Genomic DNA, 55,728 nt, shown 5'->3' with positions numbered 1-55,728 from the left:
ACCAGCCGATGAACCAGACCGAGCAGCAGTTGCGGCTGACGATCGAGGCGCTCCGCGAGCGCCAGGAGCACGAGCTCATCAACAACAAGGAGTTCGGCCTCCTCGCCAACTGCGACTACGGGCAGCGGATCCAGCCCCACGACGGCGCCCCCAGCCCCGACGACATGGACGAGCTGCTCTCCCGCCGCCGGGGCTCGAAGCTCTTCCTCGCCCACCCGCGCGCCATCGCCGCCTTCGGCCGCGAGCTCAACAAGCGCGGTCTCGTGCCCGAGACGATCGACGTCAACGGCAACCGCATCCCGACCTGGCGCGGTGTGCCGATCTTCCCATGCAACAAGATCCCGGTCTCGGACGCCCGGACCACCTCGATCATCTGCATGCGTACGGGCGAGGCCGACCAGGGCGTGATCGGTCTGCACCAGACCGGCCTCCCCGACGAGATCGAGCCCAGCCTCTCGGTCCGCTTCATGGGCATCGACGAGCAGGCGATCATCTCCTACCTCGTCACGGCCTACTACTCCGCGGCCATCCTCGTCCCGGACGCGCTCGGCGTCCTGGAGAACGTCGAGGTCAGCCGCTGGCGCTGAGCCGGTGACGCCCGGGGGCGGGTCCTGAACCCCCACCCCCGGGCGTCTCCCCGCGCTCGCGCCGCGAAGGACATGAAGGATGTGACCGTGACCATGACCAGCGCGGATGCCGTCACCGAAGGCCAGGGGGCCGTGATGCTCCTGGATCAGACGCGCACCGCTGTCAATCCCCAACTACGCTCCACCGTGGAGTCCTTGCCGGGCTCCATACGGCGGGTGGCGATGTACCACTTCGGCTGGGAGCACGCCGACGGCACCCCGGCCGCCGGACAGGCGGGCAAGGCCATCCGTCCCGCCCTGGTCCTCGCCGCGACCCGCGCCCTCGGAGCCGAGTCCGCCCAGGCCGTGAAGGCCGCGGCGGCGGTCGAGCTCGCGCACAACTTCACCCTGCTCCACGACGACATCGTCGACGAGGACCCGACCCGGCGTCACCGGCCCACGGCCTGGACCGTCTTCGGCATCCCGGACGCCCTCATCGCCGGTGACGCGATGAGCGCACTCGCCCTGCGACTGCTCGCCGAGGACCCGCACCCCGCGTCGCCGGCCGCCTCCGCGCGCCTCGCCGCCTGCATCATCGAGCTCTGCGCCGGCCAGCAGGCGGACTGCGCCTTCGAGCAGCGCGCACCGCTCGACGTCTCGCTCGACGAGTGCGTGGCCATGGCCACCGCCAAGACCGGCGCCCTGCTCGGCGCCTCCTGCGCCATCGGCGCGCTCTACGCGGGCGCGGGCGAGGAGGAGGTCGGGGCGATGGACGCCTTCGGCCGCGAGGCCGGACTCGCGTTCCAGCTGATCGACGACCTCATCGGGATCTGGGGCGACCCGGACCGTACGGGCAAGCCGGCCGGCGCCGACCTCGTCGCCCACAAGAAGTCGCTGCCCGTGGTCGCGGCGCTCGCCTCGGGAACCCCCGCGGGGAACGAACTGGCCGAGCTCTACGCCCGTCCGACCCTCGACGCGGCGGCGGTACGGGCGGCAGCGGACGCGGTCGAGCGCGCCGGCGGCCGGGACTGGGCGCAGGCCCAGGCGGCCGAGAGCATGGGCCGCGCCGTCGAGCACCTGGCGCTGGCGGTCCCGGACCTGGCGGCGGCGGGGGACCTGCTCGCCCTCGCGGAGTTCGTCACGCGGCGTACGCGCTGACACCGCCAAGGCCCTATGCGCTGACGCCGCCAGGGCCCTATGCGCTGACTGAGTCAGGGCCGTACGCGCACCCCGATGGTCACGCCTCGGGGACGATGCGGTTGACCACGGTCTCGACCAGGTCGTCCAGGTCCCGTTCGACGTGGAGGCCGGGCACGGTGAAGTGGTCGAGCAGCAGCCCGGTGAGGGCGAAGTAGAGCACCCGGACCGTGTCCGCGTCCCCGGGCATTCCGGAATCGACGTGCAGTCGGATGTTCAGGTCGAGGTCGCCCCGGAGTACCTGGGTGAACCGTTTCTGGAGCTCGGGCCGGCGCGCGGCCTCCAGGCGCAGCTCGAACAGGCCCAGGTAGCAGGTGCGTTCCGCGGTCATGCGCCGGGCGAGCCAGCGCATCAGCTCGACGACGAGGGCGCGGCTGGGCTCCGGCAGCAGCGCGGCGTCGATGGCGCCGGGCTCGGGGGTCAGCCGGACGAAGATCCGGTCGGCGACCTCGGACAGCAACCGGTCCCGGTCGCTGAAGTAGTTGGACGAGGTGCCCGTGGGGACCCCCGCCCCGGCGTCGACGGCCCGGAAGGTCAGCCCTCGGGCGCCCTCGTTCGCGAGGACCTCGATCGCGGCGTCGAGCAGTGCCGTACGGCGTTCCGGGTTTCTCGCCATGTCGGGCTCCGTCCGTGCTGATGGTGTTTCTTCGGAAAATCGAAATCAGGGCTTGCGCAACCACTACAGGTGAAGCACTATAACCGTCGTGGTCGTGATCACGACCCGCTCCCCAGAGACAAGAGGACCGGTTTGCGCAAGCTCACCTACTTCATCGCCTGCAGCATCGATGGCTTCATCGGTGACCCGAAGGGCGATGCCACGTCCACGTACGCCTACGTGGCCGGGGAATACCTGGAGTACTTGAAGTCCGAGTACCCGGAGACCATCGCCGCCCCCGGGTGGCCCGTGGTCGGCATCGAGCCCGGCACGGCGAACCGTCACTACGACACTGTGATCCAGGGCACGAACACCTACAAGGTAGGCCTGGACATCGGCATCACCAGCCCGTACGCCCACATGCGGGAGTACGTCGCCAGCCGCTCGCTCACCGAGTCGCCCGACCCGCACGTCGAGCTGATCGCCGACGACCTCGTCGGCCGCGTCCGCGAGCTCAGGGCCGAGGACAGCCCCCTGGGCGTCTGGCTCTGCGGCGGCTCGACCATCGCCGGCGAGCTGATCGACGAGATCGACGAGCTGGTCATCAAGACGTACCCGCAGGTCTACGGCTCCGGCATGCCGATGTTCGGCGCGGACTTCGCCCCACGCGACTTCGAGCTCGGTGCCGTGCGCACCTTCGACAACGGCGTGCTCGTCCGCACGTACTCCAGGAAGCGGTAGCGGCGGGAAGCGGGTCCGTGCGAGGCGTCCTACCCTGGAGACATGGCTGACGAGGTGCCTCGCACGACGCGGGACCCCTTGGCCGCGCCGAAGTGCCCGGCCTGTGGTCGACCGCGCAGCACGCTGGCCACCCGGCACAAGGTCCTCGGGGCCTGGGTGCCGGAGTGGGAGGTGCAGCCGTGCCGTAATCCGGAATGCCCGCTGTACGAGAGTGCGGAGGCGCGTACCGAAGGGGGCTCCGATCCACGGTCCGGACGCGGGCACGGAAGAGGGCGTAGACCAGGGCCTGGGTCAGAGCCCGGGGCAGGGCATGGAAGCCACTAGCACGCAGGTGACCGGCAAGAACGGCGAGATCGGGAGAAGTCCGGCCACCGGGTGACCGGCCGCGCGCCGGAGCCGGTCATACCGCTACAGTCCGGCGCATGTCATCGGAGTCGACAGAAGTCTGGACCGGCTGGTACCGGGACCGCAGCGGCGCGGAAGCGATCGTCATCACGGCCACCGGCCGGCACGTGGCCACCCGGATCAGGGGGGTCGAGTACACGGGCGCGACCTTCGCCGCGCTCACCGCCGCCGACGGCGACGGGCGGGCCGGGGGCGGCGGGCAGGCCCTCGGCGGCTGCGTCCTGGAGTGGGACCTGCCGCTCCCCGTCGTCACGGACGGCGTGGCCCAGCAGGCCACCCTGAGCTGTCTGCTGACGCTCGGCGAGCGTGCGGACCTCAGCCTGACGCTCCACTACGGTGGCGCCGCCTTCGAGTCGTGCGTCGCCGGGGGTGACTTCGAGGGTGCGCTGGAGCGGGTCCGGCGCCAGCTTCCGCCCGGCGCCGACTTCGGCCGCCGGCTCCTGCAGGCGGCCTGACACCTGACACTCCCGGGTCCCGAACCCCACCCGCACGCCGGACGGCGGCGCCCCTCGCGGGGCGCCGCCGTCCTCTTCGTACGGTCGGTCAGGAGGCCTTGAACGCGGAGGCGAGCCCGTACCGCCACAACTGGTCGACGCGGGAGCGCTCCTGGGCGTTCGGCTGGGCGTTCTGGCAGGACGTGCCGGGGCCGCCGCCCGACATCAGCTCGCTGCACGGGCCGCTGTAGTGGTCCGGCAGGCCGAGGACGTGCCCGGTCTCGTGGGCCGTGACCCGGGTGGAGTTGTACTGCTGGTTCTGCCGGTAGTCGAGGAAGATGTAGCCGCTGCCGTGGCCGTCGGTGCTCGCGTACGAGCCACGGGAGTCGTTGCCCTCGTAGTAGCTGAAGTCCGGGTTGGTGCCCTCGACGAGCCGGACGTTCACCACCGAGCTGTTCCATATCTGGGTGGAGCGGGAGATCTGCGTGCGGAAGCTCGGGGCGTTGGCGGCGCTGTAGACGACGGTGACGGCGAGCGCGCCCGGGTTGGCGGCCCGCTTCTTCGCCACCGACTTCACGACGGCCTCGAAGAAGGCCTCGTTGGCCTTGGCCTCCTCGGCCGAACCGGCGTACGCCGCGGTGGCGGCACCGGCGCTCGCGACGGCGCCCACGCCGGTGTCCGTGGGTGCGGCAGCCGCCGGAGCCGTACCGAGCGAGGCGGCGAGGCCGAGGCCGAGAGCGGCGGTCAGTACGGAGTTGAGGACCTTGGGGGACGCATGGGGGGCTCCTCCTGTAGGGGGTCGGAGAGAGTCTCGGGGACACCGGGGCGCGTGGGGATGATGTCAACTGCCGATAGCCCCACCGCATCACCCCACCGCATCACCTCACCGCATCACCTCACCGCATCCCCCTGCCGGATTGGTTCAACTACCTTACAAAGCAAGGCATTTGACACTCTCCGACTGTCTGGTGTGCCGCAGGCCGCCGCCCTACCCTCGGGGCATGGAGCTGGAGGTGAGGCATCTGCGCGCGCTCTGTGCCATCGCGGACACGGGCAGCCTGCACAAGGCGGCGCGGCAACTGGGCATGAGCCAGCCTTCGTTGACCACCCAACTGCGCCGGATCGAGAACTCCCTGGGCGCCGAGCTGTTCTCCCGCGGCCGCACCGGCTGCCTGCCCACCCCGCTCGGCCGCTCCGTGCTCAGCCGGGCCCGCCCCCTGGTCGCGGACATGGCCGCGCTGGTCACCGAGGCCAGGGCCGCGGTCGCCCGCACCGAGGGCCCCGGCCTCCGTGTCGGCTCCACCGCCAGCCGGGCGCTCCCGGGCTGGCTGCGCCGGCTCCGCCGGAGACTGCCCGACACGGACGTGGGCCTCCGGGTGGACGTCTCCGCCAACGCGCTGCTGAGCACGGTCGCGTCGGGCCAGCTGGACGTGGCCTTCGTCCACGAGGTCGAGGGCTGCCCGTTACGGGTGCCCGAGGGCCTTCAGCGGCGGGTCCTCGTCGCCCGCGAACCGCAGTTCATCTCCATGGCCCGCGACCACCCCGCCGCCGCGGCGCCCGTCGTCGACCTCGTCGACCTCGCCCGTGACCACTGGATGGTCGACCCGACCGTCGACGGCGAGTGGGACGGCCTCCGGAGGGTCCTCGGCGCGGCCGGCATCGCCCCGCCGCTGCTGCACGGCGACTACCACACGGCCGCGTCCCTCATCGTCCTCGGCGAGGCCGTCGCCCCCTGCCAGCCGACCTCGGGCCCCCGCGAGGACATGGCGATCCGCCCCCTGCGCGGCGACCCGCTGGCGGTCCGGCTGCTGTTGTACGCGCGCCCCGGGACGGCGCTGGACATGCTGTACGCGGAGCTGGCCGCCGCCTACCGCGAAGCGGCCCTGCGCGCCGCTCCGTACCGCGAGTGGCTGCGGCGCCAGGGAGCTGCTGCCGGGCTGTCGGTGGGACCGTGCATGATGGCCGTATGAGCGATCGTGACGCTGGGAACGGAAGGGCCGTGGTCCGCCGCGCCCGCGCGGAGGACCTGGGGCGGGTCGTCGAACTCGTCGCCGAACACGCCGAGTACGAGAAGTCCCCACCACCGGCCCCGGGCCTCGCGACCCGCTTGGCGGTGCTCCTCTTCGGCGGGGCGGACGGGCCGTCGGAGCGAGGGGGCGATTCGACCCGCCTCCGCTGCCTCGTCGCCGAACTTCCCGACGGGAGCCTCGTGGGCTACGCCACCTGCGCGCCCGGGCTCTCCACGTGGGACGGCGTCGCGTACCTCCACATGGACTGCCTCTACCTCACGTCCGAGGCCCGGGGTCACGGCCTCGGTCCGCTCCTGGTCGAGGCCGTCATCGAGGAGGCGCGCGCCCTGGGGCTCACGGAGATCCAGTGGCAGACCCCCGTCTGGAACGAGGGCGCGATCCGCTTCTACGACCGCCTGGGCGCGACGTCGAAGGAGAAGCGCCGCTACACGCTTCCGGTGGAGCTGCCCTGAGCCCCCGCCTCCCGGAGGCGCTCCGGCTGGTGACGGAACTCCTGCGGGGCTGACGGGGATACGGGCACTGGCCGACCGGTCAGCGCGGGTCGACCAGACCCCGCTCCGGATCGGCCCGGACCGGTGCCTGCCAGGCCGTGGGTCCGCACCCCTCGCCGTTGGGCGTGACCTTGCGCAGGGTCACCCGGGCGGTGCGGTCGTAGACGGGGCGGTCGTCGACCGGGTCGGTGACCCGGAAGCGCAGCACCACCTTCTGCGGCCCGGTGGCGTCGGGCATGGGCAGCCGGAAGGTCCCGAGAGGGTCGTCCGGTTGCGTCCGCCCGTCCCGGCAGACCTGGTCGGCGCAGAGCCGGTACCGGGCACCGGCCGGGAAGTGCGCGGTGTCCCAGTCGACGCTCACCTGGGATTCCGCACCGATCAGGGTGCACGCCCTCGTCCCCTGGCCACACCCGGCGACCGCCACCACACCCACCGACGCCACGACCGCCACCACCCACCGAAACGCGCTCTTCACCGCCATGCCCCGAAGTATCGTGCGCCGACCTGTCGTTCAGGGGCCGGAGCCGGAAGGGTCGCAGTACGGTGGAGCCGCGCAGTCGGTACACCTGCGTGATCGACTCCAGCACACGGCCGTCCGCGCGTCCCAGCCTGTCGCCCATCCCCCGGAGTTGACGACGTGACCGACCTGTCCTCCGCCCACGAAGCCGCCGTCACCGACCGGACCCGCCTGGCGGGCAGCGCCTACAACGGGGACCGGGACCTGGCGGCCCGGCAGTCGCTCTACCGGTGGCAGACGCCCCGGTACGACCTGCCGGGCATCGTCGCCGAGAAGCTGAGCGACGTACGCGGGCGAGTCGTCGACATCGGTTGCGGCAACGGCACGTTCGTCCAGCGGCTCCGCCAGGACCGCCCGGACCTGTCCCTGCTCGGCCTCGACATCGCCCCCGGGATCCTCGCCGGCATCCCCGGCCCGGTCGCCGTGGCGGATGCCACGCGGCTTCCGCTGGCGGCGGGCAGCGTCGACGCCGCCCTCGCGCTCCACATGCTTTACCACGTACCTGACATCCCCCAGGCGGTCAGGGAACTGGCCCGGGTCGTGACCCGCGAGGGGCTGGTGATCGCCTCCACCAACAGCGGCCGCGACAAGACCGAGCTCGACGACCTCTGGCAGCGCGCCGCCGGCGACGTCCTCGGCATCGACCGAGGCCCGGCCCGGATCTCGCTGGGCGCACGCTTCTCCCTGGAGAAGGCTCCGGCCTTCCTCGGCGAGGAGTTCCGCCGGGTGGAGGTCGTCGAACTGCCAGGGGTCATCACGGTCCGCGATGCCGAGCCCGTCATCGCCTACCTGGCCTCGTACCGTGCCTGGGCGGACCAGCACCACGTGCCCTTCGACGCGACCGTCGACCGCGCCCGCACCCTCGTCGCCGATCACGTCGCCCGCCATGGCGCGTACGAGATCACCTCCCGCGCCGGGATCCTCGTCTGCCGTCGATGAGACTCGTTCGCCGTCGGTGAGATGAGTCCAGCGGCGGCCAGGGCCCGTCGAGCAGCCGACCTGTCTCCTCGACGATCGCTCCCGCGAACTGTTCCCGGTCGCCGCGTCGGATCGCCGCCCAGGCGTTGTAGGCGTCGGTCCTGTCGACCAGCGGCCGGAGCGACTGCGGCCGGGCCAGAGCGCCCCACCCTTCGTACGTGATCAGGTCACCGCCGGCGCCGGGGTCCAGGCTGCCGTTCACGATCAGCCGGAGCCACCAGCGGACGAGTTCCCAGCGGGCCGCCTTCCACGGGAGTGACCTTGGTCGTCGAATCGGTGACAGCGGGCCAAGGAGAGGCGTTTGACGATCCGCCGCTCATGACGGGGCGGGTCCCCGGGCCTTGACGCACAATTCCCAGCGGGTGGCGTCAGGACCTTGAATGGCAACCGTCTCGTAGAGACCTTCACTGACGCTGCCGGGATCGGCCTTGAATGCGTAGAAGGCGTCGCAGCCGTCGCTCGCGTACTTCTCCCTGGACCAGACCTCCGAGGCGGCTATCCGGTATTCGACTTCGTACCTGGTGGCAGCGGACCAGCAGGCGGCAGAGACCCACTTGCCTTCGCCGGTGTAGTGAACGCAGTCGCCCACCTGGGCGTTGGACACGTCATGGTTCAGTACAGAACTGGCCCAGTTGGCAAAGCCGTTGTGCTCCGAATACAGCACGCACAAGAAGAAGAGGGCGACGGCGACCAGGCCGACGTAGCAACCTGCTCCCGGCTCGTCGGCTGGGACGGGTGGTTGTGCCGTGGGACGTCCCAGGTGTCCCACCAGCACGTTTTCGCCGTGCAGCCAGGCCATGCCGCGCTCGGTGACACCGGCCTTGAGGTGGAAGACCTTGGGGGCGCTGGTGCGTCCGTTGCATTTCACCGCGACCTTGCGATCGCCTGCTCCGAGCGTGAACGTGCCCGTCGTGCGGGGTCTGATCACATCGTGGTAGGTGTCGTCGAGGAGGACGGAGATCCACGTGCCGGTCCGGTTCTCGATCGTCAGGGCTGCCGTCGAGGAAGTACCCGTCGTCGTTGCCTCGCTCGAAGACGGGGTGTCGAACAGCCTCAGCGCCTCGCGGATGGAGGGGCGGTCATGGGGGCCCTTCGCCAGAAGGGCCGTGATGAGGGGGCTGAGGCGGCCTGCGTGCCGCATCGGGGGAGCTTCTTCGTAGGCCACCGCGTGGAGCGAGCCGGCCGGGTCGGCGCGAAGGAACGGGCTGACGCCCTCCACGGCCTCGTACAACGTCGCACCCAGGGAGAACAAGTCGCTAGCGGGGCCCGCTTCTTCGCCCTGAGCGCGCTCGGGGGAGAGGTACGGCAAGGAGCCGACGATGAAGCCGGTCGCGGTCAGCCGGGAGTCGGCTCGGTTGACCGCGATGCCGAAGTCCGCGAGCAGTATCCGGTCATCGTCCGTGAGCATGATGTTGGCTGGCTTGATGTCGCGGTGGACGATCTCCATCCCGTGGGCGGCGTCGAGCGCGTCGAGGAGGGCCCTGGCGAGTCTGGCGGTGTCGTCGACGGACAGACGCTCCCTCTGGGAGAGACGCTCCTGGAGGGTGTCGCCCGACACGAGTTGCATCACAATCCACGGGGCCTCGTCGATGACGACCACGTCATGCACGCTGATCACATGAGGGTGGTCGCGCAGCTTGACAGCGTTGCGGGCCTCACGTTCGGCGCGTTGCAGGCGGTCACGGCGCACGGCATCAGGTAAGTGCGGGTCGAGGAGCAACTCCTTGATGGCGACGTTGGCCTGGAGGAGCTCGTCCCGTGCGGCCCAGACCCGCCCGAACCCTCCGGCTCCAAGCACCCGCTCAAGTCGGAACCGGCCGCCTATGACCAGACCCTGCCTCCCCTGTACCACAGCGCCCCCATCTCCCCATGCCGGTGTGAAGTACTGACGATGTTGTCAGCTCTGGCGGTTTCGTGGGGGTGGAGTGCATGTTCCTCATGTAGCTCTGCCGAGTCGGGGACGGATACTCAAATCGGGAAGACCGAGGGCGGCGAGGGGCCGCGGCTCTACAGCGAGGGAGACGTGGCTGCGCGCGTGGCCCTGGAGCGCGAGGTCGGAGGGTGGAGCACGACCGAGCCGGTGGAGCGGGTGACCAGAGCCCTTCTCCCGCGTCCCGAGCTTCCTCTTGAAGAACTGATGTCCCCGCCCCTGGAGGGGCTCGACATCGACAGCCGGCGGCTCGTCCAAGGAGCGGTCGAAGTGTTCTACGAGGACCGAGATGCCCGGGACCGCCTCCATCACGCAGTGGTCGCCATCGCCGACCCGATCAAGGCCCACCCCGACAGCTCGCGGTGCGATCCACGGGTAGTGCCTCCGCCTCATGGGCGAAGGGCGCGACGCTCGCAGCATCAGCGGCGACACCGAGGACGGTGCCACTCCCCGCCCACGGTCGAGCAGGTCGAGGCGATGGCACGCGTGATGCCGCCGTGCATTCCGGCCCAGAACGGGGCCGCCGAGCGGAAGGGGCGCAGGGCCGTCGAGCTGCCGCACATGGTGACCCACGACCTGCGGCCTTCTACGCCTCCGCGCTCGTCGCCGGCGGCGTGAGCGTCAACCAGGTGCAGTGGGTCCTCGGGCACGCGTCCGCCGTCATCACGCTGCGGATCCACGCGCACCGCCGGTCCGGGGAGGCTCTCCCGCCTCGTCTCCCGCCCTCTCCCAGTGGATCTTGAAAACACGAACGGCCCGCACCGGGATGACCGGGCGGGCCGTTCCGTTCGCCCTCTGACCTGGGCAGGAGCAGGGGGCGGGAGAGGCCTGGGTCAGGCCTTCTTCGTCTCCCAGAAGATGCGGTCGATCTCGGCGATGAGCTCCAGCGCCTTCTCGCCCGTCTTCGGGTCCGTCGACGCCTTGGCGGCCGAGAGGGCCTTCAGGGTGTCGTTGATGAGCACGTGGAGCTCGGGGTACTTCTCGAAGTGCGGGGGCTTGAAGTAGTCGCTCCAGAGCACGGAGACGTGGTGCTTCGCGAGCTCCGCGCGCTGCTCCTTGATGACCGTGGCGCGGGCACGGAAGTGCGCGTCCTCGTTCGCCAGGTACTTCTCCTGGACAGCCTTGACCGACTCGGCCTCGATGCGGGCCTGGGCCGGGTCGTACACGCCGCACGGGAGGTCGCAGTGGGCGCTGACCTTCACCTTGGGGGCAAACAGGCGGGAGAGCATTGTGCCGTCCTTCCTCGTGATCGTCTTCTCAGGTGGGACATTACTCGGTGAGAAGGGCGTTTTCGCGGGCGCCCCCTGGGGCTTAGGTCAAAAGTCCAGGGTCACCATGGGACTCGTGTACGAGTGGACGAGTGGACGAGGGATGAGGGGCGGGAGTGGCGATGAGAGAAGCGGGGCCGGAGCGGGCGGGGGCGGCCGGGGCGCCGTTCGGGGTCGCCGAGGTCACGGGGGTGTCCATGGTGCCCACGCTGTTGCACGGTGATCAGCTGCTCGTGCGGTACGGCGGGCGGTTGCGGCCCGGTGCCGTCGCCGTGCTGCGGCATCCGCTCCAGCAGGATCTGCTCATCGTGAAGCGGCTGATCGAGCGACGTGACGGCGGCTGGTGGGTGCTGGGCGACAACCCGGACGCCGAGGGGGACAGTCGGGTCTTCGGCGCCGTACCGCCCGAGCTGGTCCTCGGGCGGGTGCGGGCGCGGTACCGGCCGGTGACGCCGGGGCGTCAGAGGTCGGCCGGGGTGGTGCTCTCCTGGCTCTTCTCGTCGGTCAGGCCCGTGTGGTCGGACCGCTCGGCCTCCAGGCGCTTGCGGGCCCGGTAGGCGGCCACGTTGGCCCGGGTCGCGCAGCGGTCCGAGCAGTAGCGGCGCGAGCGGTTGGTGGAGGTGTCGAGGTAGGCGTTGCGGCAGGGCGGTGCCTGGCACAGGCCGAGCCGGTCCGCGCCGAACTCCGTGAGGTGGAAGGCGAGGCCCATCGCCGCGATGGCCGCGTACCCCGCTGTCGCGTTCGAGGGGTGGTCGGCGAGGTGCATGTGCCAGCGCGGGCGGCCCTCCTCGTCGAGGGTGTCGTGGCCCGAGATCTGCGGGCTCACCGGGAACTCCAGGAGCAGGGAGTTCAGCAGGTCCACGGCGCCGGTGTGGTCGCCCTCGTCGGCCGCGGTGAAGACGGCCCGCAGGCGGGCGCGTACCGAGCGGAAGCGGGTCACGTCGGAGTCGGTCGCCCGCCGGGCCATCTGGGTGGCCGGGCCGAAGAGCTCCCGGATCACCTCGACGGAGGTCAGGGCGTCCTTGTTGCGGGCCGGCTCCTCGGTGTTGACCAGACGCACGGCGTAATCCGAGTAATAGGCCAGTTCCACTTGTAGTCCTTACTCCGGCGGGCTAGGGTCTCGGTCGGACGGGGTAACGGCTGTTACCCCTACGAGGGTATTACGAGGGTAAGTCGAAGAGGCGGAGGAGCGGCTATGACCGGAACCGACTGGGCGGACTGGCAGCAGAGCTGGGACCGTCAGCAGGAGTGGTACATGCCGGACCGTGAGGAGCGGTTCCGGGTGATGCTCGACATGGTCGAGGCCCTGGTGGGGCCGAAGCCCCGCGTGCTCGACCTCGCGTGCGGTACGGGAAGTATCACGGATCGGCTCCTCCAGAGGTTCCCGGAGGCGACCAGTACCGGTGTCGACCTGGATCCCGCCCTCCTCGCCATCGCCGAGGGGTACTTCTCCGGCGACGAGCGCGTCACCTTCGTGACCGCCGACCTCAAGGACCCCGCGTGGACCGCGCGGCTGCCCCACGACTCGTACGACGCCGTCCTCACCGCCACCGCGCTCCACTGGCTCCACAGCGAGCCCCTGACCGCCCTCTACGGGCAGGTCGCCGGTCTCGTCCGCGACGGCGGCGTCTTCATGAACGCCGACCACATGATCGACGAGGCCACCCCGCGCATCAACGCCGCCGAGCGCGCCCAGCGGCACGCCCGCATGGACCGCGAGAAGGCCGCCGGGGTCCTCGACTGGGCCGACTGGTGGGCCGTCGCCGCCAAGGACCCCGTCCTCGCCGAGCCCACCGCCCGCCGCTTCGAGATCTACGGCGAGCACGCCGACGGCGACATGCCCTCCGCCCGCTGGCACGCCGACACCCTCCGCGCCGCCGGCTTCGGCGAGGCGCGGGCCGTGTGGGCCTCGCCCTCCGACACCCTGCTCCTCGCCGTGAAGTAGCCAGGACACCGGCCAGGCCACGAGGAAGGGGCGGTACGGGGTCTCCCGTACCGCCCCTTTTCCCGTACTGGTTACAGCACCTTGGACAGGAACGCCTTCGTCCGGTCGTGCTGCGGGTTGCCCAGGACGTCCCGCGGGTTGCCCGACTCGACCACCACACCGCCGTCCATGAAGACCAGCGAGTCGCCGACCTCACGGGCGAAGCCCATCTCGTGCGTGACGACGATCATCGTCATGCCCGACTCGGCCAGGTCCCGCATGACGTCCAGGACGTCACCCACGAGCTCCGGGTCGAGCGCCGAGGTCGGCTCGTCGAAGAGCATCAGCTTCGGCTCCATCGCCAGCGCGCGGGCGATGGCGACACGCTGCTGCTGGCCACCCGAGAGCTGCGTCGGGTAGTTCCCCATCTTGTCCCGCAGGCCGACGCGGTCGAGCAGCCGCTCGGCCCGCTCGCGCGCCACGGCCTTGGACTCGCCCTTCACCTGGATGGGCGCCTCCATGACGTTGGCCAGGGCCGTCATGTGCGGGAAGAGGTTGAAGCGCTGGAAGACCATGCCGATGTCCCGGCGCTGGACCGCGACCTCGCTGTCCTTCAGCTCGTAGAGCTTGTCGCCCTTCTGCCGGTAGCCGACCAGCTGGCCGTCGACCGAGAGCCGGCCGCCGTCGATCCGCTCCAGGTGGTTGATGCACCGGAGGAAGGTCGACTTGCCGGAGCCGGACGGGCCGACGAGGCAGAAGACCTCGCCGTTCTGCACCTCGAGGTCGATGCCGCGGAGGATGTGGGCGGCGCCGTAGGACTTGTGGACGCCCTCTGCCTTGACCATGGGCTGACCGGTCATGCCGATGCCTCCGGGGAACGCTTGAACGTGGTCAGGTTCGCCTTGATCCGCTGCAGCGGGGTGGGCGGCAGGTTACGCGTCGAACCGCGCGCGAAACGGCGCTCCAGGTAGTACTGGCCCACGCTGAACACGCTGGTCAGCGCCAGGTACCAGATGGAGGCCACGAAGAGCATCTCCATCACCGCGCCGGCCGTGTTGCCGATGTTCGACGACGCCCGGAGGACTTCGGTGTACTGCACCGCCGAGACCAGGGACGAGGTCTTCAACATGTTGATGAACTCGTTGCCCGTCGGCGGCACGATCACCCGCATGGCCTGCGGGAGGACGATGCGGCCCATGGTCTTCGTCTGGGACATGCCCAGCGCGTGCGCCGCCTCGGTCTGACCCTCGTCGACCGACTGGATGCCGGCGCGGACGATCTCCGCCATGTAGGCGCCCTCGTTGAGGCCGAGGCCGAGCAGCGCCACCATGAACGGCGTCATGACCTCCACGGTCTCGTTCTTGTAGATCGGCCCGAGGTCGATGTACTGGAAGATCAGCGACAGGTTGAACCACACCAGCAGCTGGACGTAGACCGGGGTGCCGCGGAAGAACCAGATGTAGAGCCAGGCGACCGCGCCGGTCACCGGGTTCTTGGAGAGCCGCATCACGGCGAAGACGACGCCGAGGACGAGACCCAGCGCCATGGAGGCGACGCTGATGAGGATGGTGTTCCACAGGCCGCTGATGACCGAGGGGTCGAACACCTTGTCCCACACCGTGTCCCAGAGGACGTTGCCCTGGGAGAAGGCGTAGACGAGCCACACGAGGAGTGCGACGACCACCACGGCGCTGACCCAGCGTCCGTAGTGCCGTACCGGGATGGCCTTGATCGCCTGGTACGGGACGCCCGAGGGGGAGGGCCCGGCCGGAGCGGCGGCCGGGTCCTTGCTGATCTTGTCAGTCACGACGACTGCCCTTCAGTGGAGCGGGGAGGTCACTTGCCGGCGTTGACGGTGGCCGACTTGACCGCGCTGCCCTCGACGTCCCACTTCTTCAGGACCTCGGCGTAGGAGCCGTCCTTGATGATCGCGTCGAGCGCTTCCTTGACCGCGTCGCGCAGCTGGGTGTTGTCCTTCGAGACGCCGATGCCGAAGAGGCCGACGTCGCTCTGGCTGCCGACGACCTCGAAGTCGTTGCCGCCGCCCGAGGTCTTCGCGATGTACGCGGCGACCGGGTAGTCGTTCAGGTCGGCGACGGCGCCGCCGGCCTTGACGCGGGTCTGGGCCTCGGCGTCGGAGTCGAAGGCCTGGATGGTGAGCTTCTTGTCACCGCACTTCGTGGCCTGCGCCTTGAAGGTGTCCTCGTAGATCGTGCCGCGCTGGACGGCCACGGTCTTGCCGCAGAGGTCGTCGAGGGAGTTGATGCCCTGCGGGTTGCCCTTCTTGACCAGCAGGGAGACGCCGGAGCTGAAGTAGTCGACGAAGTCGATGCCCTTGCCGATCTTCTTCCCGTTGTCGTCCAGGCCCTCCTGGCGCTTCTTGTTGTCCGTCATCGAGGACATGATCAGCTGCTGGCGGCCCGAGTAGATCGAGGTGATCAGGCCGTCGAAGGTGCCCGAGACGAACTCGAACTTGACGCCGAGCTGCTTGCTCAGGGCCTGGGCGATGTCGGGGTCGACGCCGACGATCTTGCCGCCCTCGGTGAACTCCATCGGGGCGTACGAGGCGTCCGTGCCGACCTTGATGACGCCGGACTTCTGGATGTCGGCCGGGAGCTTGGAGAAGAGCGGTGCGGCGTTGGTGGACGCGCCGCCGGTCTCCTTGGTCGAACCGCTGTCGGTCTGGTCGCCACAGGCGGTCAGCAGCATCGAGCCGGCGACCGCGATGGCGGCGACCGCGGCAAGACGGGACGTACGGGTCTTGGCGGCGGTCGTACAGCGCGTGGAGCGTGCGGTCATGGTCGGGTTCCTCCGGCGTGTGAGGGGGTGCCAGCAGGTCGCGTACGCGTCTTCGAGTGCCGCGACCTCGTGTGATTACGGCATCTTGCCATTCGGACTGCCTCAAACCGACGGCCATGGATGTCAAAATCGGGTAACGGGTGACCCCCGAATCACAACAGGCCGGTACATCCAGGCCGGATCTTCTTCGGAATCCCTTCCCCGCCACCGGAAAATCTCCGGTTGATCTCGCCATTCGGACGAGCCGAAGGCGGCCATTCGGGTGCCGTGGGCATCTATCGGGACATCGGGTGACGTGTCGCTCTCCGTCCGTGTCCGGATGCACTCGGTATGAGTCGCGTCACCGAGTGCTTATGGACTCGTCCGCGGTGCCGTCCGTCCGGTAAGAAGGATCCTTACACCCCTCATCCGGGGCTCAGGGCGCGTTGTGCGGCGCGCCCGCGCGGCTGCCAGACAAGGCGGGCGCGGTGCCTCCCCACCCCTCCTCAACCGGGAGTGGACCACCCTCAAATGAAAAAGACTTAAGGGGTCAACCCAATGGCAGCGGAGATCGTCAATCCTCGCAATGACAGCGGTACGGAAGGGACACCCGAGCCCTTCGATCCTGTCTTCGCCCTCCACCGGGGCGGCAAGATGGCCGTGCAGGCCACCGTCCCCCTCCGGGACAAGGACGACCTGTCCCTCGCGTACACGCCCGGCGTCGCCAAGGTGTGCACCGCGATCGCCGAGCAGCCCGAGCTGGTCAACGACTACACCTGGAAGTCCCAGGTCGTGGCCGTCGTGACCGACGGTACGGCGGTGCTCGGCCTCGGCGACATCGGCCCGGAGGCCTCCCTCCCGGTCATGGAGGGGAAGGCCATCCTCTTCAAGCAGTTCGGCGGCGTGGACGCGGTCCCGATCGCCCTCGCCACCACCGACGCCGACGAGATCGTCGAGACGGTCGTCCGGCTCGCCCCGTCCTTCGGCGGAGTGAACCTGGAGGACATCTCGGCGCCGCGGTGCTTCGAGATCGAGCGCAAGCTCCAGGAGCGCCTCGACATCCCGGTCTTCCACGACGACCAGCACGGCACCGCGATCGTCACCCTCGCCGCCCTCCGTAACGCGGCGAAGCTGACCGACCGGACCCTGGGCGACCTGCGCGCGGTCATCTCCGGCGCCGGTGCGGCCGGTGTCGCCATCGCCAAGTTCCTGCTGAAGGCCGGCCTCGGCGACGTCGCCGTCGCCGACCGCAAGGGCATCGTGAGCCGCGACCGCGAGGACCTCACCGAGGTCAAGCGCGAGCTCGCCGAGATCACCAACAAGGCGGGCCTGACCGGCTCCCTGGAGAGCGCCCTCGCCGGCGCGGACGTCTTCATCGGCGTCTCCGGCGGTACGGTCCCCGAGGCCGCCGTCGCCTCCATGGCCCCGAACGCCTTCGTGTTCGCCATGGCCAACCCGAACCCCGAGGTCCACCCCGACATCGCGCACAAGTACGCGGCCGTCGTGGCGACCGGGCGTTCGGACTACCCGAACCAGATCAACAACGTCCTCGCGTTCCCCGGCATCTTCGCCGGCGCGCTCCAGGTCCGGGCCTCCCGGATCACCGAGGGCATGAAGATCGCCGCGGCGAACGCGCTCGCGGACGTGGTCGGCGACAAGCTCGCCGCAGACTACGTGATCCCGTCGCCGTTCGACGAGCGGGTCGCCCCGGCCGTCACGGCCGCGGTGGCCGCCGCCGCCCGCGCGGAGGGCGTCGCGCGCCGCTGACGCGTCACACACCCCGTGAAGGGCCCCGTCCTGGCGATCAGGACGGGGCCCTTACGCGTACGCCCGTAGCGACGGCTTCACCGCGTCGTCCGGGCGAGGGACGCGCGTCACAGCGGTGCGAGGTTCCGTGGGGCCCCCTCGAACCCTAGGGTCGAGGCCATGTTCGCTGCCTACGCTGCCCGAATCGACCGCGACCAGCCCCTGAACGGCCTCGTCTTGGGCGAGCGCCCCGAGCCCGAGGTCCGGCCCGGCTGGACCACCGTCACCGTCAAGGCCGCCTCGCTCAACCACCACGACCTGTGGTCGCTGCGCGGGGTCGGACTGCCCGAGGAGAAGCTGCCGATGATCCTCGGCTGCGACGCCGCCGGCATCGACGAGGACGGCAACGAGGTCGTCCTGCACTCCGTGATCGGCCAGACCGGCCACGGCGTCGGGCCGAACGAGCCCCGCTCCATCCTCACCGAGCGGTACCAGGGCACCTTCGCCGAGCGGGTGACCGTCCCCCGCTGGAACGTGCTGCCCAAGCCGAAGGAGCTCTCCTTCGAGGAGGCCGCCTGTCTGCCCACCGCCTGGCTCACCGCGTACCGCATGCTCTTCACCAACGCCGGTGTACGGCCCGGGGACTCGGTCCTCGTGCAGGGCGCGGGCGGCGGCGTGGCCACCGCCGCGATCGCCCTCGGCAAGGCGGCGGGCCTGCGGGTCTTCGCCACCAGCCGTGACGAGGCCAAGCGCAAGCGCGCCGTCGAACTCGGCGCCGTCGAGGCCTACGAGCCGGGCGCGCGGCTGCCGCAGCGCGTGGACGCGGTCATCGAGACCGTCGGCGCCGCGACCTGGTCGCACTCGGTCAAGTCGCTGCGCCCGGGCGGGACTCTGGTCATCTCGGGCGCCACGAGTGGCGACCGGCCCGCGCACGCCGAGCTGACCCGGATCTTCTTCCTGGAGCTGAAGGTCGTCGGCTCGACGATGGGCTCCAAGGACGAGCTGGAGGACCTCCTGTCGTTCTGCGCGGCGACCGGCGTCCGGCCCGTCGTCGACGAGGTACTGCCCCTGGACCGGGCCCGCGAGGGCTTCGAGAAGATGGCCTCCGGCGAACTCTTCGGAAAGATCGTCCTCACCACCTCTTGATGACTCGTCAGTCATGCTGATGGGATCTCCGGCACACGAAACATGAACATCTCTCACATCCTCGTGCCGGAGGTCTTCCTTGTTGCGAACCACTCTTGTGGCGAGTGCCGTCGTCGCCGCGCTGCTCACCCCGACGGCCGCCCACGCCGGGACCGTTGATGTCGGTGGTGACGGCATCCCCGCCCTCACCGACGAACGCGGTCGCACCCTCACCCTGCGCGGCTGGAACCTCGCGGACAAGGCGAACAGCGGCGACGCCGCCCTCTCCGCGATCACCGAGAAGCACCTCAGCGACATGCGCGCCAAGGGGTTCAACTTCGCCCGCCTCCTCGTCTTCTGGGACGACCTGGAGCCCCGGCCCGGCCAGTACAGCCAGACGTATCTGCGCAAGATCGAACGGATCCTGGGCTGGGCCGAGAAGCACGACGTCAAGGTGCTCCTCGACGCCCACCAGGACGTCTTCGGCCCGGCCTTCGGCCATCGGGGCATCCCCGCGTGGGCGACCAGGACCGACGGCCTGCCCTTCACCCCGCACCCCGACGACTGGTTCTCCGAGTACTTCGAGCCGGCCGTCCAGCGCGCCTTCACCCACCTGTACGAGGACGAGGACCTCAGGCTCGCCCAGGCCCGCATGTGGCGGGTGCTCGCCGACCGCTTCGAGGACCACCCGGCCGTCCTCGGCTACGACCTGATCAACGAGCCGATGGGCGAGCTCGGGGAGGGCGAGGACCTGGCGACGGCCGCCCGCCGCATCGAGCGCGAGCAGCTGACCCCGATGTACAACCGGATGGCGGACACGATCCGTTCGGTCGACCCGGACACCTGGATCTTCGTCGAGCCGACCCCCATCGTGGGCGAGGGCGTGCCCACCGGACTCGGACGGATCGACGACCCCCGGATCGTCTACGCCCCGCACTTCTACAACGCCGGCATGGAGGCCGGCACCGACTACGACCCCGACGCCCGCTGGGTCGAGAACTACGAGCAGGCCGTCACGCTGTACCCCAAGGAGCACAAGGTGCCCGTGGTGGTGGGGGAGTGGGGCCCGCTCAACAACTCCCTGCCGAACATGAACCGCTTCTACCGCGAGGCCATGTCCTCCCTCGGCCGTTACAGCTCGGGCTGGGCCGGCTGGGAGTGGTGCTACGGCGGCGGGTACTGCGCGGTGGACGCCGCCGGGGCCTTCCGTACGAACAAGGAGCTGACCGCCGAGCCGTACGCGGAAGCGGTCGCCGGCACCGTCCGCTCCGCGGCCTACGACGCGGCGACGGGCGTCTACCGTCTGTCGTACGACTCCGCGGGGCGCCGCGGCCCCCGCGTCACCGAGCTCTCGCTCCCGCCCGGCGACTGGCGGGTGAAGGCCAGGGGGGGCGCGCTCGTGCTCCGCGAGGACCGGGGGAGGGCCTGGATCCTCGCCGCCCCGGGCGCCCGGGTGACGGTCACCGTCACCCGGGGCTGACCCGGCCCGTCCGTCAGCCTCCGCGCTCGCCGTTCAGCAGGTCCGTGATCCGGACCGCCGCCGTCGACAGATGGCGGCGCGTCTCGGTCAGCTGCTCCCCGCTCACGCCGTGGTCCCTGGCCGCGTCCCGGATCTCGTCCCGGAAGCGGTCGAGCAGCCGGTCGAGATCGCGGCCCGGATCGCCCGAACCCTCCGTGTCGCGCGCCCACTCCGGCGTCCGCCCCCGCGCCCACTCCGCCTCGTCGGCGGTGTCGGACGCGGCGGCCTCTCCGGTGGCTGCCGCCGCCTCGGCGGCACCCGCCGCTCCGGTCGCCCTGGCCGCCGCCTTCGGGTGGGTCGTGCCCGCCACCAGACCGCCGAGCTGCGCCGTGATGTCCGAGAGGCCCTCCCAGACCCCCTTGGGCCAGTCGCCCCGCGAGAACCGGTCCTGGACCTCCTCCTGGACCTGCTGGGCGATGCGCTGGAACTCCTTCGCCTGGTGGCGGGCCGACTGGGCCTCCGCCTTGGCCTGGCGGGCCTGCTCCTTCCACTCCTGCTTGGCCCGGCGCAGCTCCTCCTTGGCGTCGGCGAAGGACGAGCCCTCCGCCGTCCGCGTCTGCCCCGCCGCCGCGCGCATCTCGCTGCGCACCCGGCCTGCCGCGCCGCGCACGTCGTCGCGGATCTCCGCCGCCAGCACCGAGACCGATTCGCGGATCTCCCGCTCCAGGTCGGTCAGTTCGGCCCCGCGGCCGGCCAGCTCGGCGCGGCCCGCGTCGGTGATCGAGTAGACCTTCCTGCCACCCTCGCTGGCGTGGGTGACGAGGCCTTCGGCCTCCAGCTTGGCGAGTCTCGGGTAGACCGTGCCGGCCGAGGGGGCGTAGAGCCCCTGGAAGCGCTCCTCCAGGAGTCGGATCACCTCGTAGCCGTGGCGGGGGGCCTCGTCGAGGAGCTTGAGGAGATAGAGGCGGAGGCGGCCATGGGCGAAGACGGGCGGCATGTCAGAGCACCTTTCCGGTCGCGGCAGGGGAGGTCGAGGGGGAGGCCGTGGGGGAGGCCGTGGTGGGAGAGGCGGCGGCGGACTCGGTGTCCTCGGCCGACTCGGGGCGGCGGAGGAGGGCGATGGAGCCGGAGACGGTGGTCGCCTTGAGCGTGCCCCGCCCGGAACCCAGCGTGCCGGTGACGGACTTGGTGCCCCACTGCCCGGTCACGCGCAGGTCCTCGAAGGCGTTCGACACGGACCCGCTCGTCGTGCTCGCCTCGACCCGGGCGTCCGCCGGGTGCGGCAGCCGGATCGCGACCTGTCCGGAGACGCTGGTGAGCCGGATGTCGGCGGGTGGCCCGTCGAGCTCGCCCGGGTCGAGGTCGATGACCATGTCACCGCTGACGGTGTCGGCCTTCACCGAGCCGCCCGCGCCCTCGATCACCGTGACGGCACCCGTCACCGAGGTGATCCGCAGCGCGCCCGTGACCGACTGCGCCTCCAGGCTTCCGGAGACGCTCTCGGCGCGGACCGGACCGGAGAGCCCGAGCAGGGTCGTGTCGCCCGTGACGCCGCGCACCTCCGTGCGCCCTCTGATGCCGGAGACGACCGACTCGGCGTCGACCGCGCCCACCTCGACGTCGACGCCAGCGGGGACGGCGACGGAGACGACGGCGCGGCGCCGGTGGCCCTTGCGGTCGAACCACTTGAGGAGGTTCTTCCAGTGCAGGTCCTCGTAGGTCACGGTCAGGGTGGAACCGTCCTGCGACACGATCAGCGGCGGGCCCTCGATCTCGGAGATCTCGACGCGGGCGGAACTCTCGTCCGTCCCCACCACGTTCACCGTGCCGTTGACGATACGGACCTGCAGGCGTGTCACGGGATCGGCCGGGGCAAGTTTCGTCGGCTCGGTGACGGACCACTCTGTCATGGTGCTGACCTCCCGTTTCGGCAACGCAACATATCGCGACTCTCGATAGACACGATATATCGCGGTCGGGGGAAGTCAACCCTGACTCTTCCCCGATACGTAGGGGGCAATCACCGCCGTACACGGACAAATTGGCTAGCGTGGGGGCATGAACGCGACATCCGGACCGAGCCCCTCAGGGGCACTGCTGCTCTGCCGCGCCGACCCGACGGCGGTCAGGCCGCCGGCCCAGCTCCTGCGGGAACAGCTGCTCCTCGCCCCCGCGGGCGACGACTGGAGCGTGCTCGTGCCGGAGGGGAAGCCCTGGCTCCACGGCGGGGAACCCGTCGAACAGGTCGTCACCGGCTGGGCCACCGCGCTCGCCGTCTCCGCCGCGACCTGGCCCGTCCTCGCGCTGTGGTGGGACCGCGACCGGGCCGGGATCACGCTCGCCGCGGGCTTCCGCCGCACCGTCGGCTACACCTGGCTCGCGGACGGCACGCCCGTCGGCGAGGACGAGGCCATGCGTACGTTCGCCGCCCGGCTCGCCCTCGACCCCGTCCTGGACGTGCAGGCCCTCGAACCCCTCACCGCACCCGACCCCGACGCCGACGCCCACAGGCGGCTCGTCGGCGTCGTCGCGGTCCTCGCCCGCACCGGCCTCGCCCTGCCGACCGGGATCGTCCCCGGAGACAGCGCCGACCGGCTCCGCTCCGTCGCCCTGGCGCAGGGCGCCGAGCAGCTCGAATGGCCCGGCATCGGGGTCTCCCCCGCTCTGATGAAGTTGCGAGCTTGGGGAAGCGACGCGGTGCGCGCCGAGCTGGACGTGGTGGAGGAAGGGCCCCTCGGCCCGTACCTGCGCGGCCCCAGGGCGCGGGTGCTGGGCGGGGCGCAACTCGCGGCGGGCGTGCCGCTGCTGATCTGGGGGATCGGCCGGCGCAGCGGCGGCTGGGCGACGGCGGGGGCACTGCTCGTCGCGCACGGCGCGCTCGGACTCGTCTACGACCGGCTACGGGACCACTGACACCGGAAGCGCTTCCCGTGCTCGCGGCCGGAGGCGCCTCCCGCGCCCGCGCCCGCGGCCGGAAGCGCCTCCCGCGCCCGCGCCCGCTACCGGAAGCGCTTCCCGCGCTTCCTACTCCTCGTCGTCGTCCTCGTCGTCCAGACGCGCCAGCCAGGTCGCGAGGCGCTCGACCGGCACCTCGAAGTCGGGGTTGAGGTCGACGAACGTCCGCAGCTGCTCGGCGAGCCACTCGAAGGTGACCTCCTCCTCGCCGCGCCGCTTCTCCAGTTCCTCGATGCCACGGTCGGTGAAGTACATGCGATCAGGATAGGCCGTACCTCCCACGTCCCCTGTCGCCCGTCAGTCCCACCGATTAGCCTTCTCCCCCACTTATCGCTTCGGGGAGCGGGGGCCGCTGTGGCACAAGGGATCGCTCGAATTCGGCTGGACGACGACACGTCCGTCTGGGCGCGCGTCAGCGAGGCGGAGGAGCTCGGCAGAGGCGGCGGGTTCCAGGACACCGGCATCAGGGACCGCGTGGTCTCGATGGCGGCCGGCGGACTCACGGACGTGGTGCGCTGGGTGGTCGACTCCCTGCGCGACGGTCTCGAACCACAGGGACCCGTGGAGGTCGCCGTCAGCTTCGGCATCGAACTGTCGGCGCAGTCGGGCAAGGTGATCGGGGTCCTCGCGGACGGCGCGGGCAAGGCCTCCGTGAACGTCTCGCTCACCTGGACCGAACCGGGCCCGGCGCCCGCCCCGGCACCCGCGGACGAGGGCACGGCAGCCGCCCCGGCACCCGTGGACGAAGGCCCGGCGCCCATCCCGGCACCCGCCCCCGCACCCGCCGACGAGGGCCCCGGGCGAGCTCCGCACGGGCGTGCGGCGGCCGATGGGTCCGCATGAGCGCCTTCGACGCTCTCGTGCGCCCCGCACTCGTACGCATCGCGGCTCCCGGCACCGGGTATGACCCGCTAGGCGACCGGTACTGGGGCACCGGCTTCTTCATCGCCCCCGGCTGGGTGCTGACCTGCGCCCATGTCGTGGCCGAGGGGGGAAGCGCGGTGTGGAGGAGTGAGCCGGTCGTCGGCATCACCTGGGAGGACGGCAAGACCACCCGCGAGACCACGGGCACGGTCGTGCTCGCCCTGCCGCGCCCCGACCGCCCCGAGGACCCGCCGGACCGCTGGGCCTTCCCCGACATCGCGCTCCTCAGCGTGCCCGGCGCGCAGCAGGCGTCCTGCGTGCGCCTCAGCGAGCGCCCGGCCGTCTGGCCGGCCGCCGTCAGCCTGCACGGCTGGTCCCGGGAGACCGGCGAGCTCGGCATCCGCCACGTCCACGGCACCCTCAACGGCAGCGACGGCCAGGCCCTCGTCACCCGCGGCGTCATGCCGGTCGAGGGCTGTTCCGGCGGCCCCGTCGTCGACCACGCCCAGGGCGCCGTCGTCGGCCTCAACAAGGGACGCGGTCCCGACGGAGGCGCCGTCGTGCCCGTCACCGCCCTGCGCCGTCTGCACGACCTCCCCGGCGGCGAGGCGATGGGCGAGGCGCTGCGCGCCCACGACCGCTACCACCTCGCCCGCTACCGCGCGCTCGACGACCGGCCCGACTGGACCCGCGCGCAGCTGCTGCTGCCCGGCTCCCCGGGGGCCGGCCCGGGCCTGCGCACCCAACTGCACGGCCAGTTCGCCGAGCTGCCCGCGCCGACCGCCCCCGGCGAGATCATGAGCCTGATCGACCAGGTCAAGGCCTGGATCAGGGACGACAGCATGCCGGACGCGCTGGAGGACGACCCGCGCACCTGGAGCGAGGGCGCGGGACTGCTGCGAGGACTGCGCGCCGTCCACGGGTCCGCCGCCCGCGACCTCGACCTGGACGCCGTGCTCCTGTACGCGGCCCACGTCGTCCGGCACCTCTCCGTGCGGTACGGCGAGCGGGCCGACACGGCCGGGCTCACCCGCTGGATCGTCGACGAGTCGGGCGACGCCGACCGCCACCTCCGGCGCGAGATCGACCGGCTCGTGACCCCCGGCAGGCCGGCCCCCCTCTCCGTCCGCGAACGTGAACCCCGCGCGCGTGCCGACGTCCTCCTGGAGATCGACACCCCCCGCTACGACCGGCGCTATCCGTGGCGGGTCAAGCTCCTGCTGGACGGGCACACGGTCAGCCCGCTGCACTGCGACGACCGGGGCGTCGAGCGGTCCCGGCTCGAGGAGACCCTGCGCGAACCCCTCGCGGACGCCCTGCGGCGCGGCGACAGCGGCGCCCACCTGGCCGCCGTCGAGGCGGTGCTGCCCCGCGAGCTCTTCGACCTGCCCCTCGACGCCTGGCGGCTCGAACCCGCCCAGGAGCCCGACGACACCTGGTCGGCCACCCTCGGCCAGCGCAGGATCGTGGTCGTCCGCGACGCCCGCCGCCACGACAGGGAACCGTCCCCCGAGTGGCGCGACCGCTGGGCGGCGGCCGAACGAGGGCCGCTGCGGGCGGCCCCGCTGCGCGCCGAGGTGCCCGGCGCGGGCCGGGACGCCCACACCGCGCGCGTCCGCCGGGAGACCTGGGCGGAGACGTACGACCGGCTCCGCGAGGCCGAGGGCGGCACCGTCCCCGTCTACTGCGGGCACGTGGGCGGCGGTGACGGGCTCATGGCGATGAACGCGGCGCTCACCGCCGGCCACCCCCTCGCCCTCTGGCGGACCGGCGCCCACGACCACGCCGACTGCGCGGAGTTCCACGAGCGGGCCCACCGGCTGCTCGTGGAGGCCATGACGGCCCAGGGGGTGCTCGGTCCGATCCGCTCCCTGCGCACCCGCGCGCCCGACCAGGCCGACCTGGCCTGGGCGAAGACCGTCGCCGTCCTCTACGACCCGCCCGACAGGCCGCCGCACGGAGGGCGCCTGGAGGCCCCGCCCATGCTCGGCGAGGGGGACCTGTGACCCGGGCGCCCACACGTACGCGCACGCGTACGGCCCCGGCAGCCGTCGCACGCGCGCGTGCCGCCCGGGGAGCAACACCCTTGACGGGCGGCCGGATTGAGCGTCGGCACGCTCCACCGCCGAGCGGTACGTTCGACGGGCCCGGCATCGACACCACAGCCAGGAGGAGTCCATCGTGAACGATTGGCGGATCTACCGTGGTGCCGGTCTTCCGCACGACGAGATTCAGCGACTGCCCGCCCCGCCGCCCTGGCGCGACTTCTCGGCCGGCGGCGCCGACGACACCCTGGCCGGTTCCGACCGGCGGCTCGGCGTCCGGCGCAGACTCGTCCAGAACCACCACCCCCGGCCCGCCGAGACCGACGCCGTCAACGCCGCCCTGTACCTGCGGCGTCCGCTCCTCGTCACCGGCAACCCCGGCACCGGCAAGTCCACCCTCGCCCACGCCGTCGCCCACGAACTGCGCCTCGGCCGGGTGCTGCGCTGGCCGATCGTCAGCCGCACCACCCTCCAGGACGGCCTCTACCGGTACGACGCCATCGGCCGGCTCCAGGACGTCCAGCTGGAGCGCGCCCAGACCGGGGCGCCCGGCTCCGCCGCCGCGGCCCCGGCCGGCATCGGCTCGTACATCCGGCTCGGACCGCTCGGCACCGCGCTGCTCCCCTCCGAACAGCCCCGCGTGCTGCTCATCGACGAGCTCGACAAGAGCGACCTCGACCTGCCCAACGACCTGCTGAACGCCCTGGAGGAGGGCGAGTTCGCCATCCCCGAGCTGGAGCGGCTCGCCGACCGCGAGCCCGTCGTCGAGGTGCTCAGCGACGACGGCCGCAAGGTGCGCGTGTACGGCGGCCGGGTCCGCTGCACCACCTTCCCCTTCATCGTGCTCACCTCCAACGGCGAGCGGGACTTCCCCGCCGCCCTGCTGCGCCGCTGCATCCGCCTGGAGCTGGAGGCGCCCGGCGAGGAGCAGGTCGGCGCGATGATCGAGGCCCACCTGGGGGCCGAGGCCGCCGCGGGGGAGGAGGAGCAGGGCATCGTCCGGCGCTTCCTGAACCGCGAGCCCGGCGAGGTGATCGCCACCGACCAGCTCCTCAACGCCCTCTATCTGACCCAGCACGCCTCGCGTGCCGAACGGGTCACCAGGGAACGCATCGAGGACATGCTCATGCAGCCGCTCGACCAGCCGAGGTGAAGGACGGATGCTCCGGACGCATCTGGAGGAGCTCACCCGGCGACTGAGGGCGGGCGGCCAGGACCCGACCGCGGAGGACATCGCGGACGCGGTCTGGCTGTCGCGCTGGCTGCCGGGCACGCCCCGGGAGTCACCGGAGCCGGAGCCGGAGGCGCACGCGGGGGCCGGGACCGCACCCGATCCGGGGGCGGAGAACGGCTCCGACACGGGTCGACTCCCCACCGAGGGGCGAGATCCGGCCAATCGTGGTGCCGGTGGGGAGAAGGCCGAGGCCGGCCGGACACCGCCCGAATCCGTCCCCCTCGTCACGGCCACCAGGAGTACGGGAGGACCCGCGGCGACCGGAGAAGCGCCCGGTCCCGGCGGCGCGGGCGCGGACGACGCGGGGCGCGCGGAGCGGCCCGCGACCCTGCCCGTCCGCGCGCCCGGGGCCAACGCGCTCCCCGGCCTCCTCGGCCTCCAGAAAGCCCTCCGCCCCCTGCGCGGCTACGCCCTCGTCCCGCACCGGCCCGACGAGGGCAGCCTCGACGAGGAGGCCACCGCCGAGCGCAGCGCGGCCGCCGGCATCCTCACCCCCGTCCTGCGCCCCGCGACCGGCCGCCGCCCCGACATCCAGCTCCTCATGGACACGGGCCCCGCCATGGTCGTCTGGACCCGCATGGTCGAGGAACTCCGCCAGGCCTGCCAGCAGTCCGGCGCCTTCCGTGACGTCCAGGTGCACCGGCTCTACGACACCGGCGACGGCCCCCCGCTCGTCACCACCACCTCCGGCGCCGACGGCAGGCCCCGGCTGCGCCCCGTCGACCAGCTCCACGACCCCACGGGCCGCCGGCTCACCCTCGTCGTCAGCGACTGCGTCGGCCCCCTGTGGCAGCGCGGCGCCGCCCAGCGCTTCCTGCGCCAGTGGCCCCGCCGCTCCCCGCTCGCCCTCGTCCAGCCGCTGCCGCCGCGCCTGTGGCCCCGTACCGCACTCCCCGCCGAACCCGGCACCTTCCAGCGCCCCGCGACCCCCGGCGGCCACGCCCGCTTCCGCTCCGACGACGACCCCTGGGGCCCGCCCGCCCCCGGTCGCCGGGCAGTCCCCGTCCTCACGCCGACCCCCGAGGCCTTCGCCTCCTGGGCCCGGCTCCACACCGGCCACGGAGGCAACGCCGTACGCGGCTGGGCCGCCTGGCTCGACCCCGAGGCGGCGGCGCCCCCCGCGCCCCGCACGCCCCGCGCCCCGCGCCCCGACGAGGAACTCCTCCGCGCCTTCCGGGCCAGCGCTTCCCCCGGCGCGATCCACCTCGCCGTCCACCTCGCGGCGGCCCCGCTCGCCCTCCCCGTCATGCAGCTCGTCCAGCGCGCCATGCTCCCCGACACCGGCCCCATGGAGCTGGCCGAGGTCCTCCTCAGCGGGCTCCTGCGAAGGCTCCCCGGCCCCACCCCGTACCCCTGCTTCAGCTATCCGCCCGGCATCCAGCAGCACTTCCTCGGCTCGCTCGACCCCAGCGCCGCGGCGCTCGTCCTCAAGCACTGCTCCGACTACGTGGAGCGGAACTTCGGCCAGGGCATGCGCAACTTCCCGGCGCTCGCCGCCGCCCGCCTCGCCGGCACGGCCGCGGAGCCGGGCGCCGGGACCGGCACCGACGGCGAAGCGGGGCACGGGCACGGTGACGGACCCACCGCCCGCCCCGAGGCGACCGACGAACCCCTCGGCCCCGAGGGAGCCGAGACCGAGCTCTTCGCCCGCATCCCCGCGCGCGTGCTCCGCTTCTACCACCCCGACCTCATCACCCCCGACCCGCTCACCGAGGCCCGCAGCCTCCTCGACCAGGGCCGCGCCCACTCCGACCCGGCCCTCCTCGCGGGCGCCCGCGAGCGCGCCGAGGCGGCGCTCCCCACCGCCCCCGTCGAGGCCAGGACCGTCCTCGGTCTCGTCCTGTACGCCGAGGCCGGCACCGCCCTCGCCCGCCGCTCCCACCGTCGCCGCGAACTCCTCGACCAGGCGGCCGAGATGCTCGTACGGGCCGGGGAACTCGCCGGGCCCGGCGGCGAGGCATGGGCCGAGGCCCGGCTCGAACTCGCCGTCGTCCACCACGCCCTGTGGCGCGACACCGACGAATCCGGCCATCTCGACGCCGCCCTCGCCGCCCTCGCCGAGGACGCCGACCGCTGGCCCGAGGCCGCCCGGCACACCCTCCACCTGCGCCGCGGCCGACTGCTCCTGGCCCGGGGCGACGGCGGGGCGGCGGCCGAGGAACTCACCGCCGCCCTCGCCCTCAGGGAGAACGCCGCGACCCTCCTCGACCTCGCCGACGCCCTGCGCCTCACCGAGGCCGACCCGGACGGCATCGGGCGCGTGCTCGACCGCGCCGAGCCGCTCCTCGGCGACGGCCGCGCCCTGCGGCTGCGCTTCACCACCGCCAGGGCCCGACTGCACGACTCGACCGGCGACGGGGCCGCGGCCGACGCGGCCTACGAGGAGGCCACCCTGCTCGCCCCCGCCGAGAGCGAGCAGCGCGGCCTGCTCCTGCTGGCCTGGGGCGAGTCGCTCCTGCGCCGCGCCGCCGCCGACACCGGCGCGGCCTCCGTGGACCGGGCCGAAGGGGTCCTGCGCGAGGCCCTCACCCGGCTGCCCGCCGGCGCCGCCGCCCGCGAGCGGGCCCGGATCCTCATCGGCAGCGTGCTCGCCCTGCGCTTCGACCGCGCGGGCTTCCTGCCCGACCTGTACGAGAGCCGCCACGTCCTCGACGAGGCTCTCCGTACCGCCCGCGACCCGGCGACCCGGGCCGGCATCGGGCTGCAACTGGGATGGGTGCAACTACAGTTGAGCGAGGCGGCCAGGGACGGGCAGCTCGTCGCCGCCCTCACCGCCTTCCGGCGCGCCGCCGACGACATCCGCGCCGCCCGCGGCGACACCCCCGGCACGGTCACGCTGGCGCGGGCGCTCCACGCCCAGGGCGCGGTGCTGTACCTGATGGACCGGGCCGGCCACGCCGAGACGGTTCTGGAGGAGGCCGCCGAGCAGTGGCGGCGCCTTGACGGCGTGCTGGTGGCGGTGGACTGGGCGGACGTGGAGCGGACCCGGGCCCTGCTCGCCGAGGTCGGCGCCGACCCCCGCCCGCGGCCGGACCGTTTCTCCCGCGAGGAGCGGCGCCGGATCGCGCCGCCCTGGTGGGCCTGGCGCGACGAGGACACGGAACGGCTGGATAACGGGGGCGCGCATGGGCGCAGTTGAGTCGAACGGGTTTCCGCCCGTGGGGCGTCGGGAAGAACCGCTCCGCCGCTACGACCGTGGGGGACAAGGGCTGGTGAGGAGGAGCAGAGGGTGTTGCAGCACACGAAGCGGGTCCCAGGCGTCGACGGGGCCGGCGAGCGGCCCTGGCACCTGCCCGATCTCAACGGCGTGGACCTGCGGACCCTGCGCTTCACGGACGACCCAGGGCTGGTGGCCGCCGTCGAGCGGGTGCTCGGGCATCCGCAGGAGCTGGGAGCTTCCTGGTTCGTCGAGGGCGGCTCGGACGGCATCCACGGCTGACCTCCGGTGGAGGGGTCGCGCCGACCGGCCGATTTCGGTCAGATGCGCACCGCCCGCCGCAGGTCCGTGGAGGCGGGAGTGAACGTCGCGCCCCTGCCCGCGCCCGTCTTCGCCCGACTGGCCCGCGTCAGCCCCGCCCCGGACGGGCTCACGCTGCTGCGGTCCGCCCTGCACACCCGGCGGCTGCTGCTCCTCAAAGCGCTCCTGGTGCGCGTCCACCGGCACCGGGTGTCCGTCGAACCGGGCGCGCTCGGCCGGTTCGAGCGCTCCTGGGAACTGCTCGAACGCGTCGAGCGCCGCCATCCCGCCGTGGTCCGGGACGTCCTCGACTACCCGACGACCGGGGCCTGGCTGGCCGGCGCGCTCGCCGCGCCCGCGGGGCCGGCCTTCGACCGGCTGCTCGGCCACCTCGACAACCTCGCGGTCACCGCGGCCCTCCGCGGCGGCGGCCCGCTCGACCTGACCGTCGACACCCCGGACGGCCTCCTCGCGCTGCCCGGCGTGGGCCGGCTGACGGTGGCCGCGGACCGGGTCCGGGTCAGCTCCGACGAGCGGACCGTACGGTTCCACCCGGACGGTGCCCGCCACGCCCTGCGCGCCGCCCTGACCCTGACGGGCCGGCGCCTCGCGGGCGGAGGGCCCGGCTGGCACGCGGTCCGCCCGCTGCCCCGCAGCGCCGCGCGCCTGGACGATGTCGACCCGTACCGCGTGCCGTCCGGCGTGGGCGGCGCAACGGCGGTCACCGCGGCCGACCCCGCCGACACCGACCACGCCGCCTGGTCCGCCACCTGGCGCGCCGCCCAGGACCTCCTCGCCCGCACGGACCCCGACCGGGCGACCGAGGTGGCCCGCGGCGTCCGCGCGGTCGTCCCGGTCGTTCCGCGCGGACCCCAGCACCTGGGCGCCACGCTGAGCGCCGCCCCCGGAGCCGTACTCACCTCGCTGCCCGCCGAAGGGCAGGGAATGGCCGAGACGCTCGTGCACGAGCTGCACCACAGCAAACTGGCGACGCTCCATGAGCTCGTGCCGCTGTACGGCCCCGGGCGGGACGCCGTCTACCAGGTCGGCTGGCGGTCGGACCCGCGGCCCGTCGCCGGTGTCCTGCACGGGGCCTACGCACACCTGGCCCTGGCCGATCTGTGGCGGCGCGCGGTCGCTGCCGACGAGGTGCCGGCGTCCTGGCGGTCCGCCGCCGGGCACCAGTTCGACGACATCCACGATCAGGTGGGCGCGGCCCTCCTTATCCTGCTTGAATCCGATGAACTGACCGTGGAAGGACGGGAGTTCGTGCATCAAATGAGGCTGCACCACGCGAGCCTCGGCGCGACCCCCCTGGTCGCTGGGTAACACTGTGCCCACGGCACATGACACCGCGTTGCGCGGGAGCGGGACGGGAGACACGACAGATGGCGGAACAGCGATCGGGCGGTGCGGCGGATCACGGGGTCGGGAGCGCGCCGGAACACGTCCTCGTGGTCTTCCCCGGCTATCACCGCCCGTGGGCGACCTGGGTCAACCAGCGGCTCGACACGTACGGGGTGCGTGCCAGTCTCCAGCGCTGGGACCCGCCGCGCGAGGTACCCCTGGAGGACTCCCTCGGCGACCTGCTGCTCGCCCGCGGCCAGGTGCTCCTCGTCCTGGACGACTGGTTCTTCCAACTCGGCCCGCGCGCGGCCGGCGAGTGGAACGACGTCCTGCGCGGCTTCGTCGCCTCCCACGCCGAGCGGTTCGCCGCGGTCAACCTCACCAACCGGACCCTGCCCCCGGCCACCGCCGTCCTCGAACCCGTCAGCCTGTGGGGCGTCGGCGAGGAGGAGGCCGAAGCCCGGCTGCTCAGCCGGCTCGGCATCGAACCCCGCCGCGCCGCCGGCCGCCGGCTGCCCGCCGGATCACTCGTACGCTTCCCGGACACCCCGCCCGAGATCTGGGGCGAGATCCCGCGCCGCAACCCGCGCTTCACCGGCCGCGACGACCTGCTCACCGAGCTCCAGGAACGGCTCATGGACGCCGAACGGGGCAGCGCCGCGTGCACCCTGCTCGGCATGTCCGGCATCGGCAAGACCCAGATCGCCGCCGAGTACGCCCACCGCTTCAGCTCCGACTACGACGTCGTGTGGTGGGTCAGCTCCGACGACCGCAACGTGCAGCGCGACCGCTTCGGCGAGCTCGCCACCGAACTCGGCCTCGCCACCGGAAACGAACCCGGCGAACGCATCCGCGCCGTCCGCGAGGCCCTGCGCCGGGGCAACCCGCACTCCCGCTGGCTCATCGTCTTCGACGGCTGGGACGACACGGACGGCGCGAACGTCCTGCTGCCGCACGGCCCCGGCCACGTCCTCGTCACCTCGCGCAACCGCGGCTGGGGCGACCACACCGACATCCTCGAAGTCCCCGGCTTCGACCGCGCCGAGTCCACCGGCTATCTGATGCGGCGCGCCCCGCACGTCACGGCACCCGAGGCCGACGAGGTCGCCGCCGAGTTCGGGGACGTACCGCTGCCGCTCGTCCAGGCCGCGGCCTGGCTCGGCGAGTCCCGCATGGAGGTCTCCGAGTACCTCCACATGGTCCGCGAAGGACGGATCTCCGCCGTCGAGCCGTCCGGCGACGGCTTCCCCCAGGCGTCCCTGACCTCCTGGTCGATACTGATCAACCGGCTCCGACGCGCCCAGCCGCAGGCCATCGACGTGCTCAGCCTGTGCGCCTCCTTCGCCCCCGGCCGTATCCCCCTCGGCCTCATCCGCGCCTATCCCCAGGCGGACCTCCCCGAGGACCTGCGCTGGATGGTCACCGACCTCGCCGCCTGGTCCCGGGCCCTGGACACCCTGGTCAACTACTCGGTGCTCACCCGCGAGACCCGGGGCCCCGTCAACAACGCCGAGGTGGGACCGCACCAGGAGTCCGTGCACATGCACCGGCTCGTCCACGACATCGTCGCCCGGCTCACCGAGGGCGACCACCGCGCCGCCCACCGCCAGGCCGTCCGCACCCTGCTCGCCGAGGCCGACCCCGGCAACCCCATGGACAGCCGGCACTGGCCGCGTTACGCCGAGCTCCTGCCCCACCTGGAACCCTCCGGCGCGCTCCTCAGCCACAACCCGCGCACCCAGACCGCCGTGCTCAACTGTCTGCGCTACTGCTTCCGCAGCGGCGAGTTCAGGGCCGGCAACCAGCTCGCCGAGAAGATCCGGGACAACTGGTCCACCTTCATGGACCCGCTGGACCAGCCCATGCTCGACCTGACCACCCAGCAGAGCAACATCCTGCGCTCCTTCGGCCGCTTCCGCGAGGCCTACGACCTCGACCTCGTCCAGCGGGAACGCCTCGCGGCCGCCCAGCCGCCCAACGAGCTCGGCACCCTGCTCTCCAGCAGCGCCATCTCCAGCGACCTGCGCTTCCTCGGCCAGTACAAGGAGGCGGAACGCCTCCAGCGCGAGGTCCTTGCCGACGCCGAACGCCTCCTCGGAGCCGGAGAGTTCTCCACCCTCGTCGCCCGCCACAACCTCGGCGTCACCCTGCGGCAGCTCGGCCGCTTCCAGGAGGCGTACGAGTCCGATGCCGAGACCCTCGCCCACAGCGAGCGGGTGCTCGGCAAGCGCCACTCCCACACCCTCAACTCCAGCAACGCCCTCGCGCACGACCTGCGGCTGCTCGGCCAGTACCGCGAAGCCCTCGCCCGCCAGGAGGCCAACGTCCTGCGCCATGTGCAGGTCCTCGGCCCGCAGCACCTGCAGACGCTGTACGCCCGCACCCAGCTGGCCCTGTGCCGGCGCCGCGAGGGCGGCTTCCAGCAGGACCTCGGAGCGACCATGGCCAGCCTGCTCGAACAGCTGGAGCAGGTCCACGGCCGCACCCACTACGTGACGCTCTCCTCCCTCAACAACTACGCCAACTACCTCCGCGAACACGGCGACCTCGACCACGCCCGCGAACTCAGCCACGAGGCCGAGGCCGGCTACCGCGCCCTCCTCGGCCCCGCACACCCGGTCGCCACCGGGGTCCTCGCCAACACCGCCCTCGTCCTCCAGGCGTCCGGCGACCGAGCGGACGCCCTGGCCATCCTGGAGGCCGCGCTCGCCGGACTGACCTCCTCGCTCGGCTCCGACCACCCGTGGGTGCTCGGCTGCGCCCTCAACGCCTCCGCCGCCCGCAACTTCAACGGCCGCGTCCACGACGCCGCCGAGCTCAGCCGCGACACCCTGCGCCGCGCCCGCCACACCCTGGGCAACGAGCACCCGCTGACCCTGTCGAGCCAGGTGGCCCTCGCCACCGACCTGCGCGGCCTCAGGGAGAACGAGGAGGCGGGCAAGCTGGAGGAGGACGCGCTGCTCACCCTCACCCGGACGCTCGGCGCCCAGCACCCGCACACCCTGTCGGCACGGCAGCGGAACAGGCCCTACTGGGACTTCGAGGCCAACCTGGGCTGACAGCCCGTACGCGTACCGGAGACGCCGGAGGCCCGGCACCCCACCAGGGGTGCCGGGCCTCCTTCCGTACGCGTACGGAGTGGTCGATCAGGCGTCGAAGACCTCGTTGACCAGCTGCTGCTGCTCCGCCTGGTGACGCTTGGCCGAGCCGACCGCCGGGGAGGAGGAGTGCGGACGCGAGATCCGGCGCAGGCGCTCGCCCGCCGGGATGTCCGCGCCGACCGCCAGGTCGAGGTGGTCGATCAGGTTGAGCGCGATGAACGGCCACGCACCCTGGTTCGCCGGCTCCTCCTGCGCCCAGATGTACTTCGCGGCGTTCGGGTACTTGGCGATCTCGGCCTGGAGCTCGGCACCCGGCAGCGGGTACAGACGCTCGACGCGGATGATCGCGGTCTCCGTGTCGCCGCGCTTCTGACGCTCGGCCTCCAGGTCGTAGTAGACCTTGCCGGCGCAGAAGACGACCTTGCGGACGTTCGCCGCGTCGACGGTCGAGTCGCCGATCACCGGGCGGAAGCCGCCGGTGGTGAACTCCTCCACCTTCGACGCCGCGGCCTTCAGACGCAGCATCGACTTCGGGGTGAAGACGATGAGCGGCTTGTGGTGCGGGTTGTGGACCTGCCAGCGCAGCAGGTGGAAGTAGTTCGACGGCAGCGTCGGCATGGCGACCGTCATGTTGTCCTGGGCGCACATCTGGAGGAAGCGCTCCGGGCGCGCGGACGAGTGGTCCGGGCCCTGGCCCTCGTAGCCGTGCGGCAGGAGCAGCGTGACGCCGGAGGTCTGGCCCCACTTCTGCTCGGCCGAGGAGATGAACTCGTCGACGACGGTCTGCGCGCCGTTGACGAAGTCACCGAACTGGGCCTCCCAGACGACCAGGGAGTCCGGACGCGCCAGCGAGTAGCCGTACTCGAAGCCCATCGCCGCGTACTCGCTGAGCAGCGAGTCGTAGACGTTGTAGTGGGCCTGGTCCTCGGCCAGGTAGAGCAGCGGGGTGTAGTCCTCGCCGGTCTCCTGGTCCACCAGGACCGCGTGGCGCTGGCCGAAGGTGCCGCGGCGGGAGTCCTGGCCGGAGAGCCGGACCGGGGTGCCCTCCATCAGCAGGGAGCCGATGGCGAGGGTCTCGCCGAAGCCCCAGTCGATGGTGCCGTCGTCGAGGGAGGCGGCGCGGCGCTGCATCTGCGGCGTCAGTCGCGGGTGGACCGTGATCCGCTCGGGGACGGCGACCTGCGACTCGGCGATCCGCTTCACGACCTCGGCGGAGACCGCGGTGGTGACGGCGACGGGGAACTCGGCGCGGGCGTCCGGGACCTGGGTCGGAGCCGGGGCGGCGGTGGCCTCGCGGACCTCCGCGAACACCTTCTCCAGCTGGCCCTGGAAGTCCTGGAGGGACTGCTCGGCCTCTTCCAGGGTGATGTCGCCGCGACCGATGAGCGACTCGGTGTACAGCTTGCGCACCGAACGCTTCTTGTCGATCAGGTTGTACATCTGCGGGTTGGTGAACGAGGGGTTGTCGCCCTCGTTGTGACCGCGGCGGCGGTAGCAGATGAGGTCGATCACGACGTCCTTGTTGAACGTCTGGCGGAACTCGAAGGCGAGCCGCGCGACGCGGACCACGGCCTCCGGGTCGTCGCCGTTCACGTGGAAGATCGGCGCCTCGATCATGCGGGCCACGTCGGTCGCGTACATCGAGGAACGCGACGACTCCGGGGCGGCGGTGAAGCCGACCTGGTTGTTGATGACGATGTGGACCGTGCCACCGGTGCGGTAGCCCCGCAGCTGCGACATGTTCAGGGTCTCGGCGACGACGCCCTGGCCGGCGAAGGCCGCGTCACCGTGGAGGGCGACCGGCAGGACGGTGAAGTCCGTGCCGCCCTTGTTGATGACGTCCTGCTTGGCGCGGACGATGCCTTCCAGGACCGGGTCGACCGCCTCCAGGTGCGAGGGGTTGGCGGCCAGGGAGACCGTGATCTGCTCGCCGTCGAGACCGGTGAAGGTGCCCTCGGCGCCCAGGTGGTACTTGACGTCGCCGGAGCCGTGCATCGACTTCGGGTCGAGGTTGCCCTCGAACTCGCGGAAGATCTGCGCGTACGACTTGCCCACGATGTTCGCGAGGACGTTCAGCCGGCCGCGGTGGGCCATGCCGATGACGACCTCGTCGAGGCGCGACTCGGCGGCCGAGTCGATGACCGCGTCGAGCAGCGGGATGACGGACTCGCCGCCCTCCAGGGAGAAGCGCTTCTGGCCGACGTACTTCGTCTGCAGGAAGGTCTCGAAGGCCTCCGCGGCGTTCAGCCGGCGCAGGATCCGCAGCTGCTCCTCGCGCTCCACACGGGCGTGGGGGCGCTCGACGCGGTCCTGGATCCACTTGCGCTGCTTCGGGTCCTGGATGTGCATGAACTCGACGCCGGTGGTGCGGCAGTACGAGTCGCGCAGGACGCCGAGGATGTCGCGGAGCTTCATCATCGACTTGCCGGCGAAACCGCCGACGGCGAACTCCCGCTCAAGGTCCCACAGGGTGAGGCCGTGCTCGGTGATGTCCAGGTCGGGGTGCTTGCGCTGCTTGTACTCCAGCGGGTCGGTGTCGGCCATGACGTGGCCGCGGACCCGGTAGGAGTGGATGAGCTCGAAGACGCGCGCGGCCTTGGTGACGTCGTCGTCGTGCGACGCGTCGATGTCCTTGAGCCAGCGGACCGGCTCGTAGGGGATGCGCAGCGCCTTGAAGATGTCGTCGTAGAAGCCCTGCTCGCCGAGGAGGTAGTTCGCGACGACGCGCAGGAACTCGCCGGAGGCGGCACCCTGGATGACCCGGTGGTCGTACGTCGAGGTCAGGGTCATGACCTTCGAGATGCCCAGCTTGTTCAGGGTGTCCTGGGACGTGCCCTGGAACTCGGCCGGGTAGTCCATCGAGCCGACGCCCATGATGACCGACTGGCCGGGCATCAGACGCGGCACGGAGTGGACGGTGCCGAGGCCGCCGGGGTTGGTCAGGGAGACCGTGACGCCGGTGAAGTCCTCCATCGTCAGCTTGCCCACGCGGGCCCGCTTGACGATGTCCTCGTACGCCTGCCAGAACTCGAAGAAGTTGAGCGTCTCGGCCTTCTTGATGCCCGCGACGACGAGCTGGCGGTCGCCGTTGGGCTTCACCAGGTCGATCGCGAGACCGAAGTTCACGTGCTCCGGCTTGACCAGGGTCGGCTTGCCGTCCTTCTCCGCGAAGGAGTAGTTCATCGACGGCATGGCCTTGATCGCCTGCACCATCGCGTAGCCGATGAGGTGCGTGAAGGAGATCTTCCCGCCCCGGGCGCGCTTCAGGTGGTTGTTGATCACGATCCGGTTGTCGAAGAGCAGCTTCACCGGGACGGCGCGGACGGACGTGGCCGTCGGCACCTCCAGCGAGGCGTTCATGTTCTTCGCGACCGCGGCGGCGGGGCCGCGCAGCGTGATCAGCTCGGGACCGGCGGTGGCGACGGTGGCCTCCTTGGCCTTGGCCGGGGCCGGAGCGGCGGCGGGCTTCGCGGCGACGGGGGCCGCGGCCGGCTTCGCCGGAGCCGCAGCCGCGGCGGGAGCCGGGGCCGGAGCGGGCACGGAGGCCGGAGCGGCCGCCGGAGCGGCAGGCGCGGCCTGTGCGGGGCCCGTCTGCGGCACGGCGGGCGCGCTCTGAGTGGTGGTGGGGGCCGGGGCGGTCGGGGTCGCCGACGCTCCCGGCTTGTAGTCGGCGAAGAAGTCCCACCAGGCACGATCGACCGAATTCGGGTCCTGGAGGTACTGCTGGTAGATCTCGTCGACGAGCCACTCATTGGCACCGAAGGCGGCGGCAGGGTTCTGACCCTGCCCGTCTTGGTCGGTCGGGGAGCTCGGGGTACTGGGGGACTGAGACGACACGGCGGCAACCGCCCTCTTCCGCTTCACAAGGTGATGGACAGCGGAAATAAAGGCTACGCCTGTCCGGCCGGGAGGTGCAGGCCGGGCACTCCAACGTCGCGCAAGTCACACTTGACGAGGTGTTTCGGGACCATGAATGGCGGGAAACAAGCGTGGTTCCGTACGTGTGAGGGTACGGAAAAGCGGGGGCGCGGCCCTCTTCGGCCGCATCCCTGATCGCACCCCGTTCACGTGCGCGCAGGTCCCGCCCACGTACACGCAGAACGTGCCCTTCCGGTTCGAACCCTACGTCAATCTCTCCGCGGAAGGCTGCCCGGAAGAGTGACCCGGATGCGGCAGCCGCGTGACGATTCGGCCACGCCGATCCCGCCACCGTGCAGATCCACCGCCCAGCGGGCGATCGCGAGCCCGAGCCCCGTGCCGCCGTCGCTGCCCGGGCCGTGCCGGTGTGCCGCCGTGCCGCGGTTGAACCGCTCGAAGACCTTGTGCCGCTCCGACTCCGGGATGCCGGGACCCTCGTCCTCGACCTCAAGCTCCAGCGAGCCCGGATACGGGCCGCGCCGCGCCCGGACCGTGACCCGGCCGTGCGGTGGCGAGTGCTTCACCGCGTTGTCGATCAGATTGGCCATCACCTGGTGGAGCCGCTCCGCGTCCGCGTGCGCGACCAGTTCGGGCGGCGACACGTCCAGGTGCAGATGCACGTCCGTACGGTTGTGCAGCCCCGAGGTGGAGAACAGGCCGCGCTGGGACGCGGCGAGGTTCGCCTCCCGCAGCACCCCCGACAGATACGGCCAGACCTCGAAACGGCTCGCCTTCAGCGCGACGACACCGTTGTCAAGACGTGACAGGTCCAACAGCGTCTCGACGAGCCGGCCCAGCCGCTCCGTCTGCCTCAGCGCCGAGCGCATCGTCTCCGGATCGGCCTCCGACACCCCGTCCACGACGTTCTCCAGGACGGCCCGGAGCGCCGCGATCGGGGTGCGCAGCTCGTGCGAGACGTTGGCGACCAGCTCCTTGCGGTGCCGGTCGACGGCCTCCAGGTCGTCCGCCATGCGGTTGATCGTCGAGGCGAGGGCACCCAGCTCGTCCCGCCGGTCCGCGCCCCGCACCCGGCGGCTGAAGTCGCCGCGCGAGATCGACCCGGCCACCGTGGTCATCTCGTCGAGCGGAGCCGTCAGGGACTGCGCCACGAACTGCGTGATCAGCAGGGTCGCGATCATCGCGAAGATCGTGATGTACCGGAACTCGGTCGAGGTGCGGATCGCCACCAGGGCGAGACACGAGGTCAGCAGGACCGCGCCGACGACCAGGGTGCCCAGCTTCGTCTTGATCGAGATGACGATCCGCCTCCCCGGCCGCCGGTTCACGGCGCCGGGGTCTCCAGCGCGTATCCCACGCCATGGACCGTACGGATGCGCTCGGCCCCGATCTTCCGGCGCAGCGCCTTGATGTGGCTGTCCACGGTCCGCGTGCCGGACGCGTCCGCCCAGTCCCACACCTCGGCGAGCAGCTGCTCACGCGAGAGGACCGCCCTCGGGGTGCCCGCCAGGCAGACCAGCAGGTCGAACTCGGTCGGGGTCAGGTGCACGTCCTCGGAGCGCACCCGGACCCGCCGCTGCGCGTGGTCGATCTCCAGCTCGCCGAGGCGAAGGATCCCGCTGCGCGGGGTGACGGCCGCCAGCGCGGCCCGCTCGACCCGGCGCAGGAGGACGTGCACCCGGGCGGCGAGCTCCCGCATCGAGAACGGCTTCGTCATGTAGTCGTCCGCGCCGACCCCGAGCCCGACCAGCATGTCGGTCTCGTCGTCCCGGGCGGTCAGCATGAGGACGGGGACGGGCCGCTGGGCCTGGACCCGGCGGCACACCTCCAGGCCGTCGAAGCCCGGCAGCATCACGTCCAGGACCATCAGGTCCGGCTGCCAGGCCTCGGCGGCGTCCACGGCCGCCGGGCCGTCCGTCGCTGTCTGCACGAGAAAGCCCTCGGCGCGCAGCCTGGCGGAGATCGCCTCGACGATCGTCGCGTCGTCCTCGACCACGAGAACCCGTCGCTGGGCCCCGGGAGTGGCCGCCGCACCGTGGTGAGTGGTGTGTGTCTGCTCCATTGCCCCGCCTCGCGTCGCCGATGTCGGTGCAGCAGCCTAGAGGTACGGGTGGTGTCCCGGCTATCCAGGAGCTATCGGGGACGGACGGCGAGGTGGACCACGTCGGGGACGCCCCGGGCAACGGGGATCTCTTCGGTCCGTACCCCGCTGAATCCGGCATTCCGCAACGAGTCTTCGAAATCGCCCGAGGGTTGCGCGGACCAGACGGCGAGGACACCACCGGGGTTCAGCCGGGCGGCGCAGGCGGTCAACCCCTCGGCCGAGTACAGGGTTTCGTTGTCCTCGGTCACCGTCCAGTCCGGCCCGTTGTCGATGTCCAGACAGAGGGCGTCGTACGTGTCGGGGGAGGTCCTGAGGTAGGCCACCAGGTCCGTGTGCAGGATCACGGTCCTCGGATCGGCCAGCGCGCGCCCGGAGATCGAGGCGAGCGGCCCCTGTCGGTGCCAGTCGATGATCGCGCCCTCACGCTCGGCGACGGCGATCCGGCCCCAGCGCGGGTCGGCCGCCGCGTGCGCGAGGGAGAAGCCCACCCCGAGGCCGCCGACGAGGACGGAGGCGCCGGAGCGGGACTCCTCGGGCAGCGCGTCCATGGCCGCGTCGACGAGCAGCCGCTCGGAGCGCCCGTCGGAGGTGTCCATGAGGAAGGTTCCGTTGGCGATGATCTCGAAGTGCTCCGCGCGGCGGCGCAGTACGACTTCTCCGTACGGTCCTTCGCGGCGGTCGAGGGTCACGGGTGAGGACATCGTCGAGGTATCCGCTCTCGTCTCGGCAGTCGGTCCCGGCCATCCTCGCGAAGCGGGGCGGCCGGGACAAACACGTTACGGAGTCGCGGTGTTGCCGAGTGGACTCACAGGTACGGGGCCTCGCGGCGCATGGGTCTCGGCTCGTTGTCAGTGGCTGTCGGGCCGGGGTGCCGCTGTGGTGCACGTCGATCCGGCGTACACCAGCCAACAATGCCTACCGACAACCGGCGCATGGAGTATCTGCGGGCGCTCTCCCGTGACTTCTGCGCCGACGAGGACGACGTCGAGGTCCGCTCCCTGATCGCCTTCTCGCTGCGCGTGGCCGACCACTTCATCGCGGTCGACCACGGCGGGCGCACGCCGGCGGAGATGGCGGATCTGACGAGGGAGTGGCTGCTGAGGTAGCCGCGGTGGCGCTCTCGCGCCGCGGCTCAGGCCTCGCCGGTCGTACGCCGCGCCCCCCGCCACCCGTACAGCGCCGCCCCGGCGGCGAAGGCGACGGCGGCGACCGCCCATGCCTCGCCCTCCGGGCCCGGCCGGGTCACCCAGCCCCACCAGGCCGCGCCGCCGGTCGCGTCCGAGGGGGCCGCGAGGTAGACCACGCCGGCGTAGAACGTCGGCGGCAGCCAGCTCAACCGGGCACCGACGAGGGCCGCGGCAGCCGCCGCCACGCCCACCAGGCCCAGGGTGTTGCGCACGGTGGCGGGCGCGCCGAACGCCTCCGCGTGCCCCGGCACCGCGAGGGCGAGCAGGGCCACGGCCAGCGCGGTCGGGGCCAGGAGGTGCGCGAGGCGGCGCGGCCACCAGGCGCGTACCGCCGTACGGTCCAGCTCGTCGCTCGGCGTGTACAGACTGGTGCCGATCACACCCGCCGCGAGCAGCGGGCCGAGGAGCACGACCGGCAGCCGGGCCGTGTGGTCGAGGTCCGGCAGCGACACCAGCCACCAGGCCGCCCAGGCGGCGACCGCCGCCGTGCCGAGCAGCGCGGCCAGCGCACCGGGCAGGCCGCGGGAGCGCAGATAGTGCCTCACGGGATCGGCACCTCGTCCGGGTGGCAGGTGTTCGCGGCCAGGAAGCGCGTCAGGTAATCGCGCTGCTCCGGCGGGGACTTGGCTTCCAGCCGGTCGATGTAGGGCTGGGCGCCGGTGGTGTCGGGTCCGTAGCCGTCCGGAGTCGGCGCCAGCCACTCGATCACGGCGAGGTTGATGTGGCTCGCCCGCTCGGCGTTCGGGCCCGTGCTGTCACCGGGCGCGCAGGAGTCCGAGAACAGCCAGTTCACGGCCGAGTTGACGTACTGGTCCGGGTGTGCGAGCCGGTCGCGTACCGCGTCCTGCCGGACGGAGGGCAGCGCGACGTCTCCTGGGTGGGCGGGTCCGCCCGGGCCGCTCACCCAGCGGACCGGGGCGCCGGCCACCCCCTTGAGGCGCGCGTTCAGCGGGGCGAGAGCCGCCGAGACCTCGGGCAGCAGCCCCTCGTCCACCGCCGTCAGGCACACCTGCGGCGTGCCGGTGTCGCAGACCTGCCGGGACAGGGCCGGGTCCGGGCGCCACGGGCCCTCGTCCGGCGGCAGCCGCAGGATCGCGGCGGCGGCGCCGACCGCGACCGCCAGCGGGACCAGGGCGAGTGCGCGGAGGCGGGCCGGGCGCAGCCCGTACGCGAGGAGCGCGGCGAGTGCGAGCCCCGCCGTCCACGCCATCGACACCGGGCCGAACCACCACACCGGCCGGTCCCAGAAGAACAGGTGCTCGCCGGCCGGGCCGAGCCAGCGCACGGAACCTTCCCGGTACGCGGCGAGGCCGAGGGCGACGTACCCGACGATCCCGAGGAGCGGGGCCGCCAGCCGCCACCGGACGGCCCGTCCGGCGAGATGGCCGAGCGCGCCGAGGGCGGCGACGGCGACCGCGTCGGCGGCGAGGAGTTCGAGGAAGGGGTGCCCTGCGGAGACGTACGGCCAGGTGGCGAGGAGGCAGACGGCGTCGGCGAACAGCACTCCGGCGCCCGGCCAGAGCGCCGACGGGGCCACCGCGACCAGGAGGCGGCGCAGCGGGGAACGGGGGACGGACTCCCACAGGCCGGTCGTCCCGCGCCGCCGGTCCCGGCCGCCCTGCCAGCAGCCCGCCGCGAGCGCGAGGGGTCCGCTGAGCAGACCGGCGGCGACGTGCAGAAGGTTCGTCGCGTCGGCCCAACGGCCCTGCCACTCGGGCGCCTTGCCGTACATCGTGACCAGGACGGTGAGGGCGACGGCGGCGCCGGTCCACGGCCCGAGGCCACGGCGCAGCTCGGTGCGGAGCGGGGAGACCCTCCGTGCGGGGGCCGGATCCTCCGTGCGGGGCGGGGTGAGGGTGGCGGTCATCGGAGCGGCTCCTTCGGGAGGGCCGGGGCGGTCGGAGCGAGGGTCGTGGCCGTCTCGGCGGCTTCCGCGTGCGAGCCGGCAGGGATGCGGGACCTGTTCATCGGAGCCGCTCCTTCACGCGCTGCCCGCCGCCGCCGGAGTTCCCGCCGCCTCCCGCGCCTCCGCCGCTCTCGCGGTGGGCGCGCAGGGCGGCCGTGTAGCCGCGCTCGATCGCGTGCGCCGTCGAGTCGCCGGGGTCGGCCGACGCGCCGCCGAGCGCGGCGAGGCCGGCGGTCGAGCCGCGGAAGGCGAGCCGTCCCGCCTCCATCAGGGCGACGTCGGTGCAGGCCGCGGCCACGTCCTCCACGAGGTGCGTGGAGACCACCACGGTCGTGTCCCCGCCGAGGTCCCGCAGCAGCTCGCGGAAGTCGACCCGCTGCTCCGGATCGAGACCGGCCGTCGGCTCGTCGAGCAGCAGCAGCTCCGGTTCGTTCACGAGGGCCTGGGCGATGCCCGCCCGCCGGACCATGCCGCCCGAGAGCGTCTTCATCCGTGTGTCGATCCGGTCGGCGAGCCCGACCCGCTCGACGGCCCGCTCCACGGCCGCCGGGGCCCGGCCCCCGGGCACCTCCTTCAGCCAGGCCACGTACGCGACGAACTCACGGACCGTGAACGCCGGGTAGTAGCCGAACTCCTGCGGCAGATAGCCGAGTCGGCGCCGGATCGCGGTGCGCTCGCGAGGGTTCGCGACGTCGCGGCCGAGCAGTTCCACCCGCCCGGAGGCGGGCGCGGCGACGGTCGCCAGGACCCGGATGAGCGAGGTCTTCCCGGCGCCGTTCGGGCCGAGGAGTCCGTGGACGCCGGGGGAGAGGGACAGGTCGAGCGCATCGAGGGCGACGGTGCGACGGTGCCGGACGGTCAGTCCGGTCACCGCGACCGTGGCGGGCTGGTTCACCGGGTCTCCAAGTGGTCGAAGGAACGGCGCCGCAGCACGAGGAGAGCCGCGCACGCCAATGCCGCGGCGGCCCAACTTCCTTGTGCGGCGGGGCCGGAGAAGTAGCGGGTGAGGGCGGCGCCGCCCGATTCGGCCCCCGGCTGCCCGAGGAGCGGGCCGGTCACGGCGAGCAGCCACCCGGCGGCGAGGGTCGCGGCCGCCGTCCGGCAGCCGACGAAGGAACCGAGCGCGAGGGTCGCCAGGGTCAGCGCGAGCCCCGGCAGCAGCCAGGCGGCCGCCCCCGGGAACCCGGCCACCGGCGGCAGCAGCGCCCCGCCGGCGGTCAGGAGCGGCACGCAGACGGCGAGCACGGCGGCGGTACGGGTGAGCAGGAGCCGCAGCCCGCCGGAGGGGGTGGCGGCGGTGATCTCGTACAAGGGGTCGGCATGGCGTCCGTACGAGACGGCGACCCCGCCGAGCGGGAGGAGCGGGGAGACGGCCAGCAGCCAGCTCCGCGCGCCCTGGAACCCGGCGCCGTAGGCCAGGGCGAAGGCTCCGCCCAGGACGAGCGCCACCGCCACGACCCACGAACCGCGCAGCGCCGGCCCGGCCGCCCACCAGAGCCGCGCCCACCGCCCGAGAGGGCTCGCGGCGACGGGGACGGGAACGGGGACGGGGGCAGGCTGGTGCCCCACGGCGGTCAGGAGCTCCGCCCGTACGGCGGCCAGGGCGGGGCCCGCCGCTCCGGCGCGCACGGCGGCCGAGACGCGCCCCGCGCAGGGGGAGCAGGACTCGACGTGCTTCTCCAGCGACCAGGCGTCCGTCTCGGGGGCCGAACCCTCCGCGTACCGGAGGGCCAGCACGTCGGTGACGTGCCAGTCGGCGTCGTGCCGGGGGGACGTCATGGGGGACGTCATGCGGTGCCTCCCAAGGGGTACGGGCCGGCGCCGAGGGCGGCGCGCAGTTCGCGGCGGGCGCGCAGGGCGCGGGTCTTGACGGTGCCCTCGGGTATGCCGAGCAGCCGGGCGGTCTCGCGGGTCGTCAGACCGTCGACGACGGTCGCCCGCAGGACCTCGGCGAGCTCGGGCGAGATCCGGTCGAGGGCGGCGCCCACCTCCCCGTACTCCAGGCCCGCGAGCACCCGCTCCTCGGCGGAGGGGGCGGGGGCCGCGGGCTCCGGCGGCGCGGCGGCGGCCCGTTCGGTGCGTTCGGCGCGGGCCCGGGCGCGCTGGGCGTCGACGAGCCGCCGGGCGGCGATCACCCAGAGCCAGCCGCCGGCCTCGCCCCGGCCCCGGTGGCCGCCGGCCGAGCGCCAGACCGTGACGAAGGTGTCCTGGAGGACCTCCCGCACGGTCTCCTCGTCCGGGCAGCGGCGGGCGAGCCGGGCGTGCAGCCAGCCCGCGTGCCGGTCGTAGAGGACGGCGAGCGCCTCGGTGTCCCCGCGGGCGACCGCGCGAAGCAGCGCCGCGTCGTCGTCCTCGTCCGCCCCTGTGGGGCCTCCCCCTGAGGGGCGCAACAGTCTCACGCCCTCTCTATCGCGTACGGACCCCGGTTCGGTTCACGGACGGGGCCGGCGCGTCAGGGAGCCGTCGGCGGGCCGCCCTCCGGGAGGGCGGCGAAGACGCGCTGGAGGGCGGGCGGGCGTTCGCCGTCGGCCGCGACGACGAGGCGGTGGCGGTAGGTGATGAAGTACTGGAACCCGTCGGGGATCGGGCTGCCGGTGGGCCGGCTCGGGACGCCCGCGTACGCCGGGTCCTCCAGGGCGGCCCGCAGCTCGGCGACCTCGGCGGGCGTTTGCTGCCCGGTCCTGGGCGGTTTCGTGCCGGAGCGGCTGGTCCAGCTGCCGTCGTAGTGGACGACGAGCTGGTTGCGGACCCCGGCGAGGCCGCCGTTGACGACGACCTCGACGAGGACCTCGCCGGGCCGGGGCTCCTCGTGGGGCGCGGTCGCACCCGTGCTCGGGTCGGCGGTACGGGGCGGCTCAGGTGTACGGGTCGGCTCGGCGGTACGGGGCGGCTCAGAGGTACGGGTCGCCTCGGCCGTACCACTCGGCGCCGGTGTCTCCACGGTCTCCGGGGGCGCGCTCGTGCCCGACGCCGGTCCGCCCGACGCCGGTCCGCCCGACGCCGGCCCGCCCGGCGCGGGCGGCGCCCCGGAGCCGCAGGCGCTCGCGCCGCCGGCCAGGACCGCCGCCAGCAGCAGAGCCCCGCACCACTTCGCCCGTACGCCTCGGCCTCGCACCATGGATCGAGCATGCCCCGTACGGGGTGCTCCGCGCAGCCGGACGGTCAGGTTCCCGACCGGACGATTCCGGTGAGGGGCCCGCGGTAGCGCCAGTCGAGGGAGTCGTACAGCGCGAGGCCGTCCGTGGTCGCGGCGAGGACACCGGTCTCGGCGCCGGCCTGGGCGGCGGCGGCCTCCAGGGTGCGCATCACGTTCGCGCCGAGGCCGCGCCGCCGGTGTGCGGCGTCCGTCTCGATCTGGTCGGCGACGGCGGTGGAGCCGGTCGGGGCGATCTGGCCGCGCGCGGCGAGGGTGCCGTCCGGGGCGAGGACACGGACCCGGATGACCCCGTCCCGGACCTCGACGGTCCGGGCGTACCCCTCGGGCGGCGCGGGGCGGGCGCCCGGGTCCAGCGGCTTGACCATCATGAAGCCCGGGTCGTCGGGGACGGTCCAGTCCTCGGTGATCCACGGCGCCACCTCCTCGGGCGTCGCCATCACCTTGAGCCAGCTGAACGGCTCGGTGAGCCGCGCGCAGAGCGCGCCGACGGAGGCCGCGTCGGGGGCGGGCAGCACATGGCGGACGACGTGCCGCGGCAGGCCCACCTCGATCCGGTAGCCCCAGGGCTCGACGACGGCGGGCGGGGTCTCCCGGGAGACGGTCCAGCCGGCCACCCAAGCCGACGTAATGGCTGCGATATCCATGCGGTCATTACATCGGCAGGTAGTGCGGGCGCGGAAGGGTGATCGCTCAGAGCGAACTACCGCCGGGGAACATTCCTGGGCTCACGTGCATTGAGTCCGTACAGCTCAACTTGACTGCCGAAGGGGAGATCATGGCTTCTGCGACCACGGCGTCCGCGCCGCTCACTCTGCCTGTGCTGCCGCTCGACGACGAGGTCGTGCTGCCCGGAATGGTGGTACCGCTGGACCTGTCCGACAACGACGTACGAGCCGCCGTCGAGGCCGCCCAGGCGGCCGCCCGGCCGGGCGGCGGCAAGCCTCGGGTGCTGCTCGTCCCCCGTGTCGAGGGGACCTACGCCGGGACCGGCGTCCTCGGCGTCGTCGAGCAGGTGGGACGCCTGTCCGACGGCGACCCCGGCGCCCTGATCCGCGGCCTCGGCCGCGTCCGCATCGGCGCCGGTACGACCGGCCCCGGCGGCGCCCTCTGGGTCGAGGGCACCACGGTCGAGGAGACCCTGCCCGAGCCGCTGCCCGGCTCCGTGACCGAGCTGGTCAGGGAGTACAAGGCGCTGGCCACCAGCTGGCTCAAGAAGCGCGGCGCGTGGCAGGTCGTCGACCGCGTCCAGCAGATCGACGGCGTCGGCGCCCTCGCCGACAACTCCGGCTACTCGCCCTTCCTCACCGTCGAGCAGAAGGTCGAGCTCCTGGAGACCGCCGACCCGGTCGCCCGTCTCAAGCTCGCCACCGCCCAGCTCCGCGAGCACCTCGCCGAGCAGGACGTCGCCGAGACCATCGCCAAGGACGTCCAGGAGGGCGTCGACAAGCAGCAGCGCGAGTTCCTCCTCCGCCGCCAGCTCGAAGCCGTCCGCAAGGAGCTCCGCGAGCTCGGCGACGGAGCCGACTCGCCGGCCGACGAGTCCGACGACTACCGCGCCCGCGTCGAGGCCGCCGACCTGCCCGAGAAGGTCCGCGAGGCGGCCCTCAAGGAGGTCGACAAGCTGGAGCGGTCCAGTGACCAGTCCCCCGAGGGCTCCTGGATCCGCACCTGGCTCGACACCGTCCTCGAACTGCCCTGGAGCGAGCGCACCGAGGACCAGTACGACATCACCGGCGCCCAGGCGGTCCTCGACGCCGAGCACGCGGGCCTGGAGGACGTGAAGGAGCGCATCACCGAGTACCTCGCCGTGCGCAAGCGGCGAGCCGAGCGCGGCCTCGGTGTCGTCGGCGGCCGCCGCGGCGGAGCCGTCCTCGCCCTCGTCGGCCCGCCCGGCGTCGGCAAGACCTCGCTCGGCGAGTCCGTCGCCCACGCCATGGGCCGGAAGTTCGTCCGCGTCGCCCTCGGCGGCGTGCGCGACGAGGCCGAGATCCGCGGCCACCGGCGGACCTACGTCGGCGCCCTGCCCGGCCGGATCGTCCGCGCGATCAAGGAGGCCGGGTCCATGAACCCGGTGGTCCTCCTCGACGAGATCGACAAGGTCGGCTCCGACTTCCGGGGCGACCCGGCGGCAGCCCTCCTCGAAGTGCTCGACCCCGCGCAGAACCACACCTTCCGCGATCACTACCTGGAGGTCGAACTCGACCTCTCCGACGTCGTCTTCCTCGCCACCGCCAACGTCCTGGAAGCCATCCCGGAGGCCCTGCTCGACCGCATGGAGCTGGTCAGGCTCGACGGGTACACCGAGGACGAGAAGGTCGTCATCGCCCGTGACCACCTGCTCCCGCGCCAGCTGGAGCGGGCCGGCCTGGAGCCGGGCGAGGTCGTCCTGGAGGACGCCTCCCTGCGCAAGCTCGCCGGGGAGTACACCCGGGAGGCCGGCGTCCGCACCCTGGAGCGGGCGATCGCGCGGCTGCTCCGGAAGGTCACGGCCCAGCACGAACTGGGCGACCGCGAGCTGCCGTTCACCGTCACCCCGGAGGACCTGCGGGACCTGATCGGCCGGCCGCACCACGTGCCGGAGTCGGCGCAGGACCCGGCGGAGCGCCGCACGGCGGTGCCGGGCGTCGCCACCGGACTCGCGGTGACCGGCGCGGGCGGTGACGTCCTCTTCGTGGAGGCGTCCCTCGCCGACCCGGAGACCGGCGCCGCCGGGCTGACCCTCACCGGTCAGCTGGGCGACGTGATGAAGGAGTCCGCGCAGATCGCGCTCTCCTTCCTCCGCTCGCACGGCGCGGAGCTGGAGCTGCCCGTCACCGGCCTCAAGGACCGGGGCGTGCACATCCACTTCCCGGCGGGCGCGGTCCCCAAGGACGGGCCGAGCGCCGGCGTCACGATGACGACCGCACTCGCCTCGCTCCTGAGCGGCCGGCAGGTCCGTACGGACGTGGCCATGACCGGCGAGGTCTCCCTCACCGGCCGGGTCCTCCCGATCGGCGGCGTGAAGCAGAAGCTGCTCGCGGCGCACCGGGCGGGCATCACGACGGTCGTGATCCCCAAGCGGAACGAGGCCGATCTGGACGACGTCCCCGCCGAGATCCTGGAGAAGCTGGAGGTCCACCCGGTGACCGACGTCCGGCAGGTCCTGGAGATCGCGCTGGCGCCGGCGGAGGTACCGGTGAGCATCGCCGCGTGACTCCCGAGCGGTGAGCGGGGTGCCCTCGTCGAGGGCACCCCGCTCCGGCGTGCGTGGATGTCGGTATCCGGATGTCAGCGAAGGCTGGCATCCTCGTACGCATGAACGAAGACGCCTTCTGGGCTCTCATCGACGAGTTGAGCCGCCGCCCGGGTGACCGGGACGAGCGGCTGGAGTGGCTGCGGGCGGAGCTGGTGCGACGCCCGGAGACCGAGAGCGTGGCGTTCCAGGTGCGGCTGGAGAGGGCGGTAGAGAGGGCCGACACCCGCGCGGTGTGGGCGGCGGCGAACAGGATCGAGAGCGGCGTCACGGACGACGGCTTCCACTACTTCACGCTCTGGCTGGTCGGCCAGGGTCGCAAGATGTACGAGTCGGTCCTCGCCGATCCCGACGCCCTGGCCGACCTGCCGGGGATCCGGGCCCTGGTGGGCCGCCACCGCAACGAGTGGCACGAAGACGAGTGGCCCGAGTGGGAGGAACTGGACTACGTCGCCCAGGACGCCTACGACGAGCTGACCGGCCAGGAGGACGACGAGGGCGAGGAGTTCCTCGACGCCGTGGAGGAGGCGGAGGAGGAGCTCGCGGAGGAGGGGGAAGAGGACGAGGAACCGCGGGGCGCCCGGCCGGAGGGGATGGCCCTGCCCCGGCTCACCGCCCTCTTCCCGCTCGGTACCTCCGGCTCCTAAGGCCTGTCCGGCGAATCAAGGTCGGACAGGCCCTGGGGCCGAGCGGCATGTGCCGGTCGGCCCAAGAGGCGGAGGAGTCTAAGAGGCGGAGGAGTTCCGGCGGCGGCCCAGGAGCAGGGTGCCCGCCGCGAAGGCGGCGAGGGCGCCCGCGCCCGCGAGGGCCAGGGGGAGCGGCGAGGAGGGGGTTCCGACGGTCTCGGCGGAGAGCGCCGGGGCCTGCTCGTCGCCGCCGTGGCCGGCGTGGCTGACGGTGGAGAGGTCGGAGCCCGCCGCGATCTTCGCCTCGGTGGGCGCCTGCGCAGTCAGGGGGGCCGGCGCCACCGCCGCACCGCCGAAGGTGACGTCCGAGCAGCTGTAGAAGGCCTCGGGGCTGTCGCTGCGCTGCCACACCTTGTAGACGATGTGGCGGCCGGTGCGGGCCGGCAGGGTGCCGGTGAAGTTGTAGTAGCCGTCCGTGGCCGTGCGGGTGGTGTTGTGGACGGCGACCGGGGTCGCGTCCAGGTCCGACCACTTCAGGGGCTGCGTCGGGTCGAAGCCCGCCTTGGTGATGTAGACCGTCATCGTGCCCGAGTGGGCCGCCGTCACCCGGACCTTGAAGTCGAAGGAACCCGCCGCGACCGCCGTCGCCGGCCAGTCCGTACGCGCCCAGTCGAGCGCCCGGTACTTGGCGCGGTTCGCCGAGCAGAGCTTGCCGTCCGGGATGAGGGCCTGGTGCTGCCCGTCGGCGTTGGCGATGTTGACCTCGTTCCAGTCGTAGAGCGGCTGGGTGCCGGAGTCGGCGACGAGGTCCTTGCACACCTGCGACTTGGGCGTCTCGGGGCCTTCGGCGTAACAGGCCGCCACCCGGCTCACGGGGTTGAAGACGGCGCCGTGGGCACCGGCCGTGGCGGGGGTGAGGCCGACGAGCGCGGCGGCGGACAGGGCCGCGGCGGCGCCGGCGGACGTGCGGCGGTACGAGGGCATGCGGGGGCTCTCTCTCGTGCGTGGGGGAGTACGGGACGAGCAACGCGCGCTGGTTGCACGGAAGTTGAATTCCGTGCGACCGCCATAGAGCCTCGCATTGGTCCATACCAATGGGCAAGGGGGTGGGTGCAAAAAGCCGCGGCGGCCCCCCGGGGTGCCGCACACCCGGGGAGCCGCCGCGCAGGGGAAGAAGGGGGATCAGCCGTTGGCGAGCGCCTGGACGCGCGAGAGGTCGCCGTTGAAGTGGTTGTGGTCGCCGACCGTCGGGCCTGAGGACGTGTACTGCCACATCGTGTAGTACAGCCACCCGGCGGGGAGTTCGCCGACCTCGGAGGCGTACCGCGCGATCCACAGCGGATTGGTGGAGGCGAAGCCCCCGTAGTTGCCGGTGCACTGCTTCCACCAGCTCGTCGCCGTGTAGATGACGGGGTCCCGCCCGGTCCGGTACTTGTACCGGTTCACGAAGTCGCGGATCCAGGTGACCATCCCGGACTGGGTCTTGCCGTAGCAGGTCGCGCCGTACGGGTTCCACTCGATGTCGAGGGCGCCGGGCAGGGTCTTGCCGTCCTTCGACCAGCCGCCGCCGTTGTTGACGAAGTAGTCGGCCTGGGCGGCGCCGGTCGTCGTGTCCGGGGTGGCGAAGTGGTACGTCCCCCGGATCATGCCGACGTTGTACGAGCCGTTGTACTGCTGCGCGAAGTAGGTGTTCTTGTAGTACGTGCCTTCCGTCGCCTTGACGTAGGCCCACCTGACCCCGCTGTTCCACAGGGTGGACCAGGCGACGTTCCCCTGGTGGCTGGAGACGTCCACGCCTTCCGTCTGGGCGGCGAGGGTCGAGACGCCGCCGGGGGCGCCGTCGCGGCCGTCGTGCTTCAGGACGCCCATGCCCATGGAGGCGGAGCCGCGGGCGGGCACCTGCCGGGTGCCGGGATCCTGGGCGGCGCCGGCGGAGCCGGCGAGGGGGAGGAGGAGGGCCAGGGCCGCGAGGGCGGCACCGGCGAGGGTCGTTCCGGATCTGTGCACACGCATGCGTGCCTCCGAAAGGCGGTGGGGGACCGATGTCGACACATCCTGGTGTGGACATGTCACTGAGTCGAGGGAGACGCTACGCACGTAGACCCGTCCGGCGGAAGGGGGCCCGGATACCGCCGTTGGTCTACTCCTGCGAAATACTGAGGGAGCTGCGGCGATCGCCGTGACGGGAAGAAACTTTCAGCGGCAGGAAATCCGCCGGGAAGCCGTTGGAGAACGTGTGGGAGGTGCTGACGTGCACGGAAGCGGTACGGGAAGTGACGGCCGTGCCGTCGCGCCCGCCGGGGTCGATCCGGAGTTCCTCGCTCTCGAACGGGAGCTGGCGGTCTTCCTGCGCCGTGCTCGCGCCCAGTCCGGTGAGATGGCCCGCGAGGTCCACCCCGAACTGGAGCCCGCCGCCTACGGACTCTTCGTCCGGCTCGACGACGCCGGCCCCCAGCGGGCCACCGAACTCGCCGCGTACTTCGGCGTCGGCAAGGCGACCATGAGCCGTCAGCTGCGCGCGCTCGAGATGCTCGGGCTCGTCGTCCGCGACCCCGACCCCGCCGACGGGCGCGCCTCGCTGGTCCGTCTCACGGAGGAGGGCCGGGACCGCTTCCGGCACGTCCGGGACGCGCGGCGCGAGCGGTACGTCCGCAAGCTCGTCGACTGGGACCGCGCCGAGGTCGCCGAACTGGCGCGACTGCTCCACCACTTCAACGTCCGCTCCGAGGGCTGACGCGGGTCCCGGAGCTCACAGCTCCGCGTACACGGCCGTCGCGTCGTCGTGGAGCTTCCAGCGCCGCACCCCGCCGGCTTCCGCGTCCGCCGTCTCCAGTGCCCGCACCCGCCGGAGCAGACCCGACGGGCCCTCCTCGCGCAGGACGCCGAAGCACTCCGCCCAGCCGCCCGCGCCGAACAGCTCCACCCAGCGGCTCGCCCCGTCCGTGAGCGCCGCCAGGGCCCGTACCTCCGCGCGCGGAGTCGTCCCCGTCACCGCCCGCTCGGCGACCGACGGGTCGGCCGCCGCGGTGAAGAAGCCGCCCTCCCGGTTCCGCAGCCGGTCCGTCGCCTCCAGGGAGCGCAGGATCTCCTCCGGGACCCGGTCGAGCCGGTCGTCGAGCACCGCCGAGACCGTCCCGTCCGGCGCCTCCAGGAGGAGGGCGGAGTCGGAGAGGACGAGATGCTCGACCGAGGCCCCGTCCCAGCGGGCCAGCGCCACCGTGGCCTGAGGCGTACGCACGTGAGAAAGGTCACAGGTGCCTCGGTGGGCGTCCGCAGTGCGCCGGATTGCCAGGGACAGGATCGCGGACAGGGTCATGTCCGGCCGAGAAGCGGACAGTTCGGTCAAAGCCCCACCGAGGCGAGCGGTGAACCAGGGCACGCCGTGCACGCAACCGTCATCACCGGCAGGTGGTGTGACGCCGTCGAGGGCGACGACCGTCCCCCCGTGGCCCGAGGCGGGCAGAGCTGCGGCTGCCCAGTCCTCGTTGGGGCGTTCGGGGCTGCCGGGGAGGGTGGCGACGTCGCTGCGCATGAGGTCCAGTGTGCCCGCCCCGCCACACTCCTTCACGGCACCTCCAAACGGCCGGAAAAGGCCTGTACCAACCCGCCGGGGGCGCCGCGCGAGGCGGAATCGGGAACTCCGCCGAGCTGCGGGCGGGCATCCTGCCAAAGCCCGCGCGGAAGATCCAACCGGGGGTCAAGAGAGGCCTGTGACCCCCACCCCGGGGAGTTGTTCGCCAACTGATGAGTGTTGTTCACTCGTTCGGGTGGCGGAGCGGCCGATGCGCGCCCCCTTCCCAGAAGCGCTGGAATGGTCGGAAGCCGTACCAGGGGTGGGGGCGCTCCACGTGACCGGTCGTCACCTCTGCTTTGTGGGCGGACGAGTCAAGAATGCGAGCACCGGTGGAGAAGAAGCGGCCTCGGAGCAAGAACGGCGCGCGGAGCCAGACCCCCGGTGTACCGCCGACCCCGGTCGGCACCGTCGCGGTGCCCGGCGGCGGTCGGCCCTCGGAGCCCGCCGCGACGCTTCCCCCGGCCGGCCGTTCCCAGCGCGTCCGCAACCGCCTGGTCGCCGGCGTCGCCCTCGTGGGCGTGACCGTCCTCGTCGCCGGCGCCCCCGCGGTCCTCGCCGCCTCCACCGACCTGACCGACTCCCAGCGCCTGGTCACCCTCGCCGAGCTCGACCGGCAGGCCGTCACCCTCGCGCACTCCCTCGCCGACGAGCGCGACGAGGTCGTCGCGTACATCGCCGCGGGCCGTGACGCGCAGACCGGCGCCGCCAAGGACAAGCGGCAGATCACCGACACCCGCTCCACCCGTGTCGACCGCCAGATCGACGAGATCCGGCCCGCCGCCGCCACCGAACTCCGCCGTGACCTCGCCGGCGTCCCCTCCATCCGCCGCACCGCCCTCACCGGCGAGGGCACGGCCCTGGAGGCCCACAAGGCGTACT

At 72.4% G+C, this 55,728-nt stretch carries 51 protein-coding genes and 2 pseudogenes (2 of these 53 running past the window's edge); 27 read left to right on the top strand and 26 right to left on the bottom strand.

The features are described from left to right. On the top strand, positions 1-587 hold the 3' portion of the coding sequence (locus tag ACWFR1_RS09525) for a family 2B encapsulin nanocompartment shell protein (RefSeq protein ID WP_453548422.1). The gene continues 826 nt to the left of window position 1, outside the view; 587 of the gene's 1,413 nt are visible here — the last part of the coding sequence; its start codon lies off the left edge, out of view; it ends in the stop codon at positions 585-587. A 93-nt stretch (positions 588-680) separates the two neighbouring features. Continuing rightward, positions 681-1,724, top strand: a complete 1,044-nt coding sequence (locus tag ACWFR1_RS09520) for a family 2 encapsulin nanocompartment cargo protein polyprenyl transferase (protein WP_453548514.1) — start codon at positions 681-683, stop codon at positions 1,722-1,724. A gap of 79 nt (positions 1,725-1,803) precedes the next feature. On the opposite strand, the gene ACWFR1_RS09515 is transcribed toward ACWFR1_RS09520, so the two are convergent. Beyond that, positions 1,804-2,379 (bottom strand): TetR/AcrR family transcriptional regulator, encoded by a 576-nt coding sequence (locus ACWFR1_RS09515; protein ID WP_453548420.1) that lies wholly within the window; start codon positions 2,377-2,379, stop codon positions 1,804-1,806. A gap of 132 nt (positions 2,380-2,511) precedes the next feature. Here ACWFR1_RS09515 and ACWFR1_RS09510 point away from each other — a divergent pair, with 132 nt between their 5' ends. Together ACWFR1_RS09510 and ACWFR1_RS09505 are read left to right on the top strand one after the other, a co-directional pair. After that, positions 2,512-3,099, top strand: a complete 588-nt coding sequence (locus ACWFR1_RS09510) for a dihydrofolate reductase family protein (protein WP_453548418.1) — start codon at positions 2,512-2,514, stop codon at positions 3,097-3,099. Positions 3,100-3,521: 422 nt separating this feature from the next. Then, a complete protein-coding gene (locus ACWFR1_RS09505; protein ID WP_453548415.1) occupies positions 3,522-3,959 on the top strand; it encodes a DUF6304 family protein in 438 nt (145 codons plus the stop codon). A gap of 88 nt (positions 3,960-4,047) precedes the next feature. On the opposite strand, the gene snpA is transcribed toward ACWFR1_RS09505, so the two are convergent. Further along, positions 4,048-4,686 carry a snapalysin gene (gene snpA, locus ACWFR1_RS09500; RefSeq protein WP_453548512.1) on the bottom strand — a complete coding sequence of 213 codons (639 nt, stop codon included), beginning with the start codon at positions 4,684-4,686 and terminating at the stop codon, positions 4,048-4,050. Between the two features lie 253 nt (positions 4,687-4,939). Here snpA and ACWFR1_RS09495 point away from each other — a divergent pair, with 253 nt between their 5' ends. Then, positions 4,940-5,908 carry a LysR family transcriptional regulator gene (locus ACWFR1_RS09495; protein WP_453548413.1) on the top strand — a complete coding sequence of 323 codons (969 nt, stop codon included), beginning with the start codon at positions 4,940-4,942 and terminating at the stop codon, positions 5,906-5,908. Then, positions 5,905-6,420 (top strand): N-acetyltransferase family protein, encoded by a 516-nt coding sequence (locus ACWFR1_RS09490; RefSeq protein ID WP_453548411.1) that lies wholly within the window; start codon positions 5,905-5,907, stop codon positions 6,418-6,420. The genes ACWFR1_RS09495 and ACWFR1_RS09490 overlap by 4 nt, the downstream gene beginning before the upstream one ends. A 79-nt stretch (positions 6,421-6,499) precedes the next feature. Here ACWFR1_RS09490 and ACWFR1_RS09485 read toward each other — a convergent pair whose 3' ends face one another. After that, positions 6,500-6,940, bottom strand: a complete 441-nt coding sequence (locus ACWFR1_RS09485; protein WP_453548409.1) for a hypothetical protein — start codon at positions 6,938-6,940, stop codon at positions 6,500-6,502. A 156-nt stretch (positions 6,941-7,096) separates the two neighbouring features. Here ACWFR1_RS09485 and ACWFR1_RS09480 point away from each other — a divergent pair, with 156 nt between their 5' ends. After that, a complete protein-coding gene (locus ACWFR1_RS09480) occupies positions 7,097-7,915 on the top strand; it encodes a class I SAM-dependent methyltransferase (RefSeq protein ID WP_453548407.1) in 819 nt (272 codons plus the stop codon). A gap of 355 nt (positions 7,916-8,270) precedes the next feature. Here the strand turns inward: ACWFR1_RS09480 and ACWFR1_RS09475 are convergent, their stop codons facing one another. Beyond that, complete coding sequence (locus tag ACWFR1_RS09475) at positions 8,271-9,752, bottom strand: serine/threonine-protein kinase (RefSeq protein WP_453548405.1); 1,482 nt, start codon at positions 9,750-9,752, stop codon at positions 8,271-8,273. 174 nt (positions 9,753-9,926) lie between these two features. Here ACWFR1_RS09475 and ACWFR1_RS09470 point away from each other — a divergent pair. Together ACWFR1_RS09470 and ACWFR1_RS09465 are read left to right on the top strand one after the other, a co-directional pair. Continuing rightward, a pseudogene (locus tag ACWFR1_RS09470) lies at positions 9,927-10,374 on the top strand (XRE family transcriptional regulator). A 17-nt stretch (positions 10,375-10,391) separates the two neighbouring features. After that, positions 10,392-10,585, top strand: a pseudogene (locus ACWFR1_RS09465) (tyrosine-type recombinase/integrase); the annotation flags it as partial. 132 nt (positions 10,586-10,717) lie between these two features. Here the strand turns inward: ACWFR1_RS09465 and sodN are convergent. Next, positions 10,718-11,113 (bottom strand): superoxide dismutase, Ni, encoded by a 396-nt coding sequence (gene sodN / locus ACWFR1_RS09460; protein ID WP_376435624.1) that lies wholly within the window; start codon positions 11,111-11,113, stop codon positions 10,718-10,720. Between the two features lie 161 nt (positions 11,114-11,274). Here sodN and sodX point away from each other — a divergent pair, with 161 nt between their 5' ends. Next, a complete protein-coding gene (gene sodX / locus ACWFR1_RS09455) occupies positions 11,275-11,709 on the top strand; it encodes a nickel-type superoxide dismutase maturation protease (protein ID WP_453548509.1) in 435 nt (144 codons plus the stop codon). Here sodX and ACWFR1_RS09450 read toward each other — a convergent pair. Beyond that, on the bottom strand, positions 11,613-12,242 hold the full coding sequence (locus tag ACWFR1_RS09450; RefSeq protein WP_453548402.1) for a CGNR zinc finger domain-containing protein: 630 nt from the start codon (positions 12,240-12,242) through the stop codon (positions 11,613-11,615). The two genes, sodX and ACWFR1_RS09450, sit on opposite strands and share 97 nt — an antisense overlap. Before the next feature lie 105 nt (positions 12,243-12,347). On the opposite strand from ACWFR1_RS09450, the gene ACWFR1_RS09445 reads away from it, so the two are divergent. Beyond that, complete coding sequence (locus ACWFR1_RS09445; protein WP_453548400.1) at positions 12,348-13,097, top strand: class I SAM-dependent methyltransferase; 750 nt, start codon at positions 12,348-12,350, stop codon at positions 13,095-13,097. A gap of 71 nt (positions 13,098-13,168) precedes the next feature. Here the strand turns inward: ACWFR1_RS09445 and ACWFR1_RS09440 are convergent, their stop codons facing one another. From ACWFR1_RS09440 to ACWFR1_RS09430, 3 genes are read right to left on the bottom strand one after another with little or no spacing between them, the layout of a single operon-like run. After that, the gene (locus tag ACWFR1_RS09440) at positions 13,169-13,936 is read right to left on the bottom strand and encodes an amino acid ABC transporter ATP-binding protein (protein ID WP_453548398.1); all 768 of its coding nucleotides are present in this window, start codon (positions 13,934-13,936) and stop codon (positions 13,169-13,171) included. Continuing rightward, entirely contained in the window at positions 13,933-14,883 is a 951-nt protein-coding gene (locus tag ACWFR1_RS09435) for an amino acid ABC transporter permease (RefSeq protein WP_453548396.1), read from the bottom strand. The genes ACWFR1_RS09440 and ACWFR1_RS09435 overlap by 4 nt, the downstream gene beginning before the upstream one ends. A 29-nt stretch (positions 14,884-14,912) precedes the next feature. Next, positions 14,913-15,875 carry an ABC transporter substrate-binding protein gene (locus tag ACWFR1_RS09430; protein WP_453548394.1) on the bottom strand — a complete coding sequence of 321 codons (963 nt, stop codon included), beginning with the start codon at positions 15,873-15,875 and terminating at the stop codon, positions 14,913-14,915. A 537-nt stretch (positions 15,876-16,412) separates the two neighbouring features. On the opposite strand from ACWFR1_RS09430, the gene ACWFR1_RS09425 reads away from it, so the two are divergent. The 3 genes from ACWFR1_RS09425 to ACWFR1_RS09415 all read left to right on the top strand — a co-directional run bounded on the left by ACWFR1_RS09425 (position 16,413) and on the right by ACWFR1_RS09415 (position 20,205). Then, complete coding sequence (locus ACWFR1_RS09425; protein WP_453548391.1) at positions 16,413-17,621, top strand: NAD(P)-dependent malic enzyme; 1,209 nt, start codon at positions 16,413-16,415, stop codon at positions 17,619-17,621. 159 nt (positions 17,622-17,780) lie between these two features. Beyond that, a complete protein-coding gene (locus ACWFR1_RS09420; RefSeq protein WP_453548388.1) occupies positions 17,781-18,746 on the top strand; it encodes a zinc-binding dehydrogenase in 966 nt (321 codons plus the stop codon). Between the two features lie 79 nt (positions 18,747-18,825). Beyond that, on the top strand, positions 18,826-20,205 hold the full coding sequence (locus ACWFR1_RS09415) for a cellulase family glycosylhydrolase (RefSeq protein WP_453548384.1): 1,380 nt from the start codon (positions 18,826-18,828) through the stop codon (positions 20,203-20,205). Positions 20,206-20,218: 13 nt separating this feature from the next. On the opposite strand, the gene ACWFR1_RS09410 is transcribed toward ACWFR1_RS09415, so the two are convergent. Both ACWFR1_RS09410 and ACWFR1_RS09405 read right to left on the bottom strand, forming a co-directional pair. Then, positions 20,219-21,181, bottom strand: a complete 963-nt coding sequence (locus ACWFR1_RS09410) for a helix-turn-helix transcriptional regulator (RefSeq protein WP_453548382.1) — start codon at positions 21,179-21,181, stop codon at positions 20,219-20,221. 1 nt (position 21,182) lies between these two features. Continuing rightward, a complete protein-coding gene (locus tag ACWFR1_RS09405) occupies positions 21,183-22,094 on the bottom strand; it encodes a DUF4097 family beta strand repeat-containing protein (protein ID WP_453548380.1) in 912 nt (303 codons plus the stop codon). A gap of 148 nt (positions 22,095-22,242) precedes the next feature. Here ACWFR1_RS09405 and ACWFR1_RS09400 point away from each other — a divergent pair, with 148 nt between their 5' ends. Continuing rightward, positions 22,243-23,097 carry a hypothetical protein gene (locus ACWFR1_RS09400; RefSeq protein WP_453548378.1) on the top strand — a complete coding sequence of 285 codons (855 nt, stop codon included), beginning with the start codon at positions 22,243-22,245 and terminating at the stop codon, positions 23,095-23,097. A gap of 111 nt (positions 23,098-23,208) precedes the next feature. Here ACWFR1_RS09400 and ACWFR1_RS09395 read toward each other — a convergent pair whose 3' ends face one another. After that, positions 23,209-23,394, bottom strand: a complete 186-nt coding sequence (locus ACWFR1_RS09395; protein ID WP_037674049.1) for a DUF6104 family protein — start codon at positions 23,392-23,394, stop codon at positions 23,209-23,211. A gap of 99 nt (positions 23,395-23,493) precedes the next feature. Between ACWFR1_RS09395 and ACWFR1_RS09390 the strand changes: the two genes are divergently transcribed. The 7 genes from ACWFR1_RS09390 (at position 23,494) to fxsT (ending at position 35,145) form a co-directional block, all read left to right on the top strand. Next, positions 23,494-23,982, top strand: a complete 489-nt coding sequence (locus tag ACWFR1_RS09390; protein WP_453548376.1) for a CU044_2847 family protein — start codon at positions 23,494-23,496, stop codon at positions 23,980-23,982. Then, the gene (locus ACWFR1_RS09385) at positions 23,979-26,009 is read left to right on the top strand and encodes a VMAP-C domain-containing protein (RefSeq protein WP_453548374.1); all 2,031 of its coding nucleotides are present in this window, start codon (positions 23,979-23,981) and stop codon (positions 26,007-26,009) included. The genes ACWFR1_RS09390 and ACWFR1_RS09385 overlap by 4 nt, the downstream gene beginning before the upstream one ends. Positions 26,010-26,184: 175 nt before the next feature. Next, entirely contained in the window at positions 26,185-27,201 is a 1,017-nt protein-coding gene (locus ACWFR1_RS09380; RefSeq protein ID WP_453548372.1) for an AAA family ATPase, read from the top strand. A gap of 7 nt (positions 27,202-27,208) precedes the next feature. Continuing rightward, on the top strand, positions 27,209-30,421 hold the full coding sequence (locus ACWFR1_RS09375) for an SAV_2336 N-terminal domain-related protein (protein WP_453548370.1): 3,213 nt from the start codon (positions 27,209-27,211) through the stop codon (positions 30,419-30,421). Between the two features lie 90 nt (positions 30,422-30,511). Then, positions 30,512-30,721 (top strand): hypothetical protein, encoded by a 210-nt coding sequence (locus ACWFR1_RS09370; protein ID WP_453548367.1) that lies wholly within the window; start codon positions 30,512-30,514, stop codon positions 30,719-30,721. A gap of 78 nt (positions 30,722-30,799) precedes the next feature. Beyond that, entirely contained in the window at positions 30,800-32,068 is a 1,269-nt protein-coding gene (locus tag ACWFR1_RS09365) for an aKG-HExxH-type peptide beta-hydroxylase (protein ID WP_453548365.1), read from the top strand. Between the two features lie 59 nt (positions 32,069-32,127). Next, complete coding sequence (gene fxsT, locus ACWFR1_RS09360; protein ID WP_453548364.1) at positions 32,128-35,145, top strand: FxSxx-COOH system tetratricopeptide repeat protein; 3,018 nt, start codon at positions 32,128-32,130, stop codon at positions 35,143-35,145. A gap of 87 nt (positions 35,146-35,232) precedes the next feature. Here fxsT and ACWFR1_RS09355 read toward each other — a convergent pair whose 3' ends face one another. From ACWFR1_RS09355 to ACWFR1_RS09340, 4 genes are all read right to left on the bottom strand, one after another. Next, entirely contained in the window at positions 35,233-39,024 is a 3,792-nt protein-coding gene (locus ACWFR1_RS09355) for a multifunctional oxoglutarate decarboxylase/oxoglutarate dehydrogenase thiamine pyrophosphate-binding subunit/dihydrolipoyllysine-residue succinyltransferase subunit (protein WP_453548362.1), read from the bottom strand. Between the two features lie 290 nt (positions 39,025-39,314). Next, positions 39,315-40,391: a HAMP domain-containing sensor histidine kinase gene (locus ACWFR1_RS09350; RefSeq protein WP_453548360.1), complete on the bottom strand. Its 1,077-nt coding sequence runs from the start codon at positions 40,389-40,391 to the stop codon at positions 39,315-39,317. Next, positions 40,388-41,125, bottom strand: coding sequence for a response regulator transcription factor (locus tag ACWFR1_RS09345; protein WP_055641368.1), 738 nt, complete (start codon positions 41,123-41,125; stop codon positions 40,388-40,390). Before ACWFR1_RS09345 ends, ACWFR1_RS09350 begins: the two co-directional genes overlap by 4 nt. 71 nt (positions 41,126-41,196) lie before the next feature. Further along, positions 41,197-41,868 carry a spermidine synthase gene (locus tag ACWFR1_RS09340; protein ID WP_453548357.1) on the bottom strand — a complete coding sequence of 224 codons (672 nt, stop codon included), beginning with the start codon at positions 41,866-41,868 and terminating at the stop codon, positions 41,197-41,199. Positions 41,869-42,078: 210 nt separating this feature from the next. Between ACWFR1_RS09340 and ACWFR1_RS09335 the strand changes: the two genes are divergently transcribed. Next, a complete protein-coding gene (locus tag ACWFR1_RS09335; protein WP_453548355.1) occupies positions 42,079-42,273 on the top strand; it encodes a hypothetical protein in 195 nt (64 codons plus the stop codon). Positions 42,274-42,299: 26 nt separating this feature from the next. Here the strand turns inward: ACWFR1_RS09335 and ACWFR1_RS09330 are convergent, their stop codons facing one another. The 7 genes from ACWFR1_RS09330 to ACWFR1_RS09300 all read right to left on the bottom strand — a co-directional run bounded on the left by ACWFR1_RS09330 (position 42,300) and on the right by ACWFR1_RS09300 (position 48,061). Continuing rightward, positions 42,300-42,899, bottom strand: a complete 600-nt coding sequence (locus ACWFR1_RS09330; RefSeq protein WP_453548353.1) for a hypothetical protein — start codon at positions 42,897-42,899, stop codon at positions 42,300-42,302. Further along, positions 42,896-44,221: a hypothetical protein gene (locus ACWFR1_RS09325; RefSeq protein ID WP_453548351.1), complete on the bottom strand. Its 1,326-nt coding sequence runs from the start codon at positions 44,219-44,221 to the stop codon at positions 42,896-42,898. Before ACWFR1_RS09325 ends, ACWFR1_RS09330 begins: the two co-directional genes overlap by 4 nt. Before the next feature lie 97 nt (positions 44,222-44,318). After that, positions 44,319-45,155 carry an ABC transporter ATP-binding protein gene (locus ACWFR1_RS09320; protein ID WP_453548348.1) on the bottom strand — a complete coding sequence of 279 codons (837 nt, stop codon included), beginning with the start codon at positions 45,153-45,155 and terminating at the stop codon, positions 44,319-44,321. Further along, positions 45,152-46,051: a zf-HC2 domain-containing protein gene (locus ACWFR1_RS09315; RefSeq protein ID WP_453548346.1), complete on the bottom strand. Its 900-nt coding sequence runs from the start codon at positions 46,049-46,051 to the stop codon at positions 45,152-45,154. Before ACWFR1_RS09315 ends, ACWFR1_RS09320 begins: the two co-directional genes overlap by 4 nt. Further along, positions 46,048-46,659: an RNA polymerase sigma factor gene (locus ACWFR1_RS09310; protein ID WP_453548343.1), complete on the bottom strand. Its 612-nt coding sequence runs from the start codon at positions 46,657-46,659 to the stop codon at positions 46,048-46,050. Before ACWFR1_RS09310 ends, ACWFR1_RS09315 begins: the two co-directional genes overlap by 4 nt. Before the next feature lie 53 nt (positions 46,660-46,712). After that, on the bottom strand, positions 46,713-47,378 hold the full coding sequence (locus ACWFR1_RS09305; protein ID WP_453548341.1) for a hypothetical protein: 666 nt from the start codon (positions 47,376-47,378) through the stop codon (positions 46,713-46,715). A gap of 44 nt (positions 47,379-47,422) precedes the next feature. Further along, positions 47,423-48,061: a GNAT family N-acetyltransferase gene (locus ACWFR1_RS09300; RefSeq protein WP_453548339.1), complete on the bottom strand. Its 639-nt coding sequence runs from the start codon at positions 48,059-48,061 to the stop codon at positions 47,423-47,425. Positions 48,062-48,192: 131 nt separating this feature from the next. On the opposite strand from ACWFR1_RS09300, the gene lon reads away from it, so the two are divergent. Together lon and ACWFR1_RS09290 are read left to right on the top strand one after the other, a co-directional pair. Next, a complete protein-coding gene (lon, locus tag ACWFR1_RS09295; RefSeq protein ID WP_453548338.1) occupies positions 48,193-50,610 on the top strand; it encodes an endopeptidase La in 2,418 nt (805 codons plus the stop codon). Positions 50,611-50,711: 101 nt separating this feature from the next. Then, positions 50,712-51,296, top strand: coding sequence for a DUF4240 domain-containing protein (locus tag ACWFR1_RS09290; RefSeq protein WP_453548335.1), 585 nt, complete (start codon positions 50,712-50,714; stop codon positions 51,294-51,296). Positions 51,297-51,374: 78 nt separating this feature from the next. Here ACWFR1_RS09290 and ACWFR1_RS09285 read toward each other — a convergent pair whose 3' ends face one another. Together ACWFR1_RS09285 and ACWFR1_RS09280 are read right to left on the bottom strand one after the other, a co-directional pair. Further along, on the bottom strand, positions 51,375-52,259 hold the full coding sequence (locus tag ACWFR1_RS09285) for a lytic polysaccharide monooxygenase auxiliary activity family 9 protein (RefSeq protein ID WP_453548333.1): 885 nt from the start codon (positions 52,257-52,259) through the stop codon (positions 51,375-51,377). A gap of 198 nt (positions 52,260-52,457) precedes the next feature. Then, positions 52,458-53,288 (bottom strand): lysozyme, encoded by an 831-nt coding sequence (locus ACWFR1_RS09280; RefSeq protein ID WP_453548331.1) that lies wholly within the window; start codon positions 53,286-53,288, stop codon positions 52,458-52,460. A gap of 238 nt (positions 53,289-53,526) precedes the next feature. Here ACWFR1_RS09280 and ACWFR1_RS09275 point away from each other — a divergent pair, with 238 nt between their 5' ends. Continuing rightward, positions 53,527-54,009 carry a MarR family winged helix-turn-helix transcriptional regulator gene (locus ACWFR1_RS09275; RefSeq protein ID WP_453548329.1) on the top strand — a complete coding sequence of 161 codons (483 nt, stop codon included), beginning with the start codon at positions 53,527-53,529 and terminating at the stop codon, positions 54,007-54,009. Positions 54,010-54,024: 15 nt separating this feature from the next. Here ACWFR1_RS09275 and ACWFR1_RS09270 read toward each other — a convergent pair whose 3' ends face one another. Further along, a complete protein-coding gene (locus tag ACWFR1_RS09270; RefSeq protein WP_453548327.1) occupies positions 54,025-54,807 on the bottom strand; it encodes a hypothetical protein in 783 nt (260 codons plus the stop codon). A gap of 359 nt (positions 54,808-55,166) precedes the next feature. Here ACWFR1_RS09270 and ACWFR1_RS09265 point away from each other — a divergent pair, with 359 nt between their 5' ends. After that, positions 55,167-55,728: the 5' end (the start) of a nitrate- and nitrite sensing domain-containing protein gene (locus ACWFR1_RS09265; protein ID WP_453548324.1), read on the top strand. The gene runs 2,585 nt beyond the window's last position; the window shows 562 of its 3,147 coding nt (coding positions 1-562); its start codon is at positions 55,167-55,169; its stop codon lies off the right edge, out of view.

The organism is Streptomyces sp. NPDC055103, assembly GCF_053607625.1.
Note: the sequence above shows the minus strand (reverse complement) of the source record. Positions and strands in the feature narration are given on the sequence as shown.

What these genes read in the sequence shown, in the direction of transcription:
- ACWFR1_RS09300 (WP_453548339.1), bottom strand. Translation starts at nt 48,061, where the DNA reads ATGGATATCGCAGCCATTACGTCGGCTTGGGTGGCCGGCTGGACCGTC.
- ACWFR1_RS09345 (WP_055641368.1), bottom strand. Translation starts at nt 41,125, where the DNA reads ATGGAGCAGACACACACCACTCACCACGGTGCGGCGGCCACTCCCGGG.
- ACWFR1_RS09410 (WP_453548382.1), bottom strand. Translation starts at nt 21,181, where the DNA reads ATGCCGCCCGTCTTCGCCCATGGCCGCCTCCGCCTCTATCTCCTCAAG.
- ACWFR1_RS09385 (WP_453548374.1), top strand. Translation starts at nt 23,979, where the DNA reads ATGAGCGCCTTCGACGCTCTCGTGCGCCCCGCACTCGTACGCATCGCG.
- ACWFR1_RS09400 (WP_453548378.1), top strand. Translation starts at nt 22,243, where the DNA reads ATGAACGCGACATCCGGACCGAGCCCCTCAGGGGCACTGCTGCTCTGC.
- lon (WP_453548338.1), top strand. Translation starts at nt 48,193, where the DNA reads ATGGCTTCTGCGACCACGGCGTCCGCGCCGCTCACTCTGCCTGTGCTG.
- ACWFR1_RS09395 (WP_037674049.1), bottom strand. Translation starts at nt 23,394, where the DNA reads ATGTACTTCACCGACCGTGGCATCGAGGAACTGGAGAAGCGGCGCGGC.
- ACWFR1_RS09375 (WP_453548370.1), top strand. Translation starts at nt 27,209, where the DNA reads ATGCTCCGGACGCATCTGGAGGAGCTCACCCGGCGACTGAGGGCGGGC.
- ACWFR1_RS09425 (WP_453548391.1), top strand. Translation starts at nt 16,413, where the DNA reads ATGGCAGCGGAGATCGTCAATCCTCGCAATGACAGCGGTACGGAAGGG.
- fxsT (WP_453548364.1), top strand. Translation starts at nt 32,128, where the DNA reads ATGGCGGAACAGCGATCGGGCGGTGCGGCGGATCACGGGGTCGGGAGC.
- ACWFR1_RS09290 (WP_453548335.1), top strand. Translation starts at nt 50,712, where the DNA reads ATGAACGAAGACGCCTTCTGGGCTCTCATCGACGAGTTGAGCCGCCGC.
- ACWFR1_RS09340 (WP_453548357.1), bottom strand. Translation starts at nt 41,868, where the DNA reads ATGTCCTCACCCGTGACCCTCGACCGCCGCGAAGGACCGTACGGAGAA.
- ACWFR1_RS09270 (WP_453548327.1), bottom strand. Translation starts at nt 54,807, where the DNA reads ATGCGCAGCGACGTCGCCACCCTCCCCGGCAGCCCCGAACGCCCCAAC.
- ACWFR1_RS09280 (WP_453548331.1), bottom strand. Translation starts at nt 53,288, where the DNA reads ATGCGTGTGCACAGATCCGGAACGACCCTCGCCGGTGCCGCCCTCGCG.
- ACWFR1_RS09520 (WP_453548514.1), top strand. Translation starts at nt 681, where the DNA reads ATGACCAGCGCGGATGCCGTCACCGAAGGCCAGGGGGCCGTGATGCTC.
- ACWFR1_RS09440 (WP_453548398.1), bottom strand. Translation starts at nt 13,936, where the DNA reads ATGACCGGTCAGCCCATGGTCAAGGCAGAGGGCGTCCACAAGTCCTAC.
- ACWFR1_RS09445 (WP_453548400.1), top strand. Translation starts at nt 12,348, where the DNA reads ATGACCGGAACCGACTGGGCGGACTGGCAGCAGAGCTGGGACCGTCAG.
- ACWFR1_RS09405 (WP_453548380.1), bottom strand. Translation starts at nt 22,094, where the DNA reads ATGACAGAGTGGTCCGTCACCGAGCCGACGAAACTTGCCCCGGCCGAT.
- ACWFR1_RS09325 (WP_453548351.1), bottom strand. Translation starts at nt 44,221, where the DNA reads ATGACCGCCACCCTCACCCCGCCCCGCACGGAGGATCCGGCCCCCGCA.
- ACWFR1_RS09420 (WP_453548388.1), top strand. Translation starts at nt 17,781, where the DNA reads ATGTTCGCTGCCTACGCTGCCCGAATCGACCGCGACCAGCCCCTGAAC.
- sodX (WP_453548509.1), top strand. Translation starts at nt 11,275, where the DNA reads ATGAGAGAAGCGGGGCCGGAGCGGGCGGGGGCGGCCGGGGCGCCGTTC.
- sodN (WP_376435624.1), bottom strand. Translation starts at nt 11,113, where the DNA reads ATGCTCTCCCGCCTGTTTGCCCCCAAGGTGAAGGTCAGCGCCCACTGC.
- ACWFR1_RS09315 (WP_453548346.1), bottom strand. Translation starts at nt 46,051, where the DNA reads ATGACGTCCCCCATGACGTCCCCCCGGCACGACGCCGACTGGCACGTC.
- ACWFR1_RS09285 (WP_453548333.1), bottom strand. Translation starts at nt 52,259, where the DNA reads ATGCCCTCGTACCGCCGCACGTCCGCCGGCGCCGCCGCGGCCCTGTCC.
- ACWFR1_RS09335 (WP_453548355.1), top strand. Translation starts at nt 42,079, where the DNA reads ATGCCTACCGACAACCGGCGCATGGAGTATCTGCGGGCGCTCTCCCGT.
- ACWFR1_RS09515 (WP_453548420.1), bottom strand. Translation starts at nt 2,379, where the DNA reads ATGGCGAGAAACCCGGAACGCCGTACGGCACTGCTCGACGCCGCGATC.
- ACWFR1_RS09485 (WP_453548409.1), bottom strand. Translation starts at nt 6,940, where the DNA reads ATGGCGGTGAAGAGCGCGTTTCGGTGGGTGGTGGCGGTCGTGGCGTCG.
- ACWFR1_RS09430 (WP_453548394.1), bottom strand. Translation starts at nt 15,875, where the DNA reads ATGACCGCACGCTCCACGCGCTGTACGACCGCCGCCAAGACCCGTACG.
- ACWFR1_RS09505 (WP_453548415.1), top strand. Translation starts at nt 3,522, where the DNA reads ATGTCATCGGAGTCGACAGAAGTCTGGACCGGCTGGTACCGGGACCGC.
- ACWFR1_RS09495 (WP_453548413.1), top strand. Translation starts at nt 4,940, where the DNA reads ATGGAGCTGGAGGTGAGGCATCTGCGCGCGCTCTGTGCCATCGCGGAC.
- ACWFR1_RS09305 (WP_453548341.1), bottom strand. Translation starts at nt 47,378, where the DNA reads ATGGTGCGAGGCCGAGGCGTACGGGCGAAGTGGTGCGGGGCTCTGCTG.
- ACWFR1_RS09490 (WP_453548411.1), top strand. Translation starts at nt 5,905, where the DNA reads ATGAGCGATCGTGACGCTGGGAACGGAAGGGCCGTGGTCCGCCGCGCC.